Origin of the sequence: Aliirhizobium cellulosilyticum (genome assembly GCF_014198105.1) — a bacterium.
Lineage (GTDB): Bacteria > Pseudomonadota > Alphaproteobacteria > Rhizobiales > Rhizobiaceae > Neorhizobium > Neorhizobium cellulosilyticum.
This window is the reverse complement of record NZ_JACIGW010000012.1, coordinates 1-56180: the sequence shown is the minus strand read 5'-3', so window position 1 is coordinate 56180 and position 56180 is coordinate 1. Positions and strand designations below refer to the sequence as shown.

Below are 56180 nucleotides of genomic sequence, written 5' to 3'. Positions count from 1 at the left end.
AGCACGTATCGTGGCAGAGGCCTTGTTGCAATATCCGCCAGACCTGGAGCCGTAATCCCGATTTTACGCATAAACCTACCTCCTCCGGCAGACGCGGCCTGCCGGTCGATATTTCCAGAGTTGAAAGGAGCAAGCGGGTTCGCTTGGATGCTATCTGCGTGGTTCGTTTGAAGAAAACGCTGGAAAACTTTAACGCTCTCTTAACCGAATTAGCTGCCTAAATTTTGATCTCGTCAAACAAAAAACTCCATGATTACACGAATTTAGGAGGGGATTAAGGTTAATTGCCGGGGCGGATTAACCCGTATGGGCTAGGCTTTCCGCCAGGTGTTCCATGCGTGCATGATTTGCTAATGTAAACGGATTAGCCTAGGCGACGATTACAGTTGAACACCCCGGAGCCCATCGTGAGCAGGACCAGCAATTCAATTCGTCCAATGTTTTTTGCCGGATTGTGCGCGGTCCTCTCATCCTGCTCGGTCGTGGATGGCGACGTGGCAGACAACAAAGCGGGCGCCAAGAAAGTGCCGGCTGTCAGTGCGGTCGCAGCAGGCTCGTTCAAGGCGAATAGCTACGCTTTCTCTTCCGCAAAGCCTGTTGCCATTGCTATGAGGGATGATACGGGTGAAGACGCAGATCCGCAGGGATCATCGTCCTATCTCGGGAGCGCGCCCTATATCTGCACGCCGAGCGGCTTTGGACGCAAAGCGCACTGCTTCCTGCGGTAGCGCATCGCGCGGATCAACGTAGCGATGGCTCGAATCCGGTTCGTCCCTCGTAATCGAAGTATCGTGAAGCCGCTTCGGTACGGTTACGTACATGCATCTTCTTGTAGATGTTTCGGATATGCACCTTGACCGTGTTTTCCGACAGTTTCAGCAGGCCGGCGATTATCTTGTTCTGGGTTCCCTTGCACACTAGGTCGAGAATTTCCACTTCACGTGTGGTCAGCATAAACGGCTCGCAATTGGCGTGGCCCGGATGATGGGGTGGTTCGACGCGAAATTTTGAGGGGCTTCCATAACCCGCCCCGTTAACACTCAGGTGCTGCAGCAAAGCGGAAGGAAAATGTTCCCCGCCTTTTATCAGCAAATCGATGGCCGCAAGAAAAACGTCCAGGCGCAAATTCAGTGGAAGAACACCGTCAATCTGCTGGGCGGCTGCCAGTTTCTGCAGATTGCGATCGCTTTCTTCGTGATCGTTTATGACGATACCGATGGATAGACTGTGGTCGATTTTCTTGAGGTGACGAATTAACTCGCCCAGTTGGGCCTTGTCCTGATGGTGAAAGAGAATGAGGCGCGTATCTGTACCAACGTCGACCGGGAAATAAGCCAGATTTGCATACGTCGCCACCTGCATTTCTGGAAATCGGCGGCGTAGTGTCTCTGCAAGACATTCCATCAACAATCCTGGTTCTGCAACGAGAACCATTGTTCGACGTCCAGTATCACCACGAATGATTGAGAGAGATTCGGGAGAGTTCGTATCGGCTATAAACACCACTAACTCCTGACACTTTAACGTGATGCTTGTTATCCGGACCAAGAGGGGATGGCGGATTAATTAGCACTTTCGAATTTCAATGTAATTCCAATTTAGAATAGTTCAACACTTCGCACTTGCGGGGACAAAGGCGTTTCGGGATATGGTAAATCTCATCGGAGCGCGGTGGGAACAAAACAATCCCAGCAGGACTATTTGCAGAGTAATTGCGATGTTTATCGACACTTGGAACTGACTACACGTAACCGGATGTCCAGAATTCCATCGATTGACGTGTGCACCATGTCCATTAATTTGGATTTATTGAAGGTTCCGCCGCGATAACGGCGCTTGCCGCTTTGGCTCAAAACACCTCGCACCGCACGACGACCATCTTCAGCCAATCGAGCCACAATCCCTGCGGCCTGTGTTCTCAACCCGCCGGACGAAGCACCTGTTAGTCACCCCAAGGTGCAGCAACTCCGAGAGCTTTCCTAATGGTTGGAAGGTCAGGTCTGGATCAGACCTATGCAGGCGATCTTTCGACCATCAGCGGGTACAGCAGTTTGAAACAAAGCACTCGATCTTGAGCGCTCTGCTGGTGAGGTGCAGTAAAGCGAGGATGTCAGAAAAATTGCCGTCAATGCTCTCATCTCTCAGCCCGTCAAAAACTCGATATTGACGCGCAACCAATAGGCCCCAACTAGCCGCTGCTGCTGCAAACGAAGCGGGTAACAGCGTCAAGTGCTCTGGATGTCTGCATTCAAAATTCGGATCAGAACCCATGCATAAATGGGGCTCCGACAACGTGATCTGCGTCATTTCGCAATTCTAATTTAGTCCTACAATGTTCGTGGCATGGACAAAACAAAGCACGGGAGGGCTTGAGATGTCGAACACATGCATATTGAGCGTTGTTGGAGTGGATCAGGGCGACAAAGATCTGGCCGCGGCAGTAAGGATGACGTGTGACGCCGGAGGGGAACTTCAGGCTATTCTCGTATCCTGTGTCCCGTATCCTCTGATCGGAGGCCCCGGATACGGAGGCGATAGCCCGTTTGCCTTGATCTGGGAGGAGCATCGACGCCTCGAAACGCAGGCGAATGAACTGACATCTGTGCTCACGGCTGGCGGGTTACGCGGCATGGTGACCCCCGTCTTTTGTTCTTCGGGGCAGGTATCCAGCCATGTCGCCCTTCATGCCAATTCCGCAGACATCACAGTGATCGGAGGAACCATGGCAAATGACCTCCATCTCGCCAGGTGGGTGGTCGACGGCGTTTTGTTCCACTCTTCATGTCCCCTATTGATCCTTCCAAAGCGGAGGGTCGCAACTCTTCGACCAAAACGGATCGTGGTCGCCTGGAACGGCCGGCGCGAAGCTTGGATTGCGGTGCGGTCCTCTATAAATATCCTTCAGAACGCCAATCGCGTTCACGTTGCTCTCGTCGACATCGATAGTGAGGCTTCAGGAGAGGCGAATGGTGCCGATCTTGCGGGCTTTCTGTTGCGTCATGGAGTTGAGGTGGTGATTGATCACCTTCACGGAAGTGACGATCCGGCCATTGTCCTGCAGCGGCATGCCGAAAGTCTTGATGCTGATCTCATCGTCATGGGTGCTTACGGTCATTCGCGGCTTGGCGAGCGTATTCTGGGCGGTACGACCGAAACGATGCTTCAGCATCCTGCGATCCCGGTTTTGATGGCGCGCTAAATGCGTATCGCCTTATGGTGAGGGAGCTTTGCATATGACATCAGCAAAAGCTGGACGAAAGGATCTGCGCGATCCGGTTCTTCGCTTTTTCGGCGCAGCGAGAGGCGTTACGGGGTCGTGTTTTGCGATCGAGACCGCAGATACATTTGTGTTGATCGATTGCGGGCTTTTCCAGGGTTCCAAAACGGAAAAGCAACTTAATTATCGGGAATTTCCCTTCGATGTTGCTGCAGTTGATGCGGTCATTCTCACTCATGCTCACATTGATCATTCAGGTTTGCTGCCAAAACTTACAAAACGCGGCTTTGTCGGCCCTATCTATGCCACGCCAGCCACGGTCGATCTCTGTAGTGTCATGCTTCCCGATGCGGGCCACATCCAGGAAGTCGAAGTCGATCAGAGGAACAGGCGCTATCGTCAGCGAGGCGAGGAGGAGGTCGAACCGATCTACACTGCCGATGACGCCTATCAGATGTTACACCGCTTTCACGCGGTCGAATGTGAGCGCTGGCAGTCAGTTGTACCCGGCGTTCGGTTTCGCTTCTGGAATGCCGGTCATCTGCTCGGATCGGCTTCAATCGAAATGGAAGTCGGCTCGGATAATCCTATCCGCATCCTGTTTTCCGGTGACATCGGACCGGATAACAAGCTTTTTCAGGCTGGGCCAGTCGCGCCAAAACATTGGGACTATGTGGTCTGCGAAAGCACCTATGCGGACAAGGATCGCGTTGATGCCACGATTGAAGGTCGGCGTCAGCTCCTCGGTCGGGAGGTTCGCGCCGCCTCGCGCCATGAGAATGGCGCACTGATCATTCCTTCCTTCGCGGTGGAACGGACTCAGGAGTTGATGACTGACCTGATCCTGTTGATGCAGCAATCGGAGATCAAGACTGTCCCGATTTACATCGATTCTCCACTTGCGACACGGGCGAGCGAGATTTTCCAGAAGCATAGGCATGACTTCAATCTGGGTGTCGCCCTTGATCGCGCCATGCATGCCAAGAACGTCCACTTTACCGAAAGCGTCGAACAGTCAAAGGCTCTCGATCGGGTCCGCGGTTTTCACATCGTGATCGCCGCAAGCGGTATGTGCGAAGCTGGCCGTATCCGGCATCGCTTGAAGAACTGGCTATGGAGAGAAGAGGCAACCGTGCTGTTTGTCGGCTATCAGGCGGCCGGCACACTTGGAAGACTACTCGCCGATGGAACGACGCCCGTAAAGATCCAGGGCGAGGAGATCACGGTCAGAGCGCAAATCCGCCAGATCGATGCCTATAGTGGTCATGCCGACGGTCCCGAACTGGAGCGCTGGTTGCGAAGCCGCTTGCCAATTTCGCACAGGATCTTCCTCGTGCATGGGGAGGAAGCCGCCTTGACCGCGATGAGGCAGCGCGCTGCCGACTGCACCCCCGCGACCTCGGTATTCGTGCCGTTCATCGATAGCGCATTCACCCTTAACGATGGTGGCCCAACCGATATCTCCGTGTCCATGCCATCGCCGAGAATCGATCCCCTGACGATCGGGCACAGAGACTGGAATAATGACTATCAGGTGCTCTTGCAGGACATCAACGAAGAGGTTCGCGCCGCGGCCGACGATCGCTCCAGGGCCATCCTGTTGCGCAAATTGCGACGAGTCTTGCAGGACGAACGGTAAGCGTTGGCCACGGCTGTTTTGCGCGACGGAGGTCGGATCGAATGAGTGCACTGTCCAATGTCAAACTAGAAAGATACCGCGTCGCTATCCTGGTGACGGTGGCGGCTGTGGGCCTGATCACCGGGCTGCTGGCTCAACACTATCAGCTTTATTATGTTGCGCAAATCGCATGGTCGTCGGCGAGCTGCGTGGTCATCGCCGTGCTTGCGATTCAAGTGGTTCAGGCGCTGCGCGGCGGCGATTTCGGCCTAGATATCGTTGCTCTGATCTCCATGTCTGCTGCTCTTGTCTTTGGCGAGCATCTGGCGGCAAACGTTGTTGCCCTAATGTATGCTGGGGGGCAGTGGTTGGAAGACCTTGCTCGCCAAAGGGCCGGACGCGAAATGAGCGTATTGTTGGGACGGATAGCGCGGACCGCCATGCGATATCGCGGTAATGCACTGGAAGAGGTGGCGCTCGGTACAGTCCGGCCGGCGGACAGACTGCTGATCCGAGAGGGTGAGGTGCTACCGGTCGACGGCCGTGTCGCAAGTGAATATGCCACTCTTGATCTGTCCACCCTTACGGGCGAATCCTTACCCAGGACTTTTAGCAGGGGTGAGGAAGTGTTTAGTGGTTCGAGCTGTGTCGGGCCAGTCTTCGATCTGAGCGTAAGCCGGCCGGCATCCGAGAGTGCTTATGCCAATATTCTGCGCCTGGTAAAGGCGGCACAGGACAGCAAGGCTCCTCTGTCGCGCATGGCCGATAGATATGCGGTCGGCTTCCTATTGCTTACGCTCGCAATGGCCCTGGCGACGTGGTGGTATAGCGAGGATACTATGCGGGTCGTTGCCGTGCTTGTAGTTGCGACACCGTGTCCCCTTATCCTCGCAGTCCCGATCGCTTTGATCGCAGGCATGTCACGCGCTTCGCGGATCGGTGTGCTGATTAAAGGAAGCGAGGCGCTGGAGACGTTGGCAAACATTCGCACGGCGGTGCTGGACAAGACCGGCACCATAACTTCTGGACAGGCGAAACTGGTGGAGACAAGGGTGCTGGCACCCTACACAGACCAGGATCTGCTCACATATGCGGCGAGCCTAGATCAGGCTTCTGCCCATGTGACCGCGACAGCGCTGATCCGCGAAGCGGCCGAACGGAGCCTGACGCTCATTCCTCCAACGAATGTCGACGAGACACCCGGCTCTGGGCTGGAGGGTGTGGTCGCCGGCCGGAAAGTTATCGTTGGTGGCATCGCGTTTGTCCGTGAACGCTGTACCGCCTCGGAGCGTGACAGTGTGACCGAGATCGGCGCATCCGACGGTCTTCCAAATGCTATGACCGTGGGCGTTGGCCTGGACGGCCGATTTGCCGGCATCCTGACATTCGCAGATCAGATGCGGCCAGATGCAACCACTGTCATAGAGAATTTGCGAGATTCAGGGATAGACAGGATCATATTGGCATCCGGCGACCGAACTCCAATTGCGGAAAGCATGGGCAGGGCGGTGGGAGTTGACCTCGCACTCGGTGATCTGTCGCCCGAAGCCAAGGTGCGGATCATTCAGGACGAGCGGCATCGCGGCCCGGTCATGATGGTAGGCGATGGCGTCAACGATGCCCCGGCACTCGCTGCCGCAGATGTCGGTGTGGCCATGGGAGCCAGAGGCAGCGCGTCTTCCTCCCAGGTGGCAAGCATCGTCCTCATGGTCGACGAACTCAAGGCACTTGCAGCGGCAATGACAATTGCTCACCGTAGCAAAAAAATAGCAATGGAGAGCGCAATTGTAGGGCTTGGCCTATCCGTTTCGGCCATGATCGCAGCCGCGTTCGGATATCTTTCTCCTGTTGAGGGCGCGGTAATACAGGAAGGCATCGACCTTGTGGTCATCCTGAATGCACTGCGAGCACTGCGCTAAAGGATTATCGCGCGGCCCCTTGAGATCTATTCAATAGGCTTTGCCGAATCCCTTCCTGATTGATCCAGTTGATGGTCACGACGTGCTTAAACTATGGGGTGATCCATCCAAGTATGCCATTCCGGTCACCGTGCCTTTTTGTTCTAACGGGCTGGGTGCTATCGATACATGTCTGCGGTAGGCTCACGCGCGCGCTGTTATCAAACTTCCATGGCAACCCCTAGCGTGCAAGGGATCCTGAAATACGGTGCCGATCCCGACAAGCACAGGCTGCTCGTATCCGAAATGTTCCATTGCTGCCGGGAGTGAACTCAAGCTGCCAGACCATCGCTTCTCGTTCCCCCGTGTGATGGATTGCATGATAGTTGCGGGTGTATCCCGGGAAAGCCCCGCAGCGATCAGCCTGCCCGAGAGTTCGCCTGCCGTGCGGCCCGCCATATAGTAGATCGTCGTGGTGTGCGGATCCGTGAGGCTCGTCCAGTCCAAGTTGTCAGGCAATGCACCCTTGCGGGAATGTCCGGTGACAAAACGAACGGATTGCGCGCAGTCGCGATGAGTCAGCGATATGCCGAGTTGCGAGGCCATGGCGCTGGCAGCCGTGATTCCCGGCACGACATCGACGGAAATGCCGGCCTGCTGCAGGCAGGCGATCTCCTCGCCGGCCCGTCCAAAGATCATTGGATCTCCGGATTTGAGGCGCACCACCCGTTTGCCGGCATTCGCAAGTGCCAACATCATATCGTTGATGTCTTCCTGACGGCAGCTTTCCCGACCGCCGCGCTTGCCGACAAGCATGCGCTTTGCCTCGCGGCGTGACAGTTCGAGCACTTCGTCGGAAACCAGGTCGTCGAAGAGTATGACATCCGCCGCCTGCAGCGCTCGGACAGCTTTCAACGTCAGAAGCGCCGCATCGCCCGGACCGGCGCCGACGAGGGTTACATGGCCTTTGCCGGTCGGCAGATCGCCTGCCAGCCGGTCGGCATCGCGGATAAACTGACTTTCGGCTTGCGGCGAGGGCTCGTTCCTGAAGGCACGGTCGACGAAACGCTCCCAGAAGAGGCGACGTTGTGCACCGGGTTGAAGCCTCTCGTTCACCCGATCCCTCAGCCTCTGTGCCATCTCGGCCCAAGCTTTGAGTGACGCGGGAAGGAGCGTTTCTATCCGCCGGCGAATGGCCTGCGCGAGAATGGGCGCCGCGCCATCTGTCGATATCGATACGACGACTGGCGAGCGGTTGACGATCGAACCGAACTGGAACTGGCAAAATGCCGGCTTGTCGATCACGTTGACCGGCACGCCGGCCTGCCGTGCTGCCTCGAAGAATGCGCGGGCTTCGTACTCTTCGTCACAATCGCCAATCGCAAGTGCTGCGTCCTCGAAGACGGCTGCATGCCAGGCATGGTCATGGCGCGCGAAGCTGCCCAGCGGATGGTGGGAGCCTCTGGCAATCAGGGTCTCGAATGTGTCCGAGAGCCGTTCAGCATAGACATGCACGTCTGCGCCGCAAGCGGCGAGAAGCTCGGCCTTCCATGCCGCGGCCTCGCTTCCTCCTGCGACGATCACCCGTTTGCCCTCCAGCGCCCAGAAGACCGGCAACTTGGCAAGCAGCGTCATACGGGCGCCGCGTTCCGTCTCTTTCTCATTCCGCTGCTGTTGCAAGACAACCATCGATGATCCCCCTGATTTCGGCGCGGCATGAACCGCAATTTGTCCCGGCATTGGTCATGTGGCTCACTGCCTCAACGCTTGAGGCACCGCCGCGAATGGCAGCAATGATGTGGTTGATCCCGACCGAAAGGCAGGTGCAGATGGTGGCGCCCGGATCAGGCTGGTCTGCTCCGGGCCGACCGGCGATCACCCCGAATCTTCGCCGCACGTCCGCATGCGATGCCGTCAGCTGAGCGACGGCCCAATCTCGGGCAACGCCCACCGGCCCGCGGGAAAGGAAGAAGGCTGCAAGCAGCCTCTCGCCGTCGAAAAAGGCGAGGCGGACGTCCCCGTCCTGCCTGTCGATATAACCCAGAGGTTCGATACCGACCGGGATGTTGAAGGCGACGTGGCACCATTCTGCCCAGTCCCCGACCGGTTCCGAGAAAGCGATTTCGCTGCGCCAGCCGCCCGGTGCCCTGGCGCGTGCCCAATACAACGCGCCTCGGAAGTCGGGCATGGCGCTGGTCACGGCAAAACCGTAAAGCGCTCCGTTGAGGCCACTGGCTGCGACAGGCACGTTTTTTGAGGCGGGCTGGCCCGAGACAGGGTCCGTCACGGGCGGCACAAGGGCATCGATCCGGGCTCGCGAGGCAAACTGGTCATTCCAGTGCATCGGCACAAAGATATTGCCGCGTGCCTGCCGCGGCGTAATCAGTGCGCGCAGAATGACCTTGCCGTGCGGGCTGGCAAGCTCGACCAGCGCGGCGTCCTGAATGCCGAGTGCGGCTGCGTCGCTCGGGTGAATTTCCGCAAAGGGTTCGGCGATGTGGGCCGACAGCCTGTCGCTCTTGCCCGTGCGGGTCATCGTATGCCAGTGGTCGCGAACGCGGCCGGTATTGAGTGTCAAGGGGTAGGCCGAGCAGGTGTGATCCGTGACGGCAGGAGCTTTTATCGCTACAAAACGGGCCTTGCGATCCGGATGATAAAAGTCGCCCTTGGCGAAAAACCTTTTGCTGTCTTCTTTGTAATTCTTTGTCAAAGCGGTGGGCCACTGGAAGGGCCGAAGAGCCTGATAGGTTCGCTCGTCGATATTTTGGTAGGCACCTATATCGAAGTCTCGCCGTCCCTCGTTCTCAAAGGCTGACAAGGCCGCATGCTCGGCAAAGATCTCGGATGGGTGACGATAGTCGAAGCCTGAAAAGCCCATCCGCCGGGCCACCTCCGCCATTTGCCACCAGTCTGCCTTTGCATCGCCGGGATGGTCGAGGAAATCGCGCTGGCGCGAGATGCGGCGTTCCGAATTGGTAACGGTGCCCGCCTTTTCTCCCCACCCCAGCGATGGCAGAAGGACATGCGCATGACGCGTCGTATCCGTGTCCTGCAGCACATCGGAGACGACGACGAATGGGCAGGCCCTGATCGCGGCCTCCACCGCATCGGCATCGGGCATTGAGACGACGGGGTTGGTCGCCATGATCCATAGCGCCTTGACCCTGCCGTCCGCCACGGCGCGGAACATGTCGACGGCCTTGAGGCCGGGCCTTGCTGCGATCATGGGGGATTGCCAGAAGCGCTGCACCCTGTCGCGATCCTCGGCGCTTTCGATCGCCATATGCGCTGCCAGCATGTTGGAAAGCCCGCCAACCTCGCGTCCACCCATGGCATTGGGCTGGCCTGTCAACGAAAACGGTCCCATGCCCGGCCGGCCGATGCGGCCGGTCGCCAGATGGCAGTTGAGGATGGCATTCACCTTGTCGGTGCCCGAGGACGACTGGCTGACCCCTTGGCTATAGCAAGTGACGACCTTCCGCGTTGTCTCGAAGAGGCGGTAGAAAGCAACCAACTCCGACTCACTGAGGCCCGTGCGCGCCGCGATGTCGGGGAGGGGAAGCTGCGCAGCAGCCTGCAAGGCTTCCTCGTAACCCGCAGTATGAACCGACACAAAGGCATGGTCGATCGAATTGCTTGCGGCAAGATGGGCCAGAAGCCCCATGAACAGCGCGACATCACCATCTGGGCGGATCGCCAGATGAAGGTCGGCGATGTCGCATGTCATGGTACGGCGCGGATCGATGACCACCACCTTCATCTGCGGTCGGGCCGCCTTGGCGGCTGCTAGGCGCTGATAGATGACCGGGTGGCACCATGCGAGATTGGACCCCGTCAGAACGACAAGATCGGCAAGCTCGATATCTTCATAGCTGCCCGGCACCGTGTCAGAGCCGAAGGCGCGGCGGTGGCCGGCCACCGATGACGACATGCAGAGCCGGGAATTCGTGTCGATATTGGCGGAGCCGATAAAACCCTTCATCAGCTTGTTGGCGACATAGTAATCCTCGGTCAGCAATTGGCCGGATACGTAGAAAGCCACCGCATCCGGTCCATGCTCTGCAATCACCGCCGAGAATGTCTGCGCGACGAGATCGAGTGCCTCGTCCCATCCGGTTTTTTGCCCTGCGATCTGCGGAAAAAGCACCCGCCCGTCGAGATCGATCGTCTCGGCCAGCGCCGACCCTTTGGAACAGAGCCGGCCAAGATTGGCCGGATGTTCCGGGTCTCCCTTGATGGTCACCGCGCCATTGTCGGATACGTTGGCGATTACGCCGCAACCGACACCGCAATAGGGGCAGGTGGTTTTCGTTTCCTTCGATCCTGTGGGCGACAGTGTCGTCGACACGATGGGTGCCATGGCGGTCTACTCCGCCGCGACCATCATCGCGCCCTCCAGCGCGATGAAGAGTTGGCCGTTCTCATTGCGGACAGGGATTGTCCGCACCTCGCCGTCATCGGCACCAAGCGCCTTGCCGCTCTCGAGCGAGATGACCCAGTTGTGCAGCGGGCAGGTGACGGACGTGCCATGCACGATGCCTTCGGAGAGCGGGCCTCCCTTGTGAGGGCAGCGGTTTTCGATCGCATGGACCTCGTGTTCGTCGGTGCGAAACACGGCAATGGTCATGGACGGAGTTTTGACGCAGCGCGCGCCAAGCAGCGGGATTTCGGTGATGTCGCCGATCGGATGCCAGTTCATGTCCATTGTTCTCACTCCGCAGCCTGGCCGAAGCCGATCGATGCCATCGGCCGGAACTCGTGCTTGTCCTTGCCGGATACGCGCTCCGACCAGGGGTCGACCTGGGCGAATGTCTGGGAAAAGACGAAACGGTTGTAGTAACCGCGCCGTCTGTCGTGATCCTCGATGATTTGACGGCGGATCTCCTCGAGGCCGATGCGCTTGGCCCATTTGTAGATCCGTTCGAGATAGCGGGCCTGCTCCCGGTACATCTGGGTCAGGGCCACGATATGTTCGAGCGCCTCGTCCTCGCTCTTCACGAGCCCCAGAACTTCCGTGCCCTTGATGTCGAGACCCGCAGCACCGGCGAAATGGATCTCGAAGCCGCTGTCGACGCAGATGACCCCGATATCCTTGCAGGTTGCCTCGGCGCAATTTCGCGGACAGCCGGAAACCGCCATCTTCAGCTTGGCCGGCGTCCAGGAGCCCCACATGAATTTCTCGATGCGGATGCCAAGCCCGGTCGAATCCTGCGTGCCGAACCGGCACCAGTCGGAGCCGACGCAGGTTTTGACGGTACGAAGGCCCTTGGCATAGGCCTGGCCAGAGATGAAGCCGGCTTTGCCCAGATCGGCCCAGACGGCCGGCAGGTCGTGTTTCTCTATGCCGAGAAGATCGATGCGCTGGCCGCCAGTCACCTTGACCATCGGTATCTCGAACTTGTCGACAACGTCGGCAATCGCCCGCAATTCCTGCGAATTGGTGACGCCGCCCCACATGCGCGGCACGACGGAATAGGTGCCATCCTTCTGGATGTTGGCGTGGACGCGCTCGTTGATGAAACGCGACTGATAATCGTCGGCATATTCATCCGGCCAGTCGCAGACGAGGTAGTAGTTGAGCGCCGGCCGGCACTTGGCGCAGCCGCAGGAGGTTTTCCACTCCAGTTCCTGCATCACGGCGGGAATGGATTTCAGCCCCTTGGCCTTGATGAGACGGCGCACATCGTCATGGCCGAGATCGGTGCAGGCACAGATGGGCTGGACCGCTTTCGGATTGTAGGCGTCGCCGAGCGTCAGCGTCATCAGTTGCTCGACAAGGCCAGTGCAGGTGCCGCAGGAAGCCGACGCCTTGGTATGGGCGCGCACCTCGTCCAGCGTCGTCAGCCCCTTGGCCGTGATCGTCGATGTGATCTTGCCCTTGCATACGCCGTTGCAGCCGCAGATTTCTGCATCATCCGGCAAGGCTGCAACGGCCGCCATAGGGTCCAGCGGGGCTCCTCCCTGATAGGCCTGGCCAAAGATCAGGGTGTCGCGCATCTCGGAAATGTCGACGGCCTTCTTTTTCAGGTCGTTGAACCAGGCACCATCGGCGGTTTCGCCGTAAAGGACGGTGCCAATGATCCGGTTGTCCTTAAGGACGAGGCGCTTGTAGATGCCGGCCGTCGCATCGCGAAGGACGATCTCCTGGCGATCGTCGCCATCGGCGAAATCGCCGAGCGAATAGAGGTCGATACCGGTTACCTTGAGCTTGGTCGGCGTGTCGGAATGAACGAAGGCTGGCGTCGGGTCGTCGGCAAGGTGGGAGGCTGCAACGCGCGCCATCTCGTATAGCGGCGCGACGAGGCCATAGACCATGCCGCCGACCTCGGCACATTCGCCGAGCGAATAGATGTCGCCATCGGATGTTCGCATGCCGGTATCGACGACGATGCCGCGATTGACGGCAAGGCCGGCATCCCTGGCGAGATTGATGTTCGGACGGATGCCGACCGCCATGACGACCAGATTGGCCGCAATGACGGTGCCGTTATCCAGCTCCACTCCCTCGACCTTTCCGTCGCCGATGATCGCCTTGGTATTGGCCTTGCAGATCACCTTGATGCCGCGTTCCTCGACGGCCTTCTGCAGCAGGTAGCCGGCAGCGGGATCGAGCTGGCGCTCCATCAGCGTCGGCATGACATGCAGCACGGTGACGTCCATGCCGCGCAGCGCGAGGCCGGCTGCCGCTTCGAGGCCGAGAAGCCCGCCACCGATGACGACGGCCTTGGCGCGCGACTGTGCGGCAAGCAGCATGGCATCGACATCGTCGAGATCGCGATACGAGACGACGCCCGGCAGATCCTTGCCAGGAACGGGAATAATGAAGGGCACCGAGCCGGTGGCAATCACCAGCTTGTCGTAGCTCTCCGTCACACCGTGATCGGAGGTCACGGTCTTGGCATCGCGATCGATGGCGACGATCTTATGGCCCTTGTAGAGCGTAATGCCATGGTCGATGTACCAGCCGTCGCCATGAATGACGATCTGCTCGTAGGTCTTTTCGCCTGATAGGACAGGCGAGAGCATGATGCGGTCGTAATTGACGCGCGGTTCGGCGTTGAAGATAGTTACCGAATAGCGGCCGGGGGCGTGTTCGAAGAGATGTTCCAGCATGCGGCCAGGCGCCATGCCGTTGCCGATGACGACGAGTTTCTCAATTGCGGTTTCGGACATGGGTTTACTCCGCAGCTTCAACGAAGCGGTGACGTTCGTAGAGGAATTTCAACACGGCCTCGCGGCACTTGAGGTAGGTGCGGTCACCCGCAAGCTCGATGCGGTTGCGCGGCCTCGGTATGGCGACATCGAGCACCTCACCGATGTGGGCGGCCGGCCCGTTGGTCATCATCACGATGCGATCCGACAGGAGCACTGCCTCGTCGACGTCATGGGTGATCATCACCATCGTGTTGCCGAGGCGGGCGTGGATTTCCATGACCGCATCCTGAAGATGGGCGCGGGTGAGGGCGTCCAGCGCGCCGAAAGGTTCATCGAGCAGCAGGATCTTCGGCTCCATGGCAAGCGCACGGGCAATGCCGACGCGCTGTTTCATGCCGCCCGAAATCTCTGACGGGCGCTTGTCCTTGGCATGCGCCATCTGCACGAGGTCGAGATTGGCCATGACCCAGTCGTGCTTTTCGCTCTTGGTCTTGGTGGCTCTGAAGACCTTGGAGACGGCTAGATTGACATTCTCGTAGACGGTCAGCCATGGCAGCAGGGAATGGTTCTGGAACACCACGGCACGTTCCGGTCCGGGCGCGTTGACCTCTCTGTTCTCCAGGAGCACGGCGCCATTCGAAACCGGTGTCAGACCGGCGATCAGGTTGAGCAGGGTAGATTTCCCGCAGCCCGAGTGACCGATTATCGAGACGAATTCGCCCTTGTCGATGGTGAGGTTGATGTCTTTCAGCACTTCTGCCCGCGAGGCACCGCGATCGAAATACTTGTCGATGTGGTCGAGCTTGAGATAAGCGTTCATGAAAATCCCCTCAATTGGCCGAGGTGCCGCGGGTGATGAGTTTGCCGATCGCGGCCACCAGCTTGTCGAGGACGAAGCCGACGACGCCGATATAGGCGAGGGCGACGATGATGTCGGGCAGGCGCGACGAGTTCCACGCATCCCAGATGAAGAAGCCGATTCCGACACCGCCGGTCAGCATTTCGGCCGCCACGATTGCGAGCCAGGACAGGCCGACACCGATGCGAAGCCCAGTGAAGATATAAGGGGCGGCCGATGGCAGCATGATTTTGAAGAAGAATTCCAGCTGGTTGAGACGCAGTACCTTGGCGACGTTGCGATAATCCTGAGGGATATTGCGCACGCCGACAGCCGTGTTGATGATGATCGGCCAAATGGAGGTGATGAAGATCACGAAAATGGCCGAGGGATTGGCGTTCTGGAAGGCGGCAAGCGAAAGCGGTAGCCATGCGAGCGGCGGCACTGTGCGCAGGACTTGGAAGATGGGGTCGAGGCCGCGCATAGCCCAAACCGACTGGCCGATGACGGCGCCGACGACAATGCCGACCACTGCTGCCATGCCGAACCCGTAAGCGACACGCTGGAGCGAGACGAGAACCCGCCAGCCGAGGCCGATATCCTGCGAGCCGTAGTTGAAGAACGGATAGGCGATCAGGTCATAGCTTTCGGCCCATACCCGGCTCGGCGAGGGCAGGGAGGCATTGGGCGACGAACAGAGCGCTTCCCATGCCAGAAGAATGAGTAGGATCACGACCAGCGGGGGGACGACATTGCGAAGCAAGGCGCCGCCAAGTTTGGCCGCATCGAACTTAGGCATAGTTCTGCCGGTGAAGTGGACGACATTTGCCTGCGGCTTGGCGCCATCGATCGGGCCGGCGGTCGGCTCGATGCTTGCGGTTGGCGTTTCCTGTTTTGCCAGGGCTGACATTACGTGCTCCATGGAAAGGCTTGAGGAAGAAGGGGGCCGGCACGCGTCTCTGCGCGCCGGAGCGGTCTGCCGGTCGTTCAGGAGACGGTCTTGATCGTCAGGCTGTCGAGATAGGCCATCGGGTTGTCGGGATCGAAGATCTTGCCGTCGAAGAAGGTCTCTTTGCCACGCGAGGCGGAGGCTGGAATGTCGCTTGCGGCAATGCCCAGTTCCTTGGCTGCATCGCGCCACAGGTCTTCGCGATTGACCTGATCGACCAGCTTCTTGACGTCGGTGCCGGGCGCAAATGTGCCCCAGCGGATGTTTTCCGTGACAAACCAGGCATCATGGCTCTTGAAGGGGAAGGACGCCTGATCGCGCCAGAACTTCATGTAGAGGTCGGTGCTCTTGATATTCCGGCCGTTGCCGTAGTTGATGTCGCCCTTCAGGCGGCCTACCACATCCTTCGGTGGCACGTTAAACCATTGGCGGCGGCCCAGAATGTCTGCCATCTCTTCCTTATTTTCCATCTTGTCTGCCCATTGCTGGGCCTCCATGACGGCCATAAGCAGGGCCCTCGCCGCATTCGGATTCTTCTCGACCCAATCGGCGCGCAGACCGAGCGCCTTTTCCGGATGATGCTTCCAGAGTTCGCCGGTGGTACAGGCCGTAAAGCCGATACCTTGATTGACCAACTGTTCGTTCCATGGCTCTCCCACACAGAATGCGTCCATGTTGCCAACCTTCATGTTGGCGACCATCTGCGGCGGCGGAACGACGATCGTGGATACGTCCTTGTTCGGGTCGATGCCGCCGGCTGCAAGCCAGTAACGGACCCAGAGATCGTGTGTGCCGCCTGGGAAGGTCATGGCCACCTTCACCTCGTTACCGGCGGCCTTCTTCTTGGCGAATGCTTCTTTGAGCTTCGAGGCATCGAGTTCGACGCCGGTTCCCGCATATTCCGCGGCAACCGAAATGCCCTGGCTGTCGAGATTGAGGCGGGCGAGGATCGCCATCGGCACTGGCTTGTTGTTCTGGGTCACCTTGCCGGTATGCATGAGGTACGGGAGCGGCGAGAGGATATGCGCGCCGTCAATGCCATTGGCTGCGCCGCCGAGCACGAGATTGTCGCGGGTCGCTCCCCAAGAGGCCTGTTTAGTAACCTCGGCGTCCGGCAGCCCGTGTTTGTCGAAAAGGCCCTTTTCCTTCGCCACGATCAGCGCCGCGGCGTCCGTGAGCGCTATGTAGCCGAGCTTGATGCCCTTAACCTCCGGCCCCGGCGCTGCGGCAAAGGCGCCGGACGGGAAGGCTGCCTTAACTGCGCTGACGAGAGCGGCGGTGGTTGTGGTCTTCAAAATGGTGCGGCGGGTGATGCCGGTCTTCACAAATCGGGTCATAGGCAGGTTCCCTCTGCTGGTTTTTTGGAAAAAGGGCATAAAAAAACGCCGCTCGGAGATCGCGCCTCAAGGATTGGAAATCCCGGGCAGCAAAAACCTTGCGACGTCGATGTCGTTGAGAACGCTTTCGCGCGTTCATGAGCCCAGATCACCGTTGACCGGAGCAAATCTATAAAAGCAAGTAGTGTGCCAGATTGACGGCGTCAGACTATCGCGATGAAATTACTTGGATATTCTTCGGATTCGATTTGCGCCGAACCGTGAGGTCAAAGATGCTCTGCGAATATTTTGTGCTGATGCCGCCAAATATGCGCGCAAAGGATAAGCAGTACATGACACGCATCATCGCATTTATATGAGGTGTCTTCAGCCCTAAGAGGCGGCACCCTTTCCGAGCGTCGCGATATAGTCGGGTATGGCAGCAGGATCGAATACGTGCCCGTCCATGAACCGGTCGCCTTCCAGATTGCCTTCGACCGTTATATCCCGGCCCGTGGGTGCGGAACCGAGAGCGGCCTTATACAGGTCTGGTCGGTATGCGCTTGCGGCGGCAAGCAACCCTTCCTCGTTATAGGTCGTCTGGCCCCAACGGATCATCTGACTGTAAATCCAGAGCGCATGCCCCGGTTTGGGATAGTTGGCAAAACGCCGGTTAAAGGTGAAATAGTCAGGGATCAGGCGCCGGTTACCCTTCGCGTCCAGACTGAACTCGCCCGCAAGGACCTGACGGATGATGCCGATGGGTGCGGCGATATAACGGGAATCAGCTAGTGCCTCGGAAAGTCCGTCGTGGTTTTCCGGCGCGTCGCACCAGCGCGCTGCCGCGTCGAGCGCAACGATCAGACGCGAGACGGTGTCCGAATGGCTGGCGGCCCATTCCGGCCGCATGGCAACCACCTTTTCAGGCGCGGAAGGCCAGATGTCCTGTTTGGCGGCGACGATTCGTCCAACGCCGCGCTCTGATGCAACCATGTTCCAGGGTGCGCCGACGCAGAAACCGTCGATGGCGCCGGCTGCGAGGGCATCGGATGTCATCGACGGCGGCACGACGACGAGCTTCACGTCCCGATCGGGATCAATGCCGCCTGCGGCAAGCCAGTAGCGGAACTCGTAATTATGCGAGGAGAACGGGTAGGTGACCCCGAGGCGCGGCACGGCTTCACCCTGTTCGCGCATTACCTTCAGCAGACTAGCCAATGCACGGGCGTTTTCCAGCGCGCTCGCCGTTTCGGCAAGGTGGCCGACCTCCAGCATCCGTTCGAATAGGCGGAGCGACAGCGTGATTGCATTGCCGCCACGACCGAGCGAAAACGGGGTAATGGTTGGGGAGGGGTTTGAGCCGAGGCCAAGCATGGAGGCAACCGGCATGGGTGAAAGCATATGGGCGATGTCGAATTGACGAAAGGCAAGCCGATCCCGAATGTTGGCCCAGGAGACATCTTTCACCATCTCGAGTGCCAGTCCCTCTTTTCTTGCAAAGCCGAACTCTGCGGCCGCAATCAGGACGGATGCATCGACGAGCGGGATGAAGCCGGCACGCAGGATCTTTTGTTCCGGAGCGCCAATGGTGGCGGGCGCACCGAAATCATTTCCAGCCCGATCTGTTCTCTTCATCATCTTAACCCTGCATCCTCCTGCCCATATCCATCACATCAGAAGACCTGCGGCAGTCACTAGGCTTTGCGCAATTTCAGCCATTTTCTTTTTTTCGTTCATTGCTGTCTGACGCAACAATGCAAAAGCCTCCTCCTCCGAAAGGCCGCGCATTTTCATGAGTATGCCTTTAGCTCGCTCCACGACCTTACGCTCCTCAAGCGCGGATCGAGCTTCGGCTAGTTCCTGCTGTAGCCGGCTGAAGGCGTTGAAGCGGCTGACGGCCATGTCGAGGATGGATTTGACGCGTTCCTTCTTAAGGCCGTCGACAACATAAGCGGAAACGCCTGCCTCCATGGCGGACTCGATCAAGGCGGTGTCGGATCGATCCACGAACATCGCAATCGGGCGACTGACGGTGCGGGTCAGCTGGAAAAGATGTTCCATCATATCCCGGTTGGGGTTTTCGATGTCGATGATGATGACGTCCGGCTGTTGCGTCTCGATGATGCGGGCAACGCCATTGACCTCATGAATGACCGTGACATTGCTGTGACCGGCCTCGTTCAGGCCTTCCTCGATGATCGAGGCGCGGATGGCGTTTTCATCTATAACCAGAATTGTCAGATCGGATTTTGCCATTGCCACCCTCAGCCAATGGCGCTGGGCGAACAGGCGGCGAAACTTCCGGTGGCGATCAATGTCGTCCACGGCAATGAAATGGGCCTGCCTGGCGAAATGGTTGTGGTCATTCCGCAGGCAGCCGGGATAATGCGAATGAAAGGCGGATACGGCGCCAAGGATATCCCCTTTTTGACTTTGATAGGGAGAAGCAATCCGCATGCCATGCCTTCCAGCGCGCAGATCTCGACCGATTGAGTGCCTTGCGTTGGAAGGGATATGTGTCCTGCCTGTTTTATGAGCAATTCCTGTAAGTCGATTGACAAAACTTACGGCACGGCAGGAGACTCAGGGATCTGTCAAATGTTCAGAAGAAATCCCGGTTCTTTCAGAATATGCTCAACGCCCCTCTGTACGTGGCTGGTGATGATCTGCCTTGCGCCATCTGCGTCTCTCGCAAGCGCCCGTTCAAATAGCAGCTTGTGATCGTCGACGACCGCAGTGCCTCGAAAACTGCCAGCGAGCATATGATATCGAAGGAAACGATCGAAGACCGAGGACAGGTTTTGCAGGAGCGTTGTCGACTTGCTTGCCGCAACGATCGCCCGGTGAAACTCCCAGTCACATCTGACCCAGTCGATCGTGCGGGCAATATCTCCAGCGAGAAGCCTGCGCTCCACCGCAGCCAATCGATGATGCGCGGCCACGATCGAGCCTTCCCACTCAAGATCTCCGGTAGCGAATGAAAGGCCGATAGCATGGCATTCCAACACGATGCGAAGGTCGGCCAGTTCCATCAATTCTTGCCTGGATACTGGACTGACCTCAAATCCACGCTGCCCTTCTGCAAGCACAAGATTCTCTGCCGACAATCTGCAAAGGATCTCACGTAGTGACGAAATGCTGATCGAGTATCGCTCGCGAGCCTTTTCAAGCTTGATCTTGGAGCCGGGCGGCAATGTCCCGAGTATGATGTCCTGCCGCAACCGCCGAAAGACCGCATCGCTGACGGTTTCGCTGAGATCGTTCACCCGTTCGTGCTCAAATGATCGTTCTTCACGCATGATCAATCCTGAAGCGGCGACTTTCTCGCCAATGCATGTTCCACGCCTCCCTCAATGTGCAGGCCGAGGATCTTTTTCGCCGTCTTCTGGTCTCGCTCGAGGGCAGCGTCCAGAAGACGCTTGTGTTCGTCTGCAGCGATCTTGCCGCGATAGGAGAGGGCAACCATTTGGTAGCGGAGATATTTATCGAAAATGGCGGCATGGGTTTCCATCAGCAATCTCGACCCACAAGCGGAAATCAGAGCCTGGTGAAATTCCCAGTCATAGCGCTTCCAGTCTTCCGTCTGACTGGTATCGCCGCTGGCCATGACGCTTTCCATGCGGGCAAGTTTGTAATGCGCAGATACGAGCCGTGCTTCCCAGTCGACGTCACCCCTCTCGAAGGATTGCTCCAGCGCGTGTGTCTCCAATAGCAGGCGCAGTGCGGCGATCTCTTTCAAATCGGTCGATGACATCGGCGCCACATGAAAGCCGCGTTGGCCCTCCGCCACGACAAGTCCTTCGGAGGCAAGACGGTTGAGGATCTCCCTCAGCGTGCTGACGCTGGTGTCATAAGTCTCCTTGAGCTTCTCGAGCTTAAGCTTCTGACCGGGAGCGAGACGCCCGAATATGATATCGGCTCGAATTCGCTTGTAGCTGTTTTCGGCAACGGTTTCGGTGGCTAGATCGGAAAGCATGTGCGCATCTCGGAGATTTTCTCAATCCTCATACATATTTTGTCTGCTCGTTTAAACCCACCCGGTCACGCTCAACAGATTGGCCCACCATCGATCAAAGCCTCGGCAAGCCTTCCGGCCTGAGAGCCTTCTTCAATGCAGCAATGCGGAAGATGGCGTTGGCCGCGCCATATCCGCGATAGCCGCTACGTTGCACGATCTCGAAAAAGAAGCCTTCGCCGAACGTCGTGCTGTAAATCTGGAAATATTCGCCTTGGTCATCTCTGTCGTAGAGAATATTGTCGGCCTTCAATCGCTCCGTCAGGGCCGGGTCCAGGCCGAATCGAGCTTCTATATCGCCGTAATAGTTCGGAGATATGGGCAGGGGTTCGAAGCCGTTTTTGCGCAACGCGGCAACTGTCGCGAAGATGTCCTCGGTGTGAAAGGCGAGGTGCTGTATGGCCGAGCCGAACCGTTCCGCGATGAAATGGCCAGCCAATGTGCGGCGGTTCTCCGCTCCATTCAGTGTCAAGCGCAGGCTGCCTGACTTATTTTCGACCACCTGGCTGCGCACCACCCCGGACGGGTCGATGATGTCGACCATCGGCGTCTTATCGGCTTCGAATATGGAGGTGTAGAACAACAGCCAGGTCAGCATCTCATCGTAAGCGACGGTCTGGGCAACGTGATCGATATGGGCAAGATGCGCTGCGGCGATGTCCGCGTCTTCGGAAGCCGGCGTGAAGTCGATCTCCGCGAAACGGCCGAGGTTGCCTTTCTCGTCGAGGAAATAGATCAGTCCGCCGCCGACACCGCGGATCGCCGGGATCTGCACTTCGCCTTGGCTGACCAACTGCTCGAATGGTTCGGCGCCGAGCGCGATTGCGCGCGCATAGGCCGCGCCCGCATCATCGACAATCAGTGCGACCGCATAGGCAGACGTGCCGTGTACTGCAAAGGAGGCGTTTGCAAAGCCCTTTTCGTCTGTGTTGAGCAAAAGGCGGATTTTGCCCTGCTCGAAAATCGCGACTTTCTTGGAGCGATGAACCGCAGTCTTTCTGAAGCCTAGCGTCTTGAGAATGGCGGCAAGGTTTTCGCTGTCTTTTTCATCGGCAGAGAACTCGACGAACCCTATGCCCTTCACGTCGGCGCGATCCGGCATTTCCGGGACGGTTAGTGTTGAGGCATCCGGATTTCGACGAACCTGATCGCCGAGATAGACCAGCGAACGGTGACCGTCGGCCGCAATCGTCTTTGGAGAGCCGCCGCGGAACTGGTCATTGAAGATTTCCAACGACAGATAACCATCATAGCCCGTCGCGGCGATGGCTTCGGTGAACTCCCTTACGGGCAGGTCGCCTTCGCCCGGCATGTTGCGGAAATGGCGTGACCAGTAGAGCAGATCCATCTCGATCAGCGGCGCATCAGCCATCTGCACGATGAAAATCTTGTCCTTTGGTATGGAGCGGATCGATCCGACGTCGATCTTTCGTGACAGGGTGTGAAAACTGTCGAGTATGAGGCCGATATTGGGATGATCGGCGCGCCGCACGATTTCCCAGGCATCGCGGTGGTCATTGATATGCCGGCCCCATGCGAGAGCCTCGTAACCTACGCGAAGCCCGCGCTTCGCCGCCCGGTCGCCCAATTCGTGGAAATCTGCTGTAGCCCGATCGATACCGCCAAGCGATGCAGGCGAAACATTGGAGCAGACGAGGACGAGGTCGGTGCCGAGTTGCTGCATGATGTCGAATTTGCGCTCGGCGCGATCGAAAGTCCGGCTGCGCAACGGTTCCGGCATGCCCTCAAAATCCCGGAACGGTTGGAAAAGCGTGATTTCCAGTCCGTGGTCGCGAACCATTCGTCCGACATCGGCTGGACTGCCGTCGAAGGCCAGGAAATCATTTTCGAAGATCTCCACCCCGTCGAACCCGGCTGCAGCAATGGCCGCCAGTTTCTCGGGAAACTCTCCGCTGATCGACACCGTGGCAATCGATGTTTTCATTGTTTCCTCCTCCTGAAACAATCCGCTTTTTGCACTGCAAAAAATCGTAATGCAATTTCCCACACAAATGTCGAAATGCATTTTGTCGGAGATTATAGAAAAACTCTGTTGATTTGAAAATGGGCTTATGTCAATTTTGGCGTGTTACCAGCTGGAGGAGAGCTGGCAGGCCTTTTGGGCCATCAGAGGAGGAGCACCTAATGTTTGGATTCAAATTGAATCGGCGCCGTGCCTTGTTGGGCGCCGCGGCAATTGTCGCCGCAGCATCGCTTTCGCAGCCGGCTGCGGCTATCACGCCGGCCGAGATCAAGGCCAAGGGCAAGCTGGTCGTGGGCATCCAGGGCGACAACCCGCCTTGGGGTTTTGTCACGAGCGCAGGCAAGCAGGACGGCTTTGATGCCGAAATGGGCGCCCTGTTTGCCAAGGAACTCGGCGTCGAAGTGGAATTCGTTCCGCTCGAAGTCAACAACCGCATTCCCGCACTCACATCAGGCCGCGTCGACATTCTCTTCGCGACGATGGCGATGTTGCCGGATCGCGCCAAGGCCGTGCAGTTCAGCCAACCTTACAATGCGAACGCCATCGTCCTGATCGGGCCGAAGGACAAGTCGATCAAGACGAATGATGACATGGCCGGCTTGACGATCAGCGTCGCCAAGGGTGCAGCCCAGGATACTCAGGTCACCAAGAATGCCCCGCCTACCGCGACCATTCGCCGGTATGACGGGGACGCAGCAAGCGTTCAGGCATTGGCTTCCGGCCAGGTCGACGCGCTCGGCGGCAACATCTTCTATCTAGATCGCGTCGAGAAGGCAGTCCCGGGCAAATTCGAAAACAAGCTCGAATTTCAGAAGCTCTACAACGGCGCCTGCACGCGCCTGGGCGAGAAAGAGATCAATGTCGCGGTGAACGAGTTCATTGACAAGATCAAGGCCAATGGCGAACTGAAGAAGATCTACGACAAGTGGATGAAGGTTCCGGTGCCGGAGTTCCCGAAGAGCCTCGAAGGTATTCCGTTCACCGCGAAGTGAGCTCCGGCTCTTCGTAAACTCTGAATTTCGCGTGGTGGCACCCGAATGAGGTGCCAGCGTCGGCGCATGGCAAATCCTTGCGCCGACGCTGCCCGGAGTTTTTTTCATGAACAAGACGATCTTTGTCCTTAACGGACCCAACCTCAATCTTCTGGGTGAGCGGGAGCCGTCCATATACGGCACGACAACCCTTGGCGACATTCGCGAGCGATGCGAGGCGAAAGCCGCGTCTCTGGGTTTCTCGGTCGATTTTCGCCAGACGAATTTCGAGGGCGAACTGGTGGAATCTGTCCATCAGGCGCGAAAGGATGCCTGTGGCATCATCATCAATCCGGCCGGATACACTTTCACGTCCATCGCCCTGCTGGACGCACTGAAGACTTTCGACGGCGCGAAGATAGAGCTGCACATATCCAACGTGCATGCCCGCGAAAGCATCTATCACAACTCCCTGATTTCACGCACCGCGACCGGCATCATGATCGGCTTCGGAGCCCGCGGTTACGAACTGGCGATCGAAGCCATGGCCGACATGGTCGAGCCGTCCTGAGAACGCGCCGCAGGAGATATCATGAACTATACCCTTGATTTCACTCCGGTCATCGACGGTCTGCCAAACCTTCTATGGGCCTGTCTCGGAACATTCACGCTGGCCATTTGCGGCATGCTTCTGGCGATCGTGATCGGCATCGGCGGCGTCATTTTGCGCCAGTCGCCATTCAAGCCTTTGCGCTGGCTCGTGATCGGCTTCGTCGAACTGATCCGCAACACGCCGTTTCTGGTGCAGATCTTCTTCATCTATTTCGCGCTGCCGCTGGCCGGCATCCGGCTCGATCCGACGCCGACCGCGATCATCGCGCTTGGCATCAATGGCGGCGCCTATGCCATCGAAATCATTCGTGGTGGCGTGCAGTCCATTTCGAAGGGGCAGATGGAGGCGGGACTGGCGCTCGGGCTGCACAAGGCTCAGGTCTTCCGCCTGATCATCCTCAAGCCGGCACTGAGGGCGATCTATCCCTCCCTAACCAGCCAGTTCATCCTGCTGACGCTGACGACCAGCATCGCATCCGCCATCTCGGCCTACGAACTGACCTCGGTATCGCAACGGATCGAGTCCGACAGCTTCCGCAGCTTCGAGGTCTATTTCACAGTGACGGCGTTCTACCTCGTCATCTCCTGGGTGATGATGCGCATCTTCGCGCTCTTCTCCTCCCGCTATTTCAGCTACCCGGTCAGATAAGGAGGAAATCGAATGGGACGCGAAGAATTCCTTTTCCTTCTGGCAGGCCTGAAATGGACAGTCGCGCTGTCCGTAGTCGCCTTCATATGTGGCAGTATTGCGGGGCTGATAGTCGCTTTGGCGCGGACATCCGGCATCTTCATCGTCGAGCGCCTGACGGCCGGCTATATCGCGGTCTTCCAGGGCACGCCGCTTTTGATGCAGCTTTTCGTCGTCTATTACGGACTAGCCCTGATCGGCATCCAGATGGATGCGTGGGCTGCGGTGTCGGTCGGCTTGACCCTCCATGCAAGTGCCTTTCTGGGGGAAATCTGGCGAGGATCGATTGAAGCGGTCCCGCGTGGGCAGACGGAGGCCGCAAAGGCGCTGAGCCTCGGTTACGTCTCGCGGATGAAGGACGTCGTCCTTCCCCAGGCGATACGAATTTCACTTCCGGCAACGATCGGCTTCCTGGTGCAGCTCATCAAGGGAACGTCGCTCGCTTCGATCGTCGGCTTCACCGAACTCACGCGCGCCGGCAACATCATTTCAAACCAGATCTTCCAGCCATTGACCGTCTTCGGCGTGGTCGGAGCCCTCTACTTCCTGATGTGCTGCCCGCTGACCATCTACGGCGCCCATCTCGAACGCAAATTCCTGACCGCCAGCCGCTAGGCCGTGCCCGTCGAGAAATCCGGAGTTTTATGGATGAACCAGACAATGAATAGCGCAACGACAACCGAGCCGATGATCTCGCTGTCGGGCGTGGAAAAATGGTACGGCGCCTTCAAGGCGCTCGACAATATCAACATGTCTGTCGCGAAGGGCGAGAAGATTGTGCTTTGCGGCCCCTCGGGGAGCGGCAAGTCCACGCTTATCCGCTGCATCAATCACCTGGAGGCCTATCAGAAGGGTGACATCCATGTCGGCGGCATCATGCTCGGACATGGATCGAAAACGATCGATGCGGTTCGCCGCGAGGTCGGCATGGTCTTCCAGCAGTTCAATCTCTTTCCGCATTTGACCGTGTTGCAAAACTGCATGCTGGCTCCGATGAGATCACTCGGTCTCGACAAGGCGCAAGCCGAGGATCGTGCCCGCACCTTGCTGGAGCGGGTCAAGATCTCCGAGCAGGCGGAAAAATATCCCGCTCAGCTTTCCGGCGGTCAGCAGCAGCGCGTCGCCATTGCGCGTGCCCTCTGCATGCGGCCCAAGGCGATGCTGTTCGATGAACCGACATCCGCACTTGACCCGGAAATGGTCAAGGAAGTGCTCGATACGATGATCGCATTGGCCGAAGAGGGAATGACGATGATCTGCGTGACCCATGAAATGGGTTTCGCCCGTCAGGTTGCCGATCGCGTCATCTTCATGGCGAGCGGCGCGATCGTCGAGGAGGCGCCTCCGGCCGAATTCTTCTCCAATCCGAAACATGAACGCACCCGGAAGTTTCTTGGTGAAATCCTCGGGCGGCATTGATGCGATACAGGCTCATAGCCGGAAGGTAAGGCCGATGATAAGCGGCAACACAAAACTCATCGCACATCTCGGGTTCCCGACGCATTCCTTCAAGGCGCCGTTGATCTACAATCCCTATTTCGAGAAAAACGGCATCGATGCGGTTGTGGTGCCGATGGGATGTCGGCCCGATGACTACATGGCATTTCTGAAACTGGTCTTCCGCCTTTCCAATATCCATGGCGCGCTGATCACCATGCCGCACAAGATCACCACCATGGGATTGCTGGACGAAATTTCCACCAATGCGCAGGTTGCTGGAGCCTGCAACGCAGTGAAAATCGGATCGGACGGCGGCCTTGTCGGCGACATGTTCGACGGGGAAGGTTTCGTCCGCGGGATGCTGCGCAGAGGGCGGGAGATCGAGGGCAAGAGAGCGATCATGGCCGGTGCCGGAGGTGTCGGCTCGGCGATCGCCGCGTCGCTTGCCAAAGCGGGATTGGCAGAACTGGCGCTTTCCGATGCCTCCATCCCCATGATGCAGGGCCTCGTGGACCGGTTGCGTCGTCATTATCCGGGGTTGCGTGTGGAAGCCGGCAAGACCGATCCAAACGGCTACGATATCGTCATCAACGCCACGCCGCTCGGTATGAATGACAATGATCCGCTGCCTTTCGATGTATCCCGGATCGCACCTTCAGCCTTCGTTGGAGAGGTGGTGCTGAGCCGTGAGATAACGCCGTTCCTGGCTGCGGCGCGCGCTCGCGGCTGCGAATATCAGGTCGGAACAGACATGCTGTTCGAGCAGATACCGGCCTATCTCGAATTCTTCGATCTTCCCACGACGACCGCGAAGGAACTTCGCGCCGTTGCCAAATTGTGAGGGAGACTGAGATGGAGCGTGAGGCTCTCAGATTTGCGATTATGGGAGGCGGCCTGATCGGGCGTGAACATGCCGCGCTCATTGCAGCAACGCCCGGTGCGGATCTTGTCGCTATCGCAGACCCAGCGCCTGCCGCGGCACCGGTTGCGAGCGAGTTCGGGGCCAGACACTATCTCGATTATCGGACCATGCTGGACGAGATGCGGCCGGATGGCGTGATCGTTGCTCTGCCAAATGCCCTTCATGCTCAAGCGGCAATCGCCTGTGTTGAACGCGGTATCCCGTGTCTCGTGGAAAAGCCTGTGGCGGATACGCTCGAAGCTGCAAGGGATCTGGTGGCGGCGGCAGAACGAGCCGATGTTCCCGTTCTGGTGGGACACCAGCGCCGTCATAGCCCCGACATCGCCAAGGCCAAGCAATTGATCGAAGAGGGGCGTCTCGGTCGTCTGGTCGGGGTCAACGCCATGTGGCTGGCCGACAAGCCGGAGGCTTATTTCGATGCCGCCTGGCGCAAGCAAGCCGGTGGTGGGCCATTGCTCATCAACCTCATTCACGACATCGATTGCCTGCGGTTCATCTGTGGCGATATCACAGAAGTCATGGCCTTTACCTCAAATTCGGTGCGAGGCTTCGAGGTGGAGGATAGCGCCAGCGTCAGCCTGCGCTTTTCATCCGGTGCGGTTGGCACGGTTTTGATGAGCGATACGGCTGTTTCGCCCTACAATTGGGATACTGCCGCCGGACAGGCGCTGTATTTCCCGCATCAGCCGGAAAACGCCTATTTCTTCTCCGGCACCAAGGCTGCATTGGCATTGCCATCAATGGATCTTTGGAAACATGAGACGGAAGCGGGGCATTGGCAGGATCCGCTGGTCAAGCGGCACGTCACGCTGGATGGCAGCCGGGCCTATGTCAATCAGCTTGCCCATTTCATGAAAGTGGTAACCGGTGATGCCAAACCTCTCGTCTCTGCCCGTGATGGAATGATGACCTTGGCAACGATCCTGGCGATTGCGCGGTCGAGCCGGGAGAGGCGACCGGTCAACCCTTCGGATCTATGATACCCGCTGCGCCGCACTTGCCATCAAGTCAGGCGACTGGATCAATTGGATAAGCCGGGAGCCGGCGTTCCCACTCGTTCGATTTGCGCAAGCGTCTCGCCGGCCAGACGCAGCGAAGCGGCTGTTGCCATGACCATCTGCGGCAGGATCAGCCATTCGAGTGTCCAGGCTGCTCCTGAACGCTCCTGCTCATGAACCATGGCCTGATGCAATCCTGAAAGCTGGACGGCGTTGAAGCGAGCAAGCGCCACCAGTGTTTCTGCCCTCACCGGGTTTTGCTTATGCGCCATGGCGGAGGATTTTCCGCCACCGCTCATGGAAATTTCGCGGCCCGACTGGGCCATCAGCGCGAGATCCTGTCCAATCTTGCCGAGTGCGCCCGTCATCAACGACAGGTGATGGCCGATATCCGCAATTCCCTCTCGCTGGCTCTGCCATTGCCGCATGTCCGCCAACCCCAGTTCTTCAGCAAGCGCGGCACGCACCGCGGCCCCATCTAGTCTCAGCTTGTCGAGAGAACCGGCCGCACCGCCGAGCTGGACCGGAAACTCTAGGTTGTTCAGTGCTGTGAGTTGTCGCGCGAGCGGGCCACGCCAGCTCTCCACTCGATCAGAAACGCGGATCGGAATGGCCGCCTGCATACGGGTAAAGCCCATCAGCGGGTTTGATCCGAAGCGCTGATCGAGACCATCCAGAAGCGCGATTATCTGCCTTATCCGCTCAGTGAAGATCGCATGGATCGCCTTCATCCGAAGCATCAGGCTCGTGTCGATCGCATCCTGGCTGGTTGCGCCGAAATGGACATGGTTGGCCGCATCACCGCCGACCGCCTGCCTAAGCTGTTTGACGAGTTCGGGGATGACGACGGAATCCGTCCCGACGGCTGCCTTCAGCCGTGCGAGATCGGGTTCGAATGTACCGCATGCCGCCGCAATCTGTTCCGCAGCAGCTGCCGGGATAAGTCCCAGCCCCGCCTGTGCCCGCGCCAAAGCGGCTTCGAAACGAAGCATGGCCTTGATGTCCGCATCTGCTGAAAGGTGGCGAGCGATTTCCTCATCGCCGAGGAGACCCGACAGGAAGGGATGCTCGAAGGGAGAGAAGGCCATCATGTCTCCATGTCGGGTAGGCAGCCGGTTGGGCGCAGCGTCAGATATCGAGGAACACGGTTTCTTTCGGTCCCTGGAGATGGATATCGAGCGTATAGATGCTGCCGTCCTTCTGTGCGACCATTGTCTCGACCCGCTGGCGATGTTCGATGCGTAACAGCAGCGGATCGATGGCGTTCGCTTCCGCCTCGTCGGAAAAGTAGATGCGTGTATGCAGACCGATATTGATGCCGCGAGCAACGATCCAGAGCGTGATATGCGGCGCCATGGGGCGTCCGTCCTTGAACGGAACCTTGCCGGGTTTGATCGTCTCGAACTGGAAATAACCATTCTCGGCATTCGTCGGACAACGGCCCCAGCCGGTGAAGTTCGGATCAGCGGTGCCGCGCATTTCCGACGGGCTGTTGTAGAGACCGGCGCTGTCCGCCTGCCAGATTTCGGCAATCGCATCCCGCACAAGCGTATCGGCGCCGTCGAGGATGCGGCCACGCACGGTAATGCGTTCGCCCAGTGTCTGATCGTTGACCATCGTGGTTCCGAGATCGCCGTCATAGACGCCGCGAATGTCGCAGTAATTCGGCGTCAGCCCGATATGAACATAGGGGCCGGCGGTCTGCGACGGTGTTTCCTTCAACCTGTGAAGCTCCTGCACCATCAGTTGCCCTCCAGCCGGTTTTCAAAAAGGGTCGAGCGGCGTCCGCGCAGCACGATATCGAATTTGTAGGCGCGCGCATCCATCGGGATGGTCTGACCCCAGTCCAGCGGTGCGATCAGTTGTTCGATCGCTTTGCGATCCGGGATCGTGTTGACGATCGGACATTTCCAGATCATCGGGTCGCCCTCGAAATACATCTGGGTGATCAGGCGTTGGGCGAAGCCATGTCCGAAGACCGAGAAATGGATATGGGCAGGACGCCAGTCGTTGACGCCGTTCGGCCACGGATAGGGGCCGGGCTTGACGGTGCGAAACGCGTAACCCCCGTCGTCGTCGGTGATCGCACGGCCGCAACCGCCGAAATTGGGGTCAATCGCGGCAAGATAGGTTTCTTTCTTGTGGCGATAACGGCCGCCGGCATTGGCCTGCCAGAATTCCAGCAAGGCACCGCGAACAGGTTGACCTCGCTCGTCCAGCACGCGGCCATGAACGATTATCCGCTCGCCGATGGCACTTTCTCCGGGCCGGGCGTAGTTGTGGATCAGGTCATTGTCCAACTCGCCGATCATCGAATGGCCGAAAACCGGGCCGGTGATTTCCGAGATCGTGCCGTCGAGAGACAGAAGAGCGCGCTGCGGTGAGCGCAGGATCGAGGTTTTGTATTCCGGCGTCAGGGCGGGCGCGTGCCAGTCGCGGTCGCGCGCGAAAAATCCACCGGTCTCCGGCTGTTTGTTCGAATTAGCGGACATCCCTAAGGTCTCCTCCCCCGATGTCTATTCGGCGTCCATCTGTTCGTAGACGCGCTTGGCGATCTTTATGGCATGGTTTGCGGCAGGTACGCCTGCATAGATGGCGACATGCAGCAGGGCCTCGCGAACATCTTCCCGCGAAGCGCCAGTATTGGCGGTGGCCCGCACATGCATGGCAACTTCCTCGTCCTGGCCGAGTGCTGCCAGAAGCGCGATCGTGATGATCGATCGTTCCCGCTTGGTGAAGTTGGGACGTGACCAGACATGTCCCCAGGCGGCTTCCGTGATCAGCGCCTGGAAAGGCTCGTCGAAATCGGTAGAGTTGGCGATAGCTCGATCGACATGGGCATCTCCCAACACGGAACGTCGTGTCTCCATGCCCAGGCGGTGTCGGTATGTCTCAACCTCAGTCATTGAGCCTCCCCTGCGGTATTGGTGGTGTTGATGAAGTCTCGGATCAGATCGGTCAAAGCTTCGGGCTGTTCGACGCAGGGAATGTGACCTGCATCCTTGACGATCTCGAAACGCGCGCCGGGGATAAGTTCTGCCGTATTCCTGACGAGGTCTGGCGGCGTTGAGCCATCCTGGTCGCCGACGATGCAGAGGGTCGGCACGACAATGCGTGCAGCGGCCTCGGTGTAATCGGCATCACGAATTGAAGCGCAGGTTGCCGCATAACCTTCGATCGGTTGGCGAGCCAGCATGTTGCGATAACCGTGAAAGGCGATGTTGTCCGGGCTGCGGAAAGCGGGGGTGAACCACTTTTCCATGACCGCATCGACGATGCTTGCGATGCCGTGCTCTTCGACGGCCGCAATACGCGCGTTCCACATATCGGCAGAGCCGATCTTGCTGGCAGTATCGCAGAGTATCAGCGCCTTCACCAACTCGGGCCGTGTCTGGTAGATCGCCTGCGCAATAAGCCCTCCAACGGAAAGGCCGCAGATCACGGCGTTGCGCACGTTGAGCAGATCCAGGAGGCCGGCAAGATCCGCTGCATGATCCTCGATCGAATAAGGGGGCTTACCGATATCGGACAGGCCATGGCCACGCTTGTCGTAAAGGATGATCGGGAAGTCGCCGGCGAGGCGCACGATGACATCCCGCCAGATGCGAAAATCCGTGCCGAGCGAATTGGCGAATACGATGACCGGTTTATCCACCGGTCCTCCAATAACCTGATAGTGGATCGTGACGTCATTGACGCGCGCAAACTGCATTGAAAATCTCTCCCTAAATTATCTTGGTATATTGGCTCGGTTAGGTAAAATGACTTTTTAGGTGTTTTTTATATCCGAATGGTTATGTATTCGATGAGCGAGCCAAACGTTAAGTTTCGTCATCTCCAAGCCTTTATCGAGGTTGCTCGTCACAAGAGCGTCGTCAAGGCGGCCGGTTTTCTGAATGTCAGCCAGCCGGCGGTTACCAAGACCATTCGGGAACTCGAAGAGGCGCTCGGTGTCGCGCTTGTGGAGCGCGAGGGCAGGGGCATCCGGCTATCGCGTTATGGCGAGGTATTCCTGAAACATGCCGGTGCGGCGATTGCAGCTCTTCGACAGGGCGTCGATTCAGTTTCGCACGAACGGGCCGGAGAGGCGCCGCTAATACGGATCGGTGCGTTGCCGACGGTTTCCAGCCACATCATGCCGCGGGCCGTGGATCTTTTTCTGAAGGAAAAGACCGGGAGCCGCATCAAGATCGTCACTGGTGAAAACTCGGTGCTGCTGGAACAACTGCGCTTCGGCGACCTCGATCTTGTCGTGGGACGTCTGGCGGGGGCTGACAGGATGGCGGGATTTATCTTTGAGCACCTCTATTCCGAACAGGTGGTGTTTGCCGTCCGTGCCGGCCATCCGATCCCGACGTCGGGGCATTCACCGTTTTCCGAACTCGGCGACTATCCGATCCTGATGCCGACCACGTCGTCGATCATTCGGCCCTTTGTCGATCGGCTACTCATCGCCAACGGCATTTCAAGCCTGCCGAACCAGATCGAGACTGTTTCCGATAGCTTCGGTCGGGCATTCGTGCTGTCGAGCGACGCGGTTTGGATCATATCGTCCGGGGTTGTATCCCGCGATATCGGGACGGGCCTAATGCAGGCATTGCCGATCGATACAAGCGATACCCAAGGGCCCGTGGGGCTGACAATGCGGACTGACGCAATTCCCTCCATCGCGATGTCGCTTCTGATACAGACCATACGAGAAGCCGCAGGCTCTCGTTAGCTCACTTGCCTGCCTCAATTTCCCGAGGCGCTAGGAGAGCACTCCGCGAAGCTCGCGGCTTACCTGCTGAAGTGAGGGGAGGTAGGTTTCGATGACAGAAGCCATGGATTCGCTTGAGGCGGCCAACCCCGTGTTCAATGCTGCGACCACGACGCCGCGCGCATTTTTCACCGGCACCGCGACGGATCTCAATCCCTGCTCGACCTCCTGGTCGACTGCTGCATAACCTTGCGTTCGAACCAGCGCGAGTTCCTTCAAGACGTCATCGATAGTGTGGAGCGTATGGGCGGTTCTTGCCTGAAGCGGATGGGAGTTCAGAAGTTCAATCGCTTGAGTTTCGGGAAGTGCTGCAAGCATGACACGTCCGAGAGACGTGCAATAAGCGGGAAGACGCGACCCTGGCATGAGCGCAATCGACATCACCTTCCGCTGCGCAGCACGCGCGACGTAGACGATCTCTGCACCATCCAGGATGGCGACGGACGTGCTCTGGCCAATCTGTTCGGATAACTTGTCGAGCCATGGCTGGACGATGCGCGGCAGCGGCATTGAGGCAAGGCAGCCGGTGCCGAGACGCAGAACGCGCGGAGTGACCGTGAAGAACTTGCCGTCATAAGCACAATATCCGTGTTCGGCGAGCGTCAGCAGACAACGTCGGGTGGTTGCCCGATCCAAGCCGGTGATCTCTGCTGCTTCCGAAATGCTCAATCGAGGCGTTTCGGCGGTAAAGGCTTCGATCACGCGAAGCCCCTTCGCCAATCCGCCCATCATGTCGCTTTGCTTCACATTCAAGGCACCAACTCCAGATTTGTGCGATAATGCAACAAATGCATCATATCGCACAATTCCGTTGAGGTCGAGAAAGTCGAGAGGTAGCTTTCCGAAAAGCTTCGACAGAGGACGGGGCCTATTAAGGGAGGTGGCGGATGAACAAGACAAGCCTGAGCCTGGCGGCGGCTATGTCCGAAATAGGCGATGGAGCGACGGTGATGATCGGCGGCTTCGGTGGCTCCGGCGCTCCGATCGAACTCATCCACGCGCTGATCGACAAGGGTCCGAAAGACCTGACGGTCATCAACAACAATGCAGGCAATGGCCGTATCGGGATTGCGGCGATGATCGACGCGGGCATGGTCCGAAAGATGATCTGTTCGTTCCCGAAATCGTCCGACCCGCGCGCCTTTACCGACAGGTATATGGCCGGAGAAATCGAACTCGAACTTGTGCCGCAAGGCACACTCGCGGAACGCATCCGTGCCGGAGGTGCCGGCATACCGGCATTCTACACCCCGACCGCTTACGGTACGGAGCTTGCAGACGGCAAGCCGATCGGCGAATTCGACGGTCGGTATTACGTCCAGGAGCGATGGCTGAAGGCTGACTTCGCCATCATCAAGGCCCATCTCGGCGACCGTCATGGCAATCTCACCTATAACAAGGCGGCTCGTAACTTCAATCCGCTGATGTGCATGGCGGCGGCCAGCACGATCGTTCAGGTTTCGAGGATCGTCGAGGCGGGCGAAATCGATCCCGAACATGTGGTCACGCCGGGAATTTTCGTCGATCGCGTCGTCGAGGTTCCGCAGCCTCGCCAGGAAGAGGAACTCATTCGCGCCGGAGTGACCTACGCATGACCAGCATCGCTCAAGAAGAGATCAAGCTGACCAACGCCCAGATCGCCTGGCGCGCGGCGCAGGACATTGTCGATGGCGCCTATGTCAATCTCGGTATCGGCTTTCCCGAAATGGTCGCCCGCTACCAGCCGCCGGGCCGGGAGGCGATCTTCCATACGGAAAACGGGATCCTCGATTTCGGCGAGGCGCCGAAGCCGGGCGAAGAGGACTGGGACCTCATCAATGCCGGCAAAAAGGCGGTGACGCTGAAGCCGGGCGCTTCGTTCTTCCATCATGCAGACAGTTTCGCGATGGTCCGTGGTGGCCATCTCGATGTGGCGATCCTTGGCGCATTGCAGGTTGCGCAAAACGGGGATCTGGCCAACTGGCGTGTCGGCTCGAAGGGCGTTCCGGCAGTCGGTGGAGCCATGGATCTCGTACATGGCGCCAAACAGGTCTTCGTCATCACCGAGCATGTGACAAAGAACGGCGAACCCAAGCTCGTGGAAAAATGCACGTTTCCGCTGACCGGCGTGGCCTGTGTCACTCGGATCTACACCAGTCATGCCGTCATCGACATCGTTGAAGGACGCTTTGTCCTGCGGGAAAAACTTACCGCATTGAGCGTCGAAGAACTGCAGTCGATGACCGGCGCCCCGTTGCATGTCGAGGGTTCGGTCGCCGCTCTCATCGTTCCCGAAGTCTGAGGAGAATAGCAGTGGCCGAGGCTTTTATCTGCGACTACATCCGCACCCCGATTGGTCGTTTCGGCGGTTCGCTTTCCTCCGTGAGGGCTGACGACCTCGGCACCATACCGCTCAAGGCGCTCGTTGAACGAAATGCCGGCATCGACTGGGAGGCGGTTGGTGATGTGATCTACGGATGCGCCAACCAGGCAGGCGAAGACAACCGCAATGTCGCGCGGATGTCTCTGCTACTTGCGGGGCTTCCCGTATCCGTCACGGGCACGACCATCAACCGTCTGTGCGGTTCGGGAATGGATGCCGTCATCACTGCGGCGCGCGCCATCAAGTCGGGTGAGGCGGAGTTGATGATTGCGGGCGGCGTCGAAAGCATGAGCCGGGCACCGTTCGTCATGCCGAAGGCCGACGCCGCGTTTTCGCGCAACGCGGAGATCTACGACACGACAATCGGCTGGCGCTTCGTAAATCCGCTGATGAAGAAGCTTTACGGTGTCGATTCCATGCCCGAAACCGGCGAAAATGTTGCGGAAGACTATCGGATCTCTCGCGAAGATCAGGATGCGTTTGCTCTGCGCAGTCAGAACAAGGCCGCTGCCGCCCAGGAAAACGGCCGGCTTGCCCGCGAAATCACGCCGGTGACCATCCCCCAGCGCAAGGGTGAGGCACTGGTCATCTCGAAAGACGAGCATCCGCGCGCGACCACGGTCGAAGCGCTCGCCAAGCTTGGTACTCCCTTCAAGAAGGAAGGCGGAACCGTGACGGCCGGCAACGCCTCCGGCGTCAACGATGGTGCCGCGGCGCTGATTATCGCTTCGGAAGCCGCTGTCAAAAAATACGGGCTGACGCCGATCGCGCGGGTTCTGGCCGGAGCGACAGCGGGCGTTCCTCCACGTGTCATGGGCATCGGTCCAGCGCCGGCTTCCAAGAAGCTGATGGCGTTGCTCGGCCTGACGCAGGATAAGTTTGCTGTCATCGAACTGAACGAGGCGTTTGCCTCTCAAGGCCTTGCGACCTTGCGAGAACTCGGCATTGCCGATGACGATCCGCGCGTTAATCCGAATGGCGGGGCGATCGCACTTGGACATCCGCTGGGCATGTCAGGTGCGAGAATTGCCGGCACGGCCGCTCTGGAACTTTCGTCCGGCAGGGGTAACCACGCGCTCGCAACCATGTGCATCGGCGTGGGGCAGGGTATCGCGCTCGCTCTCGGGCGCGCCTGACCGCTTTTTCGGCAGGAAAACAGCAAGGCAGACGGCAGGCTAATGCAGGCCACCCACGCCGAGCAAACGTTCCACCACCTTGTGATCCTGCGACAACGCGGAAGGGGTACCGTTCCAGGCGATACGGCCACGCTCGAGCACGATGACCTCGTCAGCAAAGTCGAGAGCACTTTGAATCCGCTGCTCGACGAGCAGGATCGTCATGTCTCCGGAAGCCGCAAGTTCGGAAAATACCACCATGAGCTCCTCGCAGATCACGGGAGCCAGACCTTCCAGCGGCTCATCGAGCAGCAGCACCGTGGGTCGGCCGAGGATCGTGCGCGCGGTGGTCAGCATCTGTTGCTCACCGCCGGACAGCTGGCTGCCGAGGTTCCTACGACGCTCTTTCAGCCGGGGAAACAAGGCATAGGCTTCCTCGATCGCGTCCTTCTTCCGTTTCTTCAGGCCGACGGTCAGGTTTTCCTCGACGCTGAGGCTCGGAAATATGTCCCGTGTCTGCGGCACATATCCGAGGCCAGCGTGAGCCCGTGCGGCACTTGATGTCGAACTCAGATCGATATCGCCTATCGATATCCGTCCGTCGTAACGGCGGGTCTGGCCTGCAAGTGTCGCGAAGAGCGTGGTCTTGCCCATTCCGTTGCGACCGAGAACGGCGAGCCGGCGACCCGCACCAACGGAAAACGAAATCGATTCCAGAATTCGGGTTGGGCCATAACCGGCGGAAAGGTTTTCGACTTTAAGCATTGAGGCCGGCATTGGCGTAGCTCCCGAGATAGGCCTCGCGGACGCGGGCATCCTTTGTCACGTCGGCGGGAAGGCCGTCGAATATGATGGTCCCGGCGGCAAGCACGATCACCCGTTTGGCAAATCGGAACACTAGGTCCATGTCGTGTTCGATCATCAACACGGCGAGATCGGCGGGCAGGTTTGCGAGCGCTTCCTCGATACGTCCCGTGTCACTTTGCGGAACGCCGGCGGCTGGCTCGTCCAGCAGGAGGACGCTGGGCTTTAATGCAAGCGCGATGGCCAGTTCCAGAAGCCGCTGCTGCCCGTAGGCGATCTCGCGAACCTTTCTATGTGCGAGAGAATAAAGGCCCAGTCTTTCAAGCAGGTCATCGACTTCTTCCATCACCGCCGTACGGGTGAGAAAGTTGCCATGCAGTTGCGCTGATTTGCCTGTCCGTTGGAGAACCGCAAGCCCAACATGTTCGGCCGGTGTCATGTCCTGGAAAAGCCGGGTTACCTGAAACGAGCGGACGAGGCCACGCCGAACCCGGCCGGTCGGTCCTATCCGGGTTACCGGCTCGTTTCCAAGCCGCACCTCACCGGAACTCGGTTTCAAGGCCCCGGTGACGAGATTGACGAAGGTCGTCTTGCCGGCTCCGTTCGGGCCAATGAGCGCCACCCGGTCTCCTGCCACCATGGAGAGCGAGACGTCGTTTGTGACAACGAGCCCGCCGAACGCCTTCTTCAGGTTGATGACTTCAAATACCGCGCTCATGGCCGCGTCTCCCCGGTCGTGTTCTTTCTTGCAGAGAGGAGATCCTGCACCGTTCCGAAAATGCCCTTGGGGGCGAAAAGGACGACGACGATGAGAAGCGCGCCAACCATCGTCAGCCAGTGAAACGGGTTGGCGGCCGATACGAAGTCCTCAAACAGCATGAAGATCACGGTCCCGACCAGAGCGCCGAACAGGGAACCTGTTCCGCCAAGGACAAGCATCACGAGCGCTTCTGCCGATTGGGTAAACGACAGGGCGTCGAGTGCGACAACCTGGGTTGAGATGGCACTGAGCGCACCGCCGGTTCCGGCCACCGCGCCTGAAATGATATACATCTTTACCAGGGCTTTATGGGGAGAGGCGCCGAGTGCCCTTATCCGCACGGGATCCTCCTTGATGCCACGGCAGAGCATGCCGAAGGGCGAGCGAACGACGATGCGCAGCAACGTGAATACGATCAGAAGCAGGACCACACCGAAGAAATAGGCCGTATGGCCGAAGAGATCGAACTCGTAGAGGCCAAAGAGCGGGTCGAGTACGATGCCCGACAACCCGTCGCTTCCTCCGGTCCAGGAAGACGCCTTGTTGGCGAATTCATGAAACAGGTAGACAAGCGCGATAGATAGCACGAGCTGCGGGAGGCCGTGCGCCCGCAACATCACGATGCCGCATACAAGCCCGGCGACCGCGCCTGCAAACACCCCGCCCAGCGTCATGAGTAGCGGATCATTTATCCCATAATGCGCGGAGAGTATGCCTGCCGCATAGGCGCCCGATCCGAACAGTGCCGCCTGGCCAAGGGTCGCAACACCGCAATAGCCGGTCACGAGATCGAGCGACAACACGAGAAGGGCGATCGCGATGATACGCGTGAGCAATGCGAGATTGTCGGGAAAGAGGACGTAACCTGCTGCGGCGACGATGACGATGGCAGCAAAGCCGTAAAGGTCTCGCTTGATGAAGCCGGCCCGCAGGCGGCTTCTGGTCGTTTCAGCGCCGGCGGCTAGCGTGGAGTTGGTCTTCTCTGTCATTTTGCGCGTCCCGCCAGGCCACGCGGAAAGACACAGATGATTGCGATGACGGCAAGATAGAAGAAGAATTCGCCGAATTCCGGCATCAGATATCTGCCGGTCGTATCGATCGCCCCAAGAAGAAGACAGGCTGCCAGTGCGCCAGGGATGGAGCCGGCTCCGCCGACCGATACCACGACCAGAAACGTCACCATGTAGCGGAGTGCATAATAGGGCTCCACCGGCAGGAATTCGGATCCGACCACTCCGCCGAATGCCGCAAGACCCACAGCCGCCGCGAAGCTAACCGCGTAGACGATTTCCGTTCTCACGCCCAGCGCCGCAGCCATTGCGGCATTGTCGACAGACGCACGAAGCTTGATGCCGAAATTCGTCTTCTCGATCGCGTACCAGAGACCGAGCGCCACGGCCAGGCCGCAGGCGATCGCAAAAAGGCGATGGATGGGTATAGTGCGGAAGCCGAGGTCGGCAGACCCTTGTAGTGAAGGTGCAAGCGGAATGGTCTTCAGCGTTGGCCCCATGACGAAATTGCCGATGCCGATGATGCAGAAGGTTATCCCGATCGTCATCAGCACCTGTGTGAGTTCCGGCTGACCGTAGATCCGGCGATAGAGAAGACGTTCGATCGGAATGGCGATCAGGATCGTGAAGACCACCGCCGCAATCAATGCAAGTGCGTATCCAAGAGCCAAATCCCGCGCGACATAGGATGCTATGTAACCGCCGATCATGGCAAAGCCGCCATGGGCCAGGTTTACGACACGCATCAGGCCCATGGTCACCGAGAGGCCAATGGATATGACGAACAGCACCATGCCATAGGCAAGTGCGTCGACAGCTATACTGAAGACTGTCTGCATCAGAAATCCTGTTCATGAGTGGCAGGCCAGATCTGGCCTGCCGATCTGTCAAAACTGTCGGCCGCTTACTTCGCGGCGGCCAGACCCGGATCGCCCTGCTTCTCGAAGGTCTGGACCTCCTTGTTGAAATATTTGCCATCCGAATCTTTTGTCACTTCGCGCAGATAAATGTTCTGCGTGATGTGACGGCTTTCCGGATCGATGGAGACGGGGCCGCGAGGGCTTGTCCAGGCCAGTCCCTTGACGGCATCGACGGCTTTCTGGGCATCCTGCTTGCCGGCCGTCGCCTCGATCATCTTGTAGATGACATGCATGCCATCGAAGGCGCCGACGGAAGGAAAGGACAGTTCCGCTTCGTTGCCGATCGCCTTGGTCGCAGCCTCGACGAAGGTCTTGTTTTCGGGGGAATCGTGAGAAACGGCATAATGGAACGTCGTCTGTATTCCCAATGCAGCGTCGCCCAGTGCCGGCAGATCCGATTCCTGGGTCAGGTCGCCCGGCGCATAGAACTTGGTACCGGCCGCTTTGAGGCCGTTGTCGTTGAACGCCTTGACGAAGCCGAGGGTGGTCGGGCCGGAAGGCAGGAAGGCGAACACACCTTCGGCACCCGAATCCTTGATACGCTGCATGATCGGGCTGAAATCGTTTGTGGAAAGCGGCATTCGTATTGCCTCCACGATCTTCCCGCCGGCTTCTTCGAAGGCCTTTCTGAACGCATTTTCGGCATCGACGCCCGGTCCATAGTCACTGACGACCGAAATGATCTTCTTGACGCCTGCATCGGAAGCAACCTTTGCGATGGGCGTGGAGGTCTGCCAGGTGGTGAACGAGGTTCTGACGACCAGAGGGCTGGTCTTCATGATGGCCGATGTTGCAGCGTTCATGATGACCATGGGCACGTTGCCCTGCTTGAGGATCGGCGTGACCGCCATCGCATCCGGAGTAAAGTAGAAGCCTGCAAGATATTGAACTTTTTCCTTGACGATCAACTCCTGGCCGAGAGCCTTGGACTGGGCAGGGTCCGCTGTCGGAATATCTCGGTAGACAATTTCGACCGTATCGTCGCCAATTTTGTTACCGTGAAGTGCGATATAGGCGTCTATTCCCGCCTTGAAGTTCTTGCCCTGCAGGGCGAAGGGCCCAGAGAAGGGACCAACCACGCCGACCTTGATGACGTCGGCGGAAGCGGTTCCGCACAAAGCCATGACCGCGAAAGCGGTAATTGCAGCCTTTTTCATGTTCATTCCTCCCAGTTAAACAGGGCCCGCCTCCACCATCGTGCCCTTTGAATTGCGACAATGCTATCCTCTGCTGTCGTCCACGCTAAAACGGTAACCCCACGTAGTTTTCTGCCAGAGCGGTGGACGCGGCCCGGGAATGGGTGAGATAATCGAGCTCCGCTTCCTGAATTTTCTGATCAAATTCACTCGTCTCCGGAAAGCGATGGAGCATGGTCGTCATCCACCACGAAAAGCGTACAGCTTTCCATACCCGTGCAAGAGCTTTTTTCGAGAAGGAATTAAGTCCTGCCTCGGACCCTTCCAGATAATATTCGCGCAAAGAATTGAAGAGATAATGCACGTCGCTTGCGGCAAGGTTCAAGCCCTTGGCACCGGTGGGCGGAACGATGTGAGCGGCATCGCCAACAAGGAACAGACGGCCAAAACGCATGGGCTCTGCCACAAAGGAACGCAGCGGAGCGATCGACTTCTCGAATGACGGAGCGGTTACAAGAGCTTCGGCATGGGACGGCGGTAACCTTCGCCGCAGTTCATCCCAAAACCGGTCGTCGCTCCAGTCTTCCGCTTTCTGATCGAGAGGACATTGTATGTAATATCGGCTGCGGCTCGCGGAGCGCATCGAACACAGTGCGAAGCCGCGCGGATGATTTGCATATATCAGTTCGTGGCTGACGGGAGCGACATCCGCGAGGATGCCGAGCCATCCGAACGGATAAACTTTCTCGAAGAGGTTTAATGCGGCCTCGGGAACCGACCTGCGGCTCGTGCCATGGAATCCGTCGCAGCCCGCGATGAAATCGCAATCGATACGATGTGTTATGCCGTCTTTTCGATAAGTTACATAAGGGTCTGTTCCGGAAAAATCATGCGGCTGAACTTCGTCAGCCCCATAGACGGCATGTGCGCCACTCCGTTCACGTGCATCCATCAAGTCGCGCGTGACTTCCGTCTGGCCGTAGACCATCACCCGCTTGCCGCCGGTCAATCCGTTGAGATCGATCCGATGATCTCGACCGTCGAAAGCAAGATCGAAACCATCATGCGGCAGCCCTTCGGCAGCCATCCGTGCGCCGGCGCCCGCCTGGTTCAGAAGCTTGACGGTCCCTTCCTCAAGGACCCCGGCTCGAACGCGGCCGAGGATATAGTCCTTGCTCACCCGATCGAGGATGAGATTGTCTATCCCTGCTTCGGTCAGAAGCTGGCCAAGCAGCAGGCCCGACGGTCCTGCGCCTATGATGACGACTTGATGCCTCAATCACGCCTCCCAACGAAATTGATAATTGCAAACTCCATGATTGGGAGTTGCGGCGAAAGAGACGCTCTGTTCTTTTAATTGTACTTTTCGAACATCGGGAGGAGCGGTCGCAATGCCACGGGTTCCCACCTATGCCCTATATGGTGAAACGGATACCGGAGATCCGGGCTTCTGGCTGCATCATGAAACGATCCATGCCAGAAGCAGCCAGCACGACTGGGAAATCCAGCCTCACCGGCACACTGCTTACTTTCAGATCCTGCATATTGCCGCCGGAGGCGGTGACGTCCTCTTCAACGAAGAGACCCTTAGTTTGAAGCCCGGAACGGTCATAACCATTCCTCCGGGAACAAGTCATGGGTTCCGATTCTCAAAAACCGTTGTCGGCTCGGTTATCACGATCCTTTCGTCACATCTCGACCATGGACCCGGTGAGAGAAGCTTGTTCGGCCAGTGGCTGGCTCACCCCCAAAAGATTGCTCCCGAACCTCAGGTGCCGGATGCGGAAGAGGCCGTGCGCATCTTGGGGCGGATAACGGCCGAGTTTGAAGGTCGAAATCGCGGACGCAATGAAATCCTGAGAGCCTATGTCTCCGTGCTGTTGCACCTGTTGTTCCGAATTGGCTGCGATCAACGCACTTGGGACGGCTCGTCCGAAGACACCCGAGTGGATGCCCTGATGAACCTGATCGACCAGCATTTCCGCACCCATCGAGCGTTGTCGTTCTATGCTGGGAGAATCGGGGTTTCGCCGACACATCTCAATCGTCTCGTTCATGCCTGGCATGGATGTTCGGCACATGAACTGATCGAGCGCAAGATTATCGAGGAAGCGAAGAGACAGCTCATCTTCTCTATGACCTCTATACAGCAAATATCGTATGGGCTGGGTTTCCAAGATGCCGCTTATTTTTCCCGCTTTTTCGCTCGATGCACGGGCAAGGCACCGAAAGATTGGCGTTCATTGGAACGTGCCCGTATTGACTATTGATAGCCTCGGCGAGCAAGGCAAGAATGAACTGGACGCGTGATGGCGGAGTGGGAGCCAAGGACAAGCCAGCTTTTTCATGGCGAGATTCAAATCTTCCGGTCGACGACCTAAGCGGTGCGCATGATGGCGATCGCTCTGTTAACTGGGATATTGTCTTCGTGGTCATTGGAGATGAGAAACTGTTCGTTGAAACTAGGCGGCAACGGTTCGGTACACATCAAGAGCAGGAGCCATCTCCTGTATCATCGTTGCTCCATTGAAAGTTCGTCTGACCCCATTAGACCTTTGCCTATGTTACGACATTGGCTGTGATCCGCTGTGTCTCGATCTTTGCGGCGGCATCGATGCAGCCCAATTGTGGACCGGGGAATGGACCTTTCAAAGATAGAAAAACTCATCGCGTTTGTGGGGCGGTCCAACGTCACCGAACTGGAGGTCACGGAAAAAGGCACGACAGTCCGGATATTCCGAGATGGAGGCCGAGATAGGCCCGTAACGAACCCCGAGAGTTCGAGCGTGACCGCCGATATAGGACAGGTCGCAGGCGCTGCGGTTGAAGTCAACGAAAAGGCAGGCATGGTCACCGCACCGGTCTTTGGCGTGCTGCATGCCTCCCCGGCACCAGGCGATCCTCCGTTCGTGGCCGTCGGAGATGATGTTATCGAGGGGCAGACACTTTTCATCATCGAAGCTATGAAAGTGTTCAACAAGATAGCTGCACCGCATGCCGGCAAGATCACGCGCCTGACGGATGTGAATGGCTCGGAGGTCGAGGTTGGCGACATGCTGGCGGAGATCGCGTGATGCCGTCACACCAGCGTTTCGACAAGGTTCTGATCGCCAATCGCGGTGAAGTTGCCTTGCGCGTGGTTCGCGCCTGCTGCGAAATGGGCCTAAAGACTGTCGTGGTCTGCTCGGAAGCGGATCGGGACTCGGCCTATGTGAAAAGCGCGGATCAATCGATCTGCATCGGCCCGTCGAGCGCGTCCAAAAGCTACCTGAACCAGAATGCCATCCTACTGGCGGCGCGCCTCAGCGGTGCCGGCGCCGTTCATCCAGGTTATGGATTTCTTTCGGAAAACACCAGCTTCTCGGCAGCAGTAGAGAAGGCGGGGCTGACCTTCATCGGCCCGGATGCCAGCGCCATTGCCACGATGGGAGACAAGATTGCCGCCAAGAGCGCCATGATCGCGGCTGGCGTGCCTTGTGTGCCGGGTCCAGATACAGAGCTTCCATCGGAACCCGAAGCGATCCGGGCAATTGCAGCCGGGATCGGGTATCCCGTGATCGTCAAGGCCGCCGGCGGTGGTGGCGGACGCGGCATGCGCGTTGTGTCAGCCGAGGCAGAGCTGCAGGAAGCCGTGGCCCTGACCCGCGAAGAAGCACGCAAGGCCTTTGGAACGCCGGCGCTCTACATGGAAAAATTCCTCCAGCATCCGCGCCATATCGAAATTCAGGTCCTTTGCGATACGCATGGAAATGCGGTCTGGCTTGGCCATCGTGATTGCTCCATGCAGCGCCGTCACCAGAAAGTGGTTGAGGAAGCGCCGGCTCCCGGTATTTCCGAAACACTGATCGGCCCTGTCGGCGAAGCCTGTGTCAAGGCGTGTCAGCAAATCGGCTATCGCGGTGTCGGAACGTTCGAATTCCTCTACGAAGACGGCGCTTTCTATTTCATCGAGATGAATACCCGCCTGCAGGTCGAACATCCGGTGACCGAGGAAACCAGCGGCGTCGATATCGTCCAGCAGCAATTGCGTGTGGCGCAGGGTGAGGCATTGTCGATGGCGCAGGTGGACGTGACCTGCGCCGGTCACGCTATCGAATGCCGCATCAATGCCGAAGACCCGATGACTTTCATGCCCTCAGCAGGTGTGATCACGGCTCTTGAACTGCCAAAGGGCGAGGGCGTTCGTGTCGATACCCATGTCGAGGCTGGTTACAAGGTCTCACCCTATTACGACTCGCTGATCGCCAAGCTGATAGTGCATGGCCAAGACCGGGCCGATGCCATGCAGCGCACGCGGTCCGCCCTGGCATCCTTCAAGCTGGAGGGCATCGCTACCAATCTGCCGCTGTTGCGCGAACTGTTTGAAGATGCAGCCTTCGCCGAGGGTGAAACGGATATCCATTATCTGGAAAAATGGTTGAAGACGCGAGGGGCAGCATGACCAAGCCGGATTTCAGCGACCCCGCAATCATCGAACAGTTGGCCGCGGCCCTTGAAACCGCTGGCGTCGATGGAATTGAAATCACCCGACCCGACCAGAGCCTATTGATCCGCCTTTCGAGTTCAGCCAAGGGGCCTGCGCACCAGGTGCGTTCCGGCAAGACCGATGTAGTAGATGCTGTCGCGATCGTGAAGGCGCCCATGGCCGGTGAGTTCTGGTCGTTAGACCTGTCACGTACCGCCACGCCGGCTGCATCGACCGCGCGCGACGCGATCGGCTTCCTGCGGGTTGGCCCTATCCTGCTGCCGGTCTCCGCTGGACCGTCAAAACGCTTGGGCCGTCACTTAGTTGAACCCGGAACGATCGTCGGTTTTGGCGATCCGATTGCTGAAGTCGAGACAGAAGCATGAGCGCCTCAGTCGCCAAAATCACCCAGCCTGTCGAAGCGCTTGCGCTCGGTCGCAATGGCGCCCGTGTTTCCCCGATCGGTTCGCGCGCATTTCTTCTCGAAGCGACCGGGGAATTCGACCTTGCCTCGCAGCGACGGATCTGGGCCCTGTCCCGCGCCGTCGAACTGTGGAGCGAAACGCTCGAGATCGTACCCGGCATGACCAATCTTCTCGTCGTTCTGAAAATGACGCCCGAAGATCCGGAACTTCTGGCGGTGCGCCTGTTGGACGCCTGGGAACAGGCCGAAAGCATCGATCTGGCAGGAAGGACAATCGAGATCACCGTAACATACGGCGGCGAGCACGCGACCGATCTTGCCGCTCTCTGCGACAGGTCGGGCCTTTCCGACCGCGAGGTTGTTCGCATTCACTACGAAGGCACCTACAGGGTGTTTGCACTCGGTAGTGCGCCCGGTTTTGGTTACCTTCACGGGCTTGATCCGCGCATCTACATGCCGCGCAAGACCGTGCCGTCGCTCAACATGGCGCGGGGCTGCGTCACCATTGGCGGCATGCAAACGGGTGTCGCCGTCCTGACCGGCCCTAATGGCTGGAATTCGATCGGTTTTGCCGAATTGCAGATGTTCGACCCGATGTCGGCCACACCTGCCGTGATGGCGCCGGGTGATACGGTGCGTTTCGTGCCAGCGAGCATAGAGCTATGATAGAGATCATCCAGACAGGACCGTTCAACACGGTACAAGACCTTGGCCGTACCGGCTTCCGCAATATTGGCGTGACCACCAGCGGCGCCATGGATCCGCTGGCTCTCAAGGCAGGCAACAACCTGCTCGGCAACGAAAACGGCGCGGCAGTTCTGGAAATTCAGACCTACCCGTTCAAACTGCGTTTTGCGAAGCAGACTGCCTTTGTCGTAACGGGTGCCGATTGTGGCGCATCGCTTGACGGTCGTATGGTTCAGCCGTGGTGCGCTCTGCCGATTGAAGCCGGGCAGGTGCTGGAGCTAGGGCAGCCGCGGGTTGGAACACGCGCCTATATCTGCATTGCTGGCGGGATCGATGTCGCGTCGGTCATGGGGTCGCGCAGCACGTCGCTGCGTGGCGCCTTCGGCGGCAGTGAGGGACGTTTTCTGAGCACGGGCGACGTTCTTAAACTGGGTGAGGTTTCCACCGCGCTGAACTTTCCGGCAACTGGCCTTGCGGTTATCGATCCAGCCTATGCGCTTACCAATTTTTATCCTGCCAACGAGGATGGGGCCCTTGTTGTTCGCGCCATTCCGGCCGGAGAGCATGCCCTGTTTGGCGCGGATGCCGAGCGTTTCTGGATGCAGACTTGGAAGATTTCCACACAAAGCGACCGTACCGGATATCGCTTGATGGGTGAACCGATCAAGCCGACGACGCCGGTTGAAATGCGCTCGCACGGTGTCGTGTCTGGTGTCGTTCAGGTTCCACCAAGCGGTGAGCCGATCATCCAAATGGCCGATGCCAATACGGCTGGCGGTTATCCCAAGATTGCCGGCGTAATCGAGGCCGATCTTTGGCGGCTTGGGCAGGCGCGTATCGGCAGCCGTCTGCGTTTTGTCCGTGCAACGCATGCTCAGGCGGCGGCCGTCGAAAAGGCAGTGGCGACTTTTATCGATGATATCCGCAGCACGTCGCGCATGGTTTGCGATGCATTGCAAGCCATGAAGTGAGGGAGGAAGAGATGAAGATCGATCTGAATTCCGATATGGGCGAGGGGTTCGGCCCCTATAGCCTGTGCGACGACGAGGCGATGATGAAGGTCGTGTCCTCGGCCAATATCGCCTGCGGTTTTCATGGCGGTGATCCCGATACGATGGCGCGCATGGTGCGCCTTGCCAAGGAAAACGGCGTCGGCATCGGTGCACATCCCGGTCTGCCGGATCGCGCCGGTTTCGGCCGCCGCGAAATTCCCTATTCCGCCGATGAACTGCGCCAGCAGATGCTTTACCAGCTGGGTGCGTTGAAGGCGATTGCGGTGAGCGAAGGGCAGCGCGTCTCACATTTCAGTTTTCACGCGGCCATGGGCAACATGGTCAATCGTGATCCGAAGCTTGCCGACCTGATGATGGATGCCATCCGCGCCGTCGATCCCGAACTGATCATTTTTGCCATGCCCGGCAGCGAGATCGAAGCCGCCGCCAGGCGCGCCTCGCTGAAGACGCTGCTGCTGTTCCTCGCCGACCGTGCCTATGACGCACAAGGGCGCCTTGTTGCCCGCGGATTGCCGGGTGCTCTGGTCAAGGATAAGGGGGCCGTGCGCGCCCGCGTGCGCCAGTTCCTTGTTGACCGCACCGTCACCGCGATTGACGGCGTGACCATCGACATGCCGGCGAAATCGGTTCTCGTTCACAGCGACACGCCGGGTTCGCTCGAGCTGGGGCGGATCGTGCGCAGCGAAATCGAGGCCGCCGGCGGCACGCTTGCACCTGCATCAGAGGTTGTCGGCTGAAGCCGCGGCCTTTCCCTTTTTCCATCCAGAATTAGACAAACCGGAAGACCAGATCATGCCCGCCACAGCCGACCGTTTGAAGAATGTTTCCATCTCCGCCTCTGCCGCCATGACGCAGCGCGCGCGCGAACTTGCCGCCCAGGGGATCAAAGTCGTCAGCCTCTCTTCCGGCGAACCGGATTTCCCGACTCCGCCGCATGCCATTGAAGCTGCTTACGCCGCAGCACTCGCGGGCGACACGAAATACCCGACAATGGACGGCACGCCGGCCATGAAGGCGGCGATCATCCGCAAGTTCAAGCGCGAGAACAACCTGACCTATGAGCCGAACCAGATCGTCGTTTCGGGCGGTGGCAAACAGGTTATCTTCAACGCGGTTCTCGCCACCTGCAATCCGGGCGATGAAGTCGTCATCCCGGCGCCGTCATGGGTCAGCTATGCAGATATCGTGAAATTTGCCGGTGGCGTTCCTGTCTCGGTTCCGTGCCCGGAAAATGCCGGCTTCAAGCTGCGCGCAGAAGATTTGGAAGCGGCTATCACACCGCGCACGAAATGGCTGTTCCTGAATTTCCCGAACAACCCGACGGGTGCTGCCTGCTCGCGCGCGGAAATGGCGGCAATCGCCGAGGTCATGCTGCGCCATCCGCATGTCTGGATTCTGACCGACGATATCTACGAACATCTCGTCTACGACGATTTCGAGTTCTGCACGATCGCCGAAGTCGAGCCGCGTCTTTATGATCGGGTTCTGACCATGAACGGCGTGTCCAAGGCCTATGCCATGACCGGCTGGCGTCTGGGCTATTGCGGCGGCCCGAAGGATCTCATTGCCGCGATCAGCAATGTCAACGGCCAGAACAGCGGCGGCACCTCGACACTGACGCAGGCCGCAGCCGTTGCAGCACTTGATGGTCCGCAGGATCTATTGAAGGAACGCTCTTCGATCTACAAGACCCGTCGGGATTATGTGCTCGGCCGTCTGGCCGAAATCGAGGGACTGCGCGCCCACAAGCCGGAAGGTGCGTTCTATATCTTCCCGAACATGTCCGAGCTGATCGGCAAGACCACCATTGGTGGCCGCAAGATCGAGACCGATGTCGATTTTGTCATGGGTCTGGTCGAGGAGCACCATGTCGCGACCGTGCAGGGTGCGGCTTACGGCATGAGCCCGTATTTCCGCATTTCCTATGCGACAAGCATGGAAATGCTGGAAGAGGGCTGCAACCGTATCGCCCAGTACTGCAAGGACATGAAATAATCGGCTTTGATAACTTTTCTGACGGTCAGTTTTTCAGCCTGGCCGTCAATTCCACGAGAATATCCTTGACCGCGACCGCCGGTTCCGAAAGCGGCGTTTGATCGGATACACACAGAGACAAAGTCTCCTCGATGCGCGGCGAGACGAGGCGACAAATCAGTTTTTCGCTGGATTCGGCAATTAGCCGGTCGGCAATCGCCTTGGGCATGATTGTGGCGCCAAGCCCCCGATCGACAGAACGGCTGAGCGTTCTCACGATTTCAACTTCCGCCACCACTTTCAGCTCGACCTTGCTGCGCGAGAACGCGGTATCGACCGCACGGCGCACGAAGTTATAGGCGGGCGGCATCAGGAACGGCAGGCCGTCGAGTGCGGTGACCGAAACGGGTGCGTCGCTGGCTTCGATTTCGAAATCCGGATGCGCGACGACAAAAAACTCTTCCTTCAACAGCGGTTCGAACCGAACGCCCTTGATCGGCCCGACACCATGAATGAGCGCCATTTCCAGGCGGCCGTTCATGATCATCTGGCTATAGGTCTGGCCGACGCTTTCGGTGAGATGCAAAAGAATGCCGGGATGCCGCTTTCTGGTTTCCGCGAGAAGCTCGACTGAAAGCGTTGCAGCACTGCTGAAAGGAACAAGACCGACAGAGACACGACCGGCCAGTGATCGACCGGCGGTGGCAACATCCGATTGTGCCTGTTCCATCTGCCGCAGGATGATTTGCGCGTGGCGATAAACTGCCTGACCGGCGTCGGTCATCGTGACGCCCTGCTGGCTGCGGATCAGCAGCTTCTGCCCGAAATGATCCTCGAGCGCTGCAAGCTGCTGGCTGAGCGCCGGCTGGGCAAGATGCAGGATATCGGCGGCGCGCGTGATGCTGCCGCTATCGACGATGACGATGAAGGATTTGAGGCGCCGGATATCCATTATGGTCGATGCTGCCTGTGTTGTTATCACCGCAAATGAGGTCGTGAGCGGTTTGCGACCTGCTGTTTCGCGGTTGAAGAGAAAACCTAGCCGCTTGATTTATAAAGCGCAAATGCAGCCTTCCGCAACACGTGCGGACATCCATAACGCTTCCTTATTAGCCCAAAACTAATCGGTCTTAGGCAAGTGAAAAAAGCTTCGCTAGTCTCATCTTAACAAAGGGGATCGACATGCCATTTTCCGACTACAAGACTGCTCTGGTAACCGGCGCTTCGTCGGGAATCGGTGCCGCCGTCGTTGAACGATTGTGCCGCGAGGGCCTTGAAGTTCACGCCGTTGCCCGTAGCGCCGAGCCGCTCCGCGAGTTGTCTGAGCGTACCGGCTGCATCGCGCATGCAATCGACGTGACCAATCGGGAAGCGTTGGCCGAGCTGACGGGCCGGGTAGCATTCGACGTCCTCATCAACAATGCCGGCGTCGACCGGCCGAAGAAATTTCTCGAAGCGGAGGACGGCGACATCGATCTTCTGATCGACGTTAATTTGCGCGCCGTCCTGCATCTCTGCCGCATGGTCGTGCCCGGCATGGCAGAGCGGGATCGCGGCCATGTCATCAACATTTCCTCGATTGCCGGCAATTACAATTTCGGCGGCAACTCGACCTATCATGCCGTAAAAGCGGGTGTCGCCATGCTGTCGAACCAGCTGCGCATCGACACGTTTGGCAAGCGGGTGAGGGTGACGGAAATCTGCCCGGGCCGAGTTGCGACCGACATCTTCAACCACGTCCACGGCAATGACCCATCGATCCGCGAGCGCTTCATCGACGGTTTCGAACTACCGCAGGCTTCCGATATCGCAGATGCGATCGCCTTCGCGATTGCTGCACCTGTTGCGGTCAATATCGGCCATATGGAAATCACCCCGACGCTTCAGGTGATGGGCGGCCTGCAGACGGCCAAGCCGCAGACCCCTGCCGCCAGTTCCGAAGGGACCAAGCGGTGAACGGGTTCGATCTTTCGGCAATCCTCAACAACCCGGAATACATCTCGATGCTGCTGCACGGCATCGAGATGACCTTCATCATTTATATCGGTTCGTGGACGCTGGCGATGACGCTGGCCATCCTTCTGCTTGCGCTGCGTGTGTCGCCACTGCGCATCGGTGAGCCGATCGTTGCTGCCTATGTGTCCTACCATCGTAATGTGCCGACACTTGTGCAGTTGATGCTCTGGTATTTTGGCATTTTCACACTGATGCCGCAGGGCCTTTCGGACTGGCTGGCGAACAACAATGCGGAAGCGATCTTCGCCGTCATCGGTCTAGGCCTTTGTCAGGCCGCCTATTTCAGCGAGGACCTTCGCTCCGGCCTGAGGTCGGTCAGCTCCGGCCAGATGGAGGCGGCGCAGGCGCTCGGCCACGGTTATGCCTCTGCCATGCGCTTCGTGATCATGCCGCAGGGCGTGCGCAACGCGCTGCCGCCGCTGATCAATCACAGTGTTTCGCTTTTCAAAAACAGCAGCCTTGCCATCGTCATCGGTGCTCCTGAACTGACCCATGCAGTCAAGGAAATCGAAAACATCAGTTTCCGCACCTTCGAAGTCTACATGATCGGTACGGTGACCTACCTGTTCTTCTCGCTCATCATCATGGGGATCGGCGCCTATATCGCGATGCGAGCCGATCCGGCGCGGAGGGCACGCGCATGATCCAGGATTTCATCACCATCATCCAGGATTATTGGCTGCTTCTCCTGATCGGCCAGTATCCGAACGGCCCGCTCGGCGGTCTTGCCAACACGCTGATCCTGTCGGCCCTGGCCATCGCATTCGCCTTCCCGGTCAGCATTCTCATGGCGCTCGCGCGCCTGTCGAAATGGTGGTTCCTGCGCTGGCCGATGACCGCGCTGGTCTATGTCACCCGCGGCGTGCCGCTTTTGATGCTCATCCTGTGGTGCTATTTTGTCATCCCGCTCTGGACGGGTGCCGATGTGCCGAGCTTCCTGATCATGCTGGTGACGCTGGTCATCTATCAGGGTGCGTTCCTCAGCGAAGTCGTTCGCGCCGGCATTGTTTCGCTGGGGCAGGGGCAGATGGATGCGGCGCGGGCTCTCGGCCATGGCTATATGGGTGCCATGCGCTTCGTCATCTTGCCGCAGGCGCTCTATAACATGATCCCGAGCATGATCTCCACCTTCGTCTCGACGATCAAGGATACGACGCTCGGTTACGTCATCAATGTGCCGGACCTGACATTCGCCGCGAGCCAGGTGAACAACCAGCTTTTGACCCAGCCCTTCCAGGTCTTCCTCATCCTCGCAGTGGTCTATTACATCCTCTGCTGGAGCCTGACCTATGTCGCCAACAGCGTCGAGCGGCGTATCGCCCGCCGTCGTGCCGGTCCGCGCAATGCCCGCCTTCCGGCCGAGGCCGCGCCCCTCAAAACCATTACGGAGCAGCTATGAGCACCTCAGTGTCCGAACCGCAGGCCGCCCAGGCGATCCGTATCGCCGATGTCTGCAAGAACTACGGCGATTATCAGGTTCTGAAGAACATCAATGCTGAAGTGGCGCGGGGCGAAGTGGTGGTGATCTGCGGCCCGTCCGGCTCCGGAAAGTCGACGCTTATCCGCACCGTCAACCGGCTGGAAGAAATCAACAGCGGCGGCATCAGCTTTGAGGGGCAGGATATCCACGCGCCGATGCGGGCAAGTGAACTCAACAAGCTGCGCAGCCGTATCGGCTTCGTCTTCCAGAGTTTTAACCTCTTTCCGCACCTTTCGGTCGTCGAGAATGTCTCGATGTCGCCGATCCGGGTGAAAGGTGTGTCGCCTGCCGCTGCCCATGACAAGGCTCTCAAACTGCTTGACCGCGTTGGTCTCGCAGACAAGGCGAATTCCTACCCTGGTCAGCTTTCCGGTGGTCAGCAGCAGCGCGTGGCGATTGCCCGTGCACTTGCCATGGAACCGCCCGTCATGCTGTTCGACGAACCAACCAGCGCGCTCGACCCGGAAATGGTCGGCGAAGTGCTGAGCGTCATGAAGAGCCTGGCCGCCGAAGGCATGACCATGCTCTGCGTCACTCACGAAATGGGTTTTGCCCGCGATGTCGCTGACCGCATATGGTTCATCGACGCAGGCGAAATCCTCGAAACCGCTCCTCCCGAAGACTTTTTCAAGAATCCACGACATCCGCGTGCCCAGCGCTTCCTCGCTGATCTGCGGCACTGACTGCCTTCCACATAAAATAAAAATGGAGAACAGCAAATGAACTGGAAATTCGCAACTCTCGCAGCACTCGTCGCCAGCACCGCAGCCGTCGCGCCTGCAAAAGCAGATCAGCTTGCCGACATCCTGTCGGCCAAGAAGCTGCGCTGCGCAACCTTTGCCGACGTCCCGCCATTCTCGGCGCCAGACCCGAAGACCCGTGAGATGGTCGGTTTCGACGTCGATCTCTGCAATGCCATCGCCAAAGAACTGGGCGTGACGGCGGAAGTGAAGCCGGTTTCGGTCGAAGCCCGCGTGCCGGAAGTCAAGCTCGGCCGCGTCGACATCACCGTCGCGAACCTCGCCTATACCCAGAGCCGCGCCGAGCAGATTCAGTTCAGCGATCCCTATTATCTCGCCAAGGAAATGCTCATCGTTCCGGCGACGGACGAAGGCAAGGCCAAGGCCGACTATGTCGGCCAGCGTATTGCCTCGGCCAAGGGTTCGACCTCGGAGATGTCGATCAAGCTCAACAAGTCCGAGCCGCTGACCTTTCAGGATACGGCTTCCGCCTATCTCGCTGTGCAGCAAGGCAAGGCGCGCGGCATGGTCGCCAACACGATGACGACGACCAAATTCGTCAACGAGTCGAAGACCCGCGGCAAGGAAATGCGCATGATCGAAGAGCCGATGCTGTACCAGCCGATCGGTATCGGCATGCAGAAGGATCAGCCGGCGCTGACCGCCAAGGTCAACGAAATCCTGCGCAAGCTGGATGCCGATGGCGAGATCAACAAGATCTGGGATAAGTGGCTCGGTCAGGGCACCGAATACAAGATGACCCGTACCGACAAGGTTGTTCCACTCTCCGAACTGAAGTTCGATCCGATCCCCTAATCTGAGGGGCGCATAGCACCTTCTGATCCCAAACCAAAATCCGACAATTGCCAACGGCGGCAGCCTTGCCGCCGTGCGGTTTATCTATGGCCACGAGGAGGGCCTGCAATGGTACATATCAAAGACATTCCCGAGCGTCCCTCCAAGGAGGATCTGGCTGCGATCGCGAAATTTTCGCCTGCCACCATTCACGAAGCACAGGGCCGTCGGGGCGCCTTGTCGTCGCGGCTGAAGCCGGTCGATTACCGCATGAAACTCTGTGGCCCGGCCTTCACTGTCAAATCCTCGCCGCGCGACAACATCATGCTGCAGCTGGCGATCAATTACGCCAAGCCCGGCGACATCATCGTTGTTTCGGCGGGTGAATACGAAGAAGCCGGTTCGTTCGGTGACGTTCTGGCCAATGCCTGCCTTGCCAAGGGTATTGGCGGTCTGGTGACGGATACCGGCGTGCGCGATACGCTGCAGCTTCGCGAACTCGGATTTCCGGTCTTCTCGCTCAGTACCTGCATCAAGGGTACGGTCAAGGAAACGATCGGCACGACGAATGACAGCATCATCGTCGGCGGCGAGATCATCAATCCGGGTGACGTGATCGTCGGTGATGCGGATGGTCTGGTCGTCGTTCGCCGCAGCGAAGTTGCCGAAGCGGCAAAGCTGTCTCAGGAGCGCGAAGACGCCGAAGCCGGTTTCATTGAAGCCTACAAGGCCGGCAAATCGGTGATCGAAGTCAGCAAGCTCGAGCCGGTTCTGAAGGCCAAGGGCCTGATCGTCGACATCTGAAAAATATTAAGGGAAGCGTCGTTCACGACAGCTTCCCTTCCATATGACCGAGATCCGCAGTGACTACGGAAAATAAAAAGGGCGGCCTCGCGGTCGCCCTTTTGTCTATTCGCTTGCAAGCCGCTTCAGCCCCTCAATTGCCAGCTCGGCAATCATCTCCAGCGTGTTGTCGATATTGACGACGACGACGCCAGCTTCGCCATCAGGTCGCTCCAGTGTGGCGAGCTGGCTTTCCAGAAGACTGGTCGGCATGAAGTGGCCTTCGCGGCTGCCCATGCGCTGGGTCAGCAGCGCC

Annotated in this window: 58 protein-coding genes and 2 pseudogenes (1 of these 60 running past the window's edge); 30 read left to right on the top strand and 30 right to left on the bottom strand. The window is 58.4% G+C overall.

Translation table 11 applies throughout. The features are described from left to right. Window positions 1-71, bottom strand: the beginning of a protein-coding gene (locus tag GGE33_RS25830) for a UDP-glucuronic acid decarboxylase family protein (protein WP_183829943.1). 955 nt of this gene lie to the left of the window's left edge; 71 of the gene's 1026 nt are visible here — the first part of the coding sequence; it begins with the start codon at window positions 69-71; its stop codon lies beyond the left edge, outside the window. A 423-nt stretch (window positions 72-494) separates the two neighbouring features. Between GGE33_RS25830 and GGE33_RS25825 the strand changes: the two genes are divergently transcribed. Further along, window positions 495-728 (top strand): hypothetical protein, encoded by a 234-nt coding sequence (locus tag GGE33_RS25825; RefSeq protein ID WP_183829940.1) that lies wholly within the window; start codon window positions 495-497, stop codon window positions 726-728. Window positions 729-741: 13 nt separating this feature from the next. Here GGE33_RS25825 and GGE33_RS28070 read toward each other — a convergent pair whose 3' ends face one another. The 3 genes and pseudogenes from GGE33_RS28070 to GGE33_RS25815 all read right to left on the bottom strand — a co-directional run bounded on the left by GGE33_RS28070 (window position 742) and on the right by GGE33_RS25815 (window position 2307). Further along, window positions 742-954, bottom strand: a complete 213-nt coding sequence (locus tag GGE33_RS28070) for a response regulator transcription factor (protein ID WP_394353699.1) — start codon at window positions 952-954, stop codon at window positions 742-744. An 86-nt stretch (window positions 955-1040) separates the two neighbouring features. After that, window positions 1041-1158: pseudogene (locus GGE33_RS28065) on the bottom strand (DNA-binding response regulator); the annotation flags it as partial. 876 nt (window positions 1159-2034) lie between these two features. Then, window positions 2035-2307, bottom strand: a complete 273-nt coding sequence (locus GGE33_RS25815; RefSeq protein WP_183829934.1) for a hypothetical protein — start codon at window positions 2305-2307, stop codon at window positions 2035-2037. 25 nt (window positions 2308-2332) lie between these two features. Between GGE33_RS25815 and GGE33_RS28060 the strand changes: the two genes are divergently transcribed. From GGE33_RS28060 to GGE33_RS25800, 3 genes are all read left to right on the top strand, one after another. After that, the gene (locus tag GGE33_RS28060) at window positions 2333-3199 is read left to right on the top strand and encodes a universal stress protein (protein ID WP_394353698.1); all 867 of its coding nucleotides are present in this window, start codon (window positions 2333-2335) and stop codon (window positions 3197-3199) included. A gap of 34 nt (window positions 3200-3233) precedes the next feature. Then, window positions 3234-4856, top strand: coding sequence for an MBL fold metallo-hydrolase (locus GGE33_RS25805; RefSeq protein ID WP_183829928.1), 1623 nt, complete (start codon window positions 3234-3236; stop codon window positions 4854-4856). 107 nt (window positions 4857-4963) lie between these two features. Beyond that, window positions 4964-6754 carry a heavy metal translocating P-type ATPase gene (locus GGE33_RS25800; protein WP_343062693.1) on the top strand — a complete coding sequence of 597 codons (1791 nt, stop codon included), beginning with the start codon at window positions 4964-4966 and terminating at the stop codon, window positions 6752-6754. Window positions 6755-6937: 183 nt separating this feature from the next. On the opposite strand, the gene cysG is transcribed toward GGE33_RS25800, so the two are convergent. The 9 genes from cysG to GGE33_RS25755 form a co-directional block, all read right to left on the bottom strand. Beyond that, on the bottom strand, window positions 6938-8422 hold the full coding sequence (cysG, locus tag GGE33_RS25795; protein WP_183829921.1) for a siroheme synthase CysG: 1485 nt from the start codon (window positions 8420-8422) through the stop codon (window positions 6938-6940). Next, window positions 8394-11093: a nitrate reductase gene (locus tag GGE33_RS25790; protein ID WP_183829918.1), complete on the bottom strand. Its 2700-nt coding sequence runs from the start codon at window positions 11091-11093 to the stop codon at window positions 8394-8396. The genes cysG and GGE33_RS25790 overlap by 29 nt, the downstream gene beginning before the upstream one ends. A 6-nt stretch (window positions 11094-11099) precedes the next feature. Then, on the bottom strand, window positions 11100-11438 hold the full coding sequence (gene nirD, locus GGE33_RS25785) for a nitrite reductase small subunit NirD (protein WP_183829915.1): 339 nt from the start codon (window positions 11436-11438) through the stop codon (window positions 11100-11102). 5 nt (window positions 11439-11443) lie between these two features. Then, window positions 11444-13906: a nitrite reductase large subunit NirB gene (nirB, locus tag GGE33_RS25780; RefSeq protein WP_183829912.1), complete on the bottom strand. Its 2463-nt coding sequence runs from the start codon at window positions 13904-13906 to the stop codon at window positions 11444-11446. A gap of 4 nt (window positions 13907-13910) precedes the next feature. Then, window positions 13911-14708, bottom strand: coding sequence for an ABC transporter ATP-binding protein (locus GGE33_RS25775; RefSeq protein ID WP_148144176.1), 798 nt, complete (start codon window positions 14706-14708; stop codon window positions 13911-13913). 10 nt (window positions 14709-14718) lie between these two features. Then, window positions 14719-15636 (bottom strand): nitrate ABC transporter permease, encoded by a 918-nt coding sequence (ntrB, locus tag GGE33_RS25770; RefSeq protein WP_183829909.1) that lies wholly within the window; start codon window positions 15634-15636, stop codon window positions 14719-14721. A 77-nt stretch (window positions 15637-15713) separates the two neighbouring features. After that, on the bottom strand, window positions 15714-17012 hold the full coding sequence (locus GGE33_RS25765) for a CmpA/NrtA family ABC transporter substrate-binding protein (protein WP_183686535.1): 1299 nt from the start codon (window positions 17010-17012) through the stop codon (window positions 15714-15716). A gap of 372 nt (window positions 17013-17384) precedes the next feature. Next, the gene (locus GGE33_RS25760) at window positions 17385-18629 is read right to left on the bottom strand and encodes a CmpA/NrtA family ABC transporter substrate-binding protein (RefSeq protein WP_183829906.1); all 1245 of its coding nucleotides are present in this window, start codon (window positions 18627-18629) and stop codon (window positions 17385-17387) included. Between the two features lie 30 nt (window positions 18630-18659). Next, complete coding sequence (locus tag GGE33_RS25755) at window positions 18660-19247, bottom strand: ANTAR domain-containing response regulator (RefSeq protein WP_148144172.1); 588 nt, start codon at window positions 19245-19247, stop codon at window positions 18660-18662. A 15-nt stretch (window positions 19248-19262) separates the two neighbouring features. On the opposite strand from GGE33_RS25755, the gene GGE33_RS25750 reads away from it, so the two are divergent. After that, on the top strand, window positions 19263-19484 hold the full coding sequence (locus GGE33_RS25750; protein WP_183829903.1) for a hypothetical protein: 222 nt from the start codon (window positions 19263-19265) through the stop codon (window positions 19482-19484). Between the two features lie 101 nt (window positions 19485-19585). Here GGE33_RS25750 and GGE33_RS25745 read toward each other — a convergent pair whose 3' ends face one another. The 3 genes from GGE33_RS25745 to GGE33_RS25735 all read right to left on the bottom strand — a co-directional run bounded on the left by GGE33_RS25745 (window position 19586) and on the right by GGE33_RS25735 (window position 22951). Further along, a complete protein-coding gene (locus GGE33_RS25745; protein WP_183829900.1) occupies window positions 19586-20290 on the bottom strand; it encodes a GntR family transcriptional regulator in 705 nt (234 codons plus the stop codon). Between the two features lie 2 nt (window positions 20291-20292). Further along, on the bottom strand, window positions 20293-20967 hold the full coding sequence (locus GGE33_RS25740) for a GntR family transcriptional regulator (RefSeq protein ID WP_183829897.1): 675 nt from the start codon (window positions 20965-20967) through the stop codon (window positions 20293-20295). Between the two features lie 94 nt (window positions 20968-21061). Then, a complete protein-coding gene (locus GGE33_RS25735) occupies window positions 21062-22951 on the bottom strand; it encodes a bifunctional sugar phosphate isomerase/epimerase/4-hydroxyphenylpyruvate dioxygenase family protein (protein ID WP_183829895.1) in 1890 nt (629 codons plus the stop codon). A gap of 200 nt (window positions 22952-23151) precedes the next feature. Here GGE33_RS25735 and GGE33_RS25730 point away from each other — a divergent pair, with 200 nt between their 5' ends. The 7 genes from GGE33_RS25730 to GGE33_RS25700 all read left to right on the top strand — a co-directional run bounded on the left by GGE33_RS25730 (window position 23152) and on the right by GGE33_RS25700 (window position 28603). Beyond that, complete coding sequence (locus GGE33_RS25730) at window positions 23152-23982, top strand: transporter substrate-binding domain-containing protein (protein WP_183686524.1); 831 nt, start codon at window positions 23152-23154, stop codon at window positions 23980-23982. Window positions 23983-24088: 106 nt separating this feature from the next. Further along, complete coding sequence (locus GGE33_RS25725; protein ID WP_183686522.1) at window positions 24089-24532, top strand: type II 3-dehydroquinate dehydratase; 444 nt, start codon at window positions 24089-24091, stop codon at window positions 24530-24532. A gap of 21 nt (window positions 24533-24553) precedes the next feature. After that, window positions 24554-25222, top strand: a complete 669-nt coding sequence (locus tag GGE33_RS25720; protein ID WP_112502128.1) for an amino acid ABC transporter permease — start codon at window positions 24554-24556, stop codon at window positions 25220-25222. A gap of 12 nt (window positions 25223-25234) precedes the next feature. Beyond that, the gene (locus GGE33_RS25715; protein ID WP_112502127.1) at window positions 25235-25876 is read left to right on the top strand and encodes an amino acid ABC transporter permease; all 642 of its coding nucleotides are present in this window, start codon (window positions 25235-25237) and stop codon (window positions 25874-25876) included. A gap of 72 nt (window positions 25877-25948) precedes the next feature. Continuing rightward, window positions 25949-26680 (top strand): amino acid ABC transporter ATP-binding protein, encoded by a 732-nt coding sequence (locus GGE33_RS25710; protein ID WP_183686822.1) that lies wholly within the window; start codon window positions 25949-25951, stop codon window positions 26678-26680. Window positions 26681-26714: 34 nt separating this feature from the next. Then, window positions 26715-27542 carry a shikimate dehydrogenase family protein gene (locus tag GGE33_RS25705; RefSeq protein ID WP_183829891.1) on the top strand — a complete coding sequence of 276 codons (828 nt, stop codon included), beginning with the start codon at window positions 26715-26717 and terminating at the stop codon, window positions 27540-27542. Between the two features lie 11 nt (window positions 27543-27553). Beyond that, complete coding sequence (locus tag GGE33_RS25700) at window positions 27554-28603, top strand: Gfo/Idh/MocA family protein (protein ID WP_183829888.1); 1050 nt, start codon at window positions 27554-27556, stop codon at window positions 28601-28603. Window positions 28604-28644: 41 nt separating this feature from the next. On the opposite strand, the gene GGE33_RS25695 is transcribed toward GGE33_RS25700, so the two are convergent. The 5 genes from GGE33_RS25695 to pcaD are packed head-to-tail and all read right to left on the bottom strand — an operon-like array spanning window position 28645 to window position 32333. Continuing rightward, the gene (locus GGE33_RS25695; protein ID WP_183829885.1) at window positions 28645-29709 is read right to left on the bottom strand and encodes a 3-carboxy-cis,cis-muconate cycloisomerase; all 1065 of its coding nucleotides are present in this window, start codon (window positions 29707-29709) and stop codon (window positions 28645-28647) included. 40 nt (window positions 29710-29749) lie between these two features. Continuing rightward, window positions 29750-30361, bottom strand: a complete 612-nt coding sequence (pcaG, locus tag GGE33_RS25690) for a protocatechuate 3,4-dioxygenase subunit alpha (RefSeq protein ID WP_183829969.1) — start codon at window positions 30359-30361, stop codon at window positions 29750-29752. 2 nt (window positions 30362-30363) lie between these two features. Beyond that, entirely contained in the window at window positions 30364-31113 is a 750-nt protein-coding gene (gene pcaH, locus GGE33_RS25685; RefSeq protein ID WP_183829882.1) for a protocatechuate 3,4-dioxygenase subunit beta, read from the bottom strand. Window positions 31114-31137: 24 nt separating this feature from the next. After that, window positions 31138-31527 (bottom strand): 4-carboxymuconolactone decarboxylase, encoded by a 390-nt coding sequence (gene pcaC / locus GGE33_RS25680; RefSeq protein ID WP_183829879.1) that lies wholly within the window; start codon window positions 31525-31527, stop codon window positions 31138-31140. Beyond that, a complete protein-coding gene (pcaD, locus tag GGE33_RS25675; protein ID WP_183829876.1) occupies window positions 31524-32333 on the bottom strand; it encodes a 3-oxoadipate enol-lactonase in 810 nt (269 codons plus the stop codon). Before pcaD ends, pcaC begins: the two co-directional genes overlap by 4 nt. A 93-nt stretch (window positions 32334-32426) precedes the next feature. Here pcaD and pcaQ point away from each other — a divergent pair, with 93 nt between their 5' ends. After that, window positions 32427-33341 carry a pca operon transcription factor PcaQ gene (gene pcaQ / locus GGE33_RS25670; RefSeq protein ID WP_183829873.1) on the top strand — a complete coding sequence of 305 codons (915 nt, stop codon included), beginning with the start codon at window positions 32427-32429 and terminating at the stop codon, window positions 33339-33341. A gap of 30 nt (window positions 33342-33371) precedes the next feature. Here the strand turns inward: pcaQ and GGE33_RS25665 are convergent, their stop codons facing one another. Further along, on the bottom strand, window positions 33372-34133 hold the full coding sequence (locus GGE33_RS25665; RefSeq protein ID WP_183829870.1) for an IclR family transcriptional regulator domain-containing protein: 762 nt from the start codon (window positions 34131-34133) through the stop codon (window positions 33372-33374). A gap of 134 nt (window positions 34134-34267) precedes the next feature. On the opposite strand from GGE33_RS25665, the gene GGE33_RS25660 reads away from it, so the two are divergent. From GGE33_RS25660 to pcaF, 3 genes are read left to right on the top strand one after another with little or no spacing between them, the layout of a single operon-like run. Beyond that, window positions 34268-34975, top strand: coding sequence for a 3-oxoacid CoA-transferase subunit A (locus GGE33_RS25660; protein WP_183829868.1), 708 nt, complete (start codon window positions 34268-34270; stop codon window positions 34973-34975). Then, the gene (locus GGE33_RS25655) at window positions 34972-35661 is read left to right on the top strand and encodes a CoA transferase subunit B (protein WP_183829865.1); all 690 of its coding nucleotides are present in this window, start codon (window positions 34972-34974) and stop codon (window positions 35659-35661) included. Before GGE33_RS25660 ends, GGE33_RS25655 begins: the two co-directional genes overlap by 4 nt. 11 nt (window positions 35662-35672) lie before the next feature. Further along, entirely contained in the window at window positions 35673-36878 is a 1206-nt protein-coding gene (gene pcaF, locus GGE33_RS25650) for a 3-oxoadipyl-CoA thiolase (protein WP_183829862.1), read from the top strand. A 39-nt stretch (window positions 36879-36917) separates the two neighbouring features. Here the strand turns inward: pcaF and GGE33_RS25645 are convergent, their stop codons facing one another. From GGE33_RS25645 to pobA, 6 genes are all read right to left on the bottom strand, one after another. After that, entirely contained in the window at window positions 36918-37634 is a 717-nt protein-coding gene (locus GGE33_RS25645) for an ABC transporter ATP-binding protein (protein WP_183829859.1), read from the bottom strand. After that, on the bottom strand, window positions 37615-38379 hold the full coding sequence (locus tag GGE33_RS25640; protein ID WP_183829856.1) for an ABC transporter ATP-binding protein: 765 nt from the start codon (window positions 38377-38379) through the stop codon (window positions 37615-37617). Before GGE33_RS25640 ends, GGE33_RS25645 begins: the two co-directional genes overlap by 20 nt. After that, window positions 38376-39410 carry a branched-chain amino acid ABC transporter permease gene (locus GGE33_RS25635; RefSeq protein ID WP_183829853.1) on the bottom strand — a complete coding sequence of 345 codons (1035 nt, stop codon included), beginning with the start codon at window positions 39408-39410 and terminating at the stop codon, window positions 38376-38378. Before GGE33_RS25635 ends, GGE33_RS25640 begins: the two co-directional genes overlap by 4 nt. Beyond that, window positions 39407-40270 (bottom strand): branched-chain amino acid ABC transporter permease, encoded by an 864-nt coding sequence (locus GGE33_RS25630; RefSeq protein WP_183829850.1) that lies wholly within the window; start codon window positions 40268-40270, stop codon window positions 39407-39409. The genes GGE33_RS25635 and GGE33_RS25630 overlap by 4 nt, the downstream gene beginning before the upstream one ends. A 65-nt stretch (window positions 40271-40335) precedes the next feature. Continuing rightward, entirely contained in the window at window positions 40336-41508 is a 1173-nt protein-coding gene (locus GGE33_RS25625; protein ID WP_183829847.1) for an ABC transporter substrate-binding protein, read from the bottom strand. Window positions 41509-41593: 85 nt separating this feature from the next. Beyond that, window positions 41594-42766: a 4-hydroxybenzoate 3-monooxygenase gene (pobA, locus tag GGE33_RS25620; protein ID WP_183829844.1), complete on the bottom strand. Its 1173-nt coding sequence runs from the start codon at window positions 42764-42766 to the stop codon at window positions 41594-41596. A 112-nt stretch (window positions 42767-42878) separates the two neighbouring features. On the opposite strand from pobA, the gene GGE33_RS25615 reads away from it, so the two are divergent. The 8 genes from GGE33_RS25615 (at window position 42879) to GGE33_RS25580 (ending at window position 50071) form a co-directional block, all read left to right on the top strand. Next, window positions 42879-43757, top strand: a complete 879-nt coding sequence (locus GGE33_RS25615) for a helix-turn-helix domain-containing protein (RefSeq protein WP_183686487.1) — start codon at window positions 42879-42881, stop codon at window positions 43755-43757. Window positions 43758-44126: 369 nt separating this feature from the next. Further along, window positions 44127-44561 (top strand): acetyl-CoA carboxylase biotin carboxyl carrier protein, encoded by a 435-nt coding sequence (locus tag GGE33_RS25610; RefSeq protein ID WP_183829841.1) that lies wholly within the window; start codon window positions 44127-44129, stop codon window positions 44559-44561. Next, window positions 44561-45928 carry an acetyl-CoA carboxylase biotin carboxylase subunit gene (accC, locus tag GGE33_RS25605; protein ID WP_183829838.1) on the top strand — a complete coding sequence of 456 codons (1368 nt, stop codon included), beginning with the start codon at window positions 44561-44563 and terminating at the stop codon, window positions 45926-45928. Before GGE33_RS25610 ends, accC begins: the two co-directional genes overlap by 1 nt. Continuing rightward, a complete protein-coding gene (locus tag GGE33_RS25600; RefSeq protein WP_183829835.1) occupies window positions 45925-46338 on the top strand; it encodes an acetyl-CoA carboxylase in 414 nt (137 codons plus the stop codon). The genes accC and GGE33_RS25600 overlap by 4 nt, the downstream gene beginning before the upstream one ends. Beyond that, window positions 46335-47042, top strand: coding sequence for a 5-oxoprolinase subunit PxpB (gene pxpB / locus GGE33_RS25595; protein ID WP_183686479.1), 708 nt, complete (start codon window positions 46335-46337; stop codon window positions 47040-47042). Before GGE33_RS25600 ends, pxpB begins: the two co-directional genes overlap by 4 nt. Beyond that, the gene (locus GGE33_RS25590; protein WP_183829832.1) at window positions 47039-48034 is read left to right on the top strand and encodes a 5-oxoprolinase subunit C family protein; all 996 of its coding nucleotides are present in this window, start codon (window positions 47039-47041) and stop codon (window positions 48032-48034) included. The genes pxpB and GGE33_RS25590 overlap by 4 nt, the downstream gene beginning before the upstream one ends. Window positions 48035-48045: 11 nt before the next feature. Further along, a complete protein-coding gene (locus GGE33_RS25585; RefSeq protein ID WP_183829829.1) occupies window positions 48046-48813 on the top strand; it encodes a LamB/YcsF family protein in 768 nt (255 codons plus the stop codon). Window positions 48814-48868: 55 nt separating this feature from the next. After that, complete coding sequence (locus GGE33_RS25580) at window positions 48869-50071, top strand: pyridoxal phosphate-dependent aminotransferase (RefSeq protein WP_183829826.1); 1203 nt, start codon at window positions 48869-48871, stop codon at window positions 50069-50071. Window positions 50072-50096: 25 nt separating this feature from the next. Here the strand turns inward: GGE33_RS25580 and nac are convergent, their stop codons facing one another. Beyond that, on the bottom strand, window positions 50097-51002 hold the full coding sequence (gene nac, locus GGE33_RS25575; protein ID WP_183829823.1) for a nitrogen assimilation transcriptional regulator NAC: 906 nt from the start codon (window positions 51000-51002) through the stop codon (window positions 50097-50099). Between the two features lie 230 nt (window positions 51003-51232). On the opposite strand from nac, the gene GGE33_RS25570 reads away from it, so the two are divergent. From GGE33_RS25570 to GGE33_RS25545, 6 genes are all read left to right on the top strand, one after another. After that, a complete protein-coding gene (locus GGE33_RS25570) occupies window positions 51233-52006 on the top strand; it encodes an SDR family oxidoreductase (protein WP_112728043.1) in 774 nt (257 codons plus the stop codon). Continuing rightward, window positions 52003-52710, top strand: a complete 708-nt coding sequence (locus GGE33_RS25565; protein WP_183686467.1) for an ABC transporter permease subunit — start codon at window positions 52003-52005, stop codon at window positions 52708-52710. The genes GGE33_RS25570 and GGE33_RS25565 overlap by 4 nt, the downstream gene beginning before the upstream one ends. Further along, window positions 52707-53465, top strand: coding sequence for an amino acid ABC transporter permease (locus GGE33_RS25560; protein WP_148144136.1), 759 nt, complete (start codon window positions 52707-52709; stop codon window positions 53463-53465). Before GGE33_RS25565 ends, GGE33_RS25560 begins: the two co-directional genes overlap by 4 nt. Continuing rightward, window positions 53462-54229, top strand: a complete 768-nt coding sequence (locus GGE33_RS25555) for an amino acid ABC transporter ATP-binding protein (RefSeq protein WP_183829820.1) — start codon at window positions 53462-53464, stop codon at window positions 54227-54229. Before GGE33_RS25560 ends, GGE33_RS25555 begins: the two co-directional genes overlap by 4 nt. A gap of 36 nt (window positions 54230-54265) precedes the next feature. Further along, window positions 54266-55102: an ABC transporter substrate-binding protein gene (locus tag GGE33_RS25550; RefSeq protein ID WP_183829817.1), complete on the top strand. Its 837-nt coding sequence runs from the start codon at window positions 54266-54268 to the stop codon at window positions 55100-55102. 108 nt (window positions 55103-55210) lie between these two features. After that, window positions 55211-55885 (top strand): 4-carboxy-4-hydroxy-2-oxoadipate aldolase/oxaloacetate decarboxylase, encoded by a 675-nt coding sequence (locus GGE33_RS25545; protein ID WP_183829814.1) that lies wholly within the window; start codon window positions 55211-55213, stop codon window positions 55883-55885. A 105-nt stretch (window positions 55886-55990) separates the two neighbouring features. On the opposite strand, the pseudogene GGE33_RS25540 reads toward GGE33_RS25545, so the two are convergent. Next, window positions 55991-56180 (bottom strand): annotated as a pseudogene (locus tag GGE33_RS25540) (gluconokinase); the annotation flags it as partial.

Coding starts and splice junctions, on each gene's coding strand:
- GGE33_RS28070 (WP_394353699.1), bottom strand. CDS start 954: ATGCTGACCACACGTGAAGTGGAAATTCTCGACCTAGTGTGCAAGGGA.
- GGE33_RS25815 (WP_183829934.1), bottom strand. CDS start 2,307: ATGACGCAGATCACGTTGTCGGAGCCCCATTTATGCATGGGTTCTGAT.
- GGE33_RS28060 (WP_394353698.1), top strand. CDS start 2,333: ATGTTCGTGGCATGGACAAAACAAAGCACGGGAGGGCTTGAGATGTCG.
- GGE33_RS25805 (WP_183829928.1), top strand. CDS start 3,234: ATGACATCAGCAAAAGCTGGACGAAAGGATCTGCGCGATCCGGTTCTT.
- cysG (WP_183829921.1), bottom strand. CDS start 8,422: ATGGTTGTCTTGCAACAGCAGCGGAATGAGAAAGAGACGGAACGCGGC.
- GGE33_RS25790 (WP_183829918.1), bottom strand. CDS start 11,093: ATGGCACCCATCGTGTCGACGACACTGTCGCCCACAGGATCGAAGGAA.
- nirD (WP_183829915.1), bottom strand. CDS start 11,438: ATGGACATGAACTGGCATCCGATCGGCGACATCACCGAAATCCCGCTG.
- nirB (WP_183829912.1), bottom strand. CDS start 13,906: ATGTCCGAAACCGCAATTGAGAAACTCGTCGTCATCGGCAACGGCATG.
- GGE33_RS25775 (WP_148144176.1), bottom strand. CDS start 14,708: ATGAACGCTTATCTCAAGCTCGACCACATCGACAAGTATTTCGATCGC.
- ntrB (WP_183829909.1), bottom strand. CDS start 15,636: ATGTCAGCCCTGGCAAAACAGGAAACGCCAACCGCAAGCATCGAGCCG.
- GGE33_RS25765 (WP_183686535.1), bottom strand. CDS start 17,012: ATGACCCGATTTGTGAAGACCGGCATCACCCGCCGCACCATTTTGAAG.
- GGE33_RS25760 (WP_183829906.1), bottom strand. CDS start 18,629: ATGATGAAGAGAACAGATCGGGCTGGAAATGATTTCGGTGCGCCCGCC.
- GGE33_RS25755 (WP_148144172.1), bottom strand. CDS start 19,247: ATGGCAAAATCCGATCTGACAATTCTGGTTATAGATGAAAACGCCATC.
- GGE33_RS25750 (WP_183829903.1), top strand. CDS start 19,263: ATGGCGCTGGGCGAACAGGCGGCGAAACTTCCGGTGGCGATCAATGTC.
- GGE33_RS25745 (WP_183829900.1), bottom strand. CDS start 20,290: ATGCGTGAAGAACGATCATTTGAGCACGAACGGGTGAACGATCTCAGC.
- GGE33_RS25740 (WP_183829897.1), bottom strand. CDS start 20,967: ATGCTTTCCGATCTAGCCACCGAAACCGTTGCCGAAAACAGCTACAAG.
- GGE33_RS25735 (WP_183829895.1), bottom strand. CDS start 22,951: ATGAAAACATCGATTGCCACGGTGTCGATCAGCGGAGAGTTTCCCGAG.
- GGE33_RS25730 (WP_183686524.1), top strand. CDS start 23,152: ATGTTTGGATTCAAATTGAATCGGCGCCGTGCCTTGTTGGGCGCCGCG.
- GGE33_RS25725 (WP_183686522.1), top strand. CDS start 24,089: ATGAACAAGACGATCTTTGTCCTTAACGGACCCAACCTCAATCTTCTG.
- GGE33_RS25720 (WP_112502128.1), top strand. CDS start 24,554: ATGAACTATACCCTTGATTTCACTCCGGTCATCGACGGTCTGCCAAAC.
- GGE33_RS25715 (WP_112502127.1), top strand. CDS start 25,235: ATGGGACGCGAAGAATTCCTTTTCCTTCTGGCAGGCCTGAAATGGACA.
- GGE33_RS25710 (WP_183686822.1), top strand. CDS start 25,949: ATGATCTCGCTGTCGGGCGTGGAAAAATGGTACGGCGCCTTCAAGGCG.
- GGE33_RS25705 (WP_183829891.1), top strand. CDS start 26,715: ATGATAAGCGGCAACACAAAACTCATCGCACATCTCGGGTTCCCGACG.
- GGE33_RS25700 (WP_183829888.1), top strand. CDS start 27,554: ATGGAGCGTGAGGCTCTCAGATTTGCGATTATGGGAGGCGGCCTGATC.
- GGE33_RS25695 (WP_183829885.1), bottom strand. CDS start 29,709: ATGGCCTTCTCTCCCTTCGAGCATCCCTTCCTGTCGGGTCTCCTCGGC.
- pcaH (WP_183829882.1), bottom strand. CDS start 31,113: ATGTCCGCTAATTCGAACAAACAGCCGGAGACCGGTGGATTTTTCGCG.
- pcaC (WP_183829879.1), bottom strand. CDS start 31,527: ATGACTGAGGTTGAGACATACCGACACCGCCTGGGCATGGAGACACGA.
- pcaD (WP_183829876.1), bottom strand. CDS start 32,333: ATGCAGTTTGCGCGCGTCAATGACGTCACGATCCACTATCAGGTTATT.
- pcaQ (WP_183829873.1), top strand. CDS start 32,427: ATGAGCGAGCCAAACGTTAAGTTTCGTCATCTCCAAGCCTTTATCGAG.
- GGE33_RS25660 (WP_183829868.1), top strand. CDS start 34,268: ATGAACAAGACAAGCCTGAGCCTGGCGGCGGCTATGTCCGAAATAGGC.
- GGE33_RS25655 (WP_183829865.1), top strand. CDS start 34,972: ATGACCAGCATCGCTCAAGAAGAGATCAAGCTGACCAACGCCCAGATC.
- GGE33_RS25645 (WP_183829859.1), bottom strand. CDS start 37,634: ATGCCGGCCTCAATGCTTAAAGTCGAAAACCTTTCCGCCGGTTATGGC.
- GGE33_RS25640 (WP_183829856.1), bottom strand. CDS start 38,379: ATGAGCGCGGTATTTGAAGTCATCAACCTGAAGAAGGCGTTCGGCGGG.
- GGE33_RS25635 (WP_183829853.1), bottom strand. CDS start 39,410: ATGACAGAGAAGACCAACTCCACGCTAGCCGCCGGCGCTGAAACGACC.
- GGE33_RS25630 (WP_183829850.1), bottom strand. CDS start 40,270: ATGCAGACAGTCTTCAGTATAGCTGTCGACGCACTTGCCTATGGCATG.
- GGE33_RS25625 (WP_183829847.1), bottom strand. CDS start 41,508: ATGAAAAAGGCTGCAATTACCGCTTTCGCGGTCATGGCTTTGTGCGGA.
- GGE33_RS25615 (WP_183686487.1), top strand. CDS start 42,879: ATGCCACGGGTTCCCACCTATGCCCTATATGGTGAAACGGATACCGGA.
- GGE33_RS25610 (WP_183829841.1), top strand. CDS start 44,127: ATGGACCTTTCAAAGATAGAAAAACTCATCGCGTTTGTGGGGCGGTCC.
- accC (WP_183829838.1), top strand. CDS start 44,561: ATGCCGTCACACCAGCGTTTCGACAAGGTTCTGATCGCCAATCGCGGT.
- GGE33_RS25600 (WP_183829835.1), top strand. CDS start 45,925: ATGACCAAGCCGGATTTCAGCGACCCCGCAATCATCGAACAGTTGGCC.
- pxpB (WP_183686479.1), top strand. CDS start 46,335: ATGAGCGCCTCAGTCGCCAAAATCACCCAGCCTGTCGAAGCGCTTGCG.
- GGE33_RS25590 (WP_183829832.1), top strand. CDS start 47,039: ATGATAGAGATCATCCAGACAGGACCGTTCAACACGGTACAAGACCTT.
- GGE33_RS25585 (WP_183829829.1), top strand. CDS start 48,046: ATGAAGATCGATCTGAATTCCGATATGGGCGAGGGGTTCGGCCCCTAT.
- GGE33_RS25580 (WP_183829826.1), top strand. CDS start 48,869: ATGCCCGCCACAGCCGACCGTTTGAAGAATGTTTCCATCTCCGCCTCT.
- nac (WP_183829823.1), bottom strand. CDS start 51,002: ATGGATATCCGGCGCCTCAAATCCTTCATCGTCATCGTCGATAGCGGC.
- GGE33_RS25570 (WP_112728043.1), top strand. CDS start 51,233: ATGCCATTTTCCGACTACAAGACTGCTCTGGTAACCGGCGCTTCGTCG.
- GGE33_RS25560 (WP_148144136.1), top strand. CDS start 52,707: ATGATCCAGGATTTCATCACCATCATCCAGGATTATTGGCTGCTTCTC.
- GGE33_RS25555 (WP_183829820.1), top strand. CDS start 53,462: ATGAGCACCTCAGTGTCCGAACCGCAGGCCGCCCAGGCGATCCGTATC.
- GGE33_RS25550 (WP_183829817.1), top strand. CDS start 54,266: ATGAACTGGAAATTCGCAACTCTCGCAGCACTCGTCGCCAGCACCGCA.
- GGE33_RS25545 (WP_183829814.1), top strand. CDS start 55,211: ATGGTACATATCAAAGACATTCCCGAGCGTCCCTCCAAGGAGGATCTG.